Origin of the sequence: Mesorhizobium sp. M1066, assembly GCF_040318635.1 — a bacterium.
GTDB lineage: Bacteria > Pseudomonadota > Alphaproteobacteria > Rhizobiales > Rhizobiaceae > Mesorhizobium.
The window spans coordinates 1-57,671 of the sequence record NZ_JAMYMR010000034.1 but is presented as its reverse complement, the minus strand read 5'-3'; the positions used below and the strand labels follow the sequence as shown (position 1 = coordinate 57,671).

Below are 57,671 nucleotides of genomic sequence, written 5' to 3'. Positions count from 1 at the left end.
AGTGCCTGCGCGACCGTTGAGGAAACGCTCGCCTTGGTCTGGTGCGGCAGGCCGTAGAGCAGGTCTAGATTGACCGATTCGACGCCGCGCGAACGAACACCGTCGACTACCGCTTTGGTCTGCAAAAAGCTCTGCTCGCGGTTGATTGCCTTCTGAACCTTCGGATCGAAGTCCTGGACGCCGAGGCTCGCACGAGTCATGCCGATTTCGGCAAGCGCATCGAGGCGGGCTTCATCCATATCGTTGGGTTCGATTTCAACGCTGATCTTGGCGCCGGGAAGAAAGCCGAAGCTGTTGCGCAGGGCGGTTCCCAGCGCCACCATATCTTCGGGTTTGAGCATGGTCGGCGAACCGCCACCGAAATGGACGGCACGGACGCGACCCTTGCCTGCGACAAGACTGGCGACGGTGGCGATCTCGGCATGCAGTGAGCGCAGATATGTGGTCACCGGTTCGTAATGGCGTGTCTGCTTGGTATGGCAGGCACAGAACCAGCAAAGCTTGTCGCAGTAAGGGATGTGCAGATAGAGCGAGATCTCGTCACCACCGCCGAGCGCTTGCAGCCAGCCACGACAAACGGCAGCATCAACGCCTGGATGGAAATGCGGCGCGGTCGGATAACTGGTATAGCGCGGGACGTTCTCGCCAAATCTGGCAACTAGCTTTTGTCGCATGTCGTGGTCCACCGTGTTTGCGTCGCCCGAACTGTGGATGCTTGGATGAGCCTAAGCCCTGATTTCGATCAACCTTCAGCACGGACAAACTGCCGCAAGGATTTTTCTACCGTGGATGCTATCCTGCCCGCACGGACCGGTAGAGCGATCGAATGACATTACGGCAGGATATTCACAGTTCCGGCATCCCCGTTCCTTGCCTGTCTTGCGAGGCACGGCGCCGCGGTGTCTGTGGCGCGCTCGAGCCAGACGATTTGGCTCAGCTCGCCAAGACGTCGTCGCGGCACAATATCGAGCCGGGGGTCGAACTGATCGGCGACGCCGAGGCGGTCGACTGTTATTCAAACGTGCTTTCAGGCGTGGTGAAGCTCACGAAGAGCCTTTCGGACGGCCGCCAGCAGATCGTCGGTCTCCAGTTCGCGCCGGATTTTCTAGGACGGCCCTTCAAGATGAAAAGTGCGATCAATGCGGAAGCGGCAACAGCTGTCTCGCTATGCTCGTTTCCGAGAGCGGCCATCGAACGGATGATGAAGCAGTCACCCGAATTTGTGCATCGCCTGCTCAAGCAGGCGCTGAACGAACTTGACGAGGCCCGCGAATGGATGGTGACTCTGGGGCGCAAGACCGCACCAGAGAAGGTGGCGAGCTTTCTCCTCATGATTGCCCGGAACATCGACTCCAATGTTGACCCGGCGGCTATGTCGGCGTGCTTCGAGCTGCCGATGACGCGTGCCGACATCTCTGATTTCCTTGGAATCACAAACGAGACCGTGAGCCGTCAGCTGACCAGCCTGAGAATGGACGGCGTGATTCGGATCGAGAACAACCGCCGCGTCACCGTGGACAGCATGAGCCGGCTGGAACGGCGCTGCGGCGGCCGAGGCGCAATAGCCGTTTGAATGACACGAAGCTGCATGGCCCACGCCACTTACTTCATTCGGGGCAGGGCATGCTCGCGTTGGGCTCAGAAGACATCGCGTAGCGACAGTTTCGGCTCGTCGGCGAAGCATCCACACTTGGCCGAAGTCAATATGCCTCATACGCAGGCGAAAATCGCCGTCTCCCCAAACTATAAATGTCGCGAAGGCAGCGCAACGCTGGCGCTGGCTGTTCCAAGGCATTGAAACGATCGACATTCGGTAAGGCATCGGCCTGCTTACCAGCGTCAAGGTGCGCTTCCCCACACGCCCGCGGTCGCCTCCTACCCGGGCCCCGACTGGGGACGCCGGGCCTGTCCATAAACCGTCGGCCGGTGCTGCACTTCCCCATTCGACACAGTCTGATCGCACCGAACTCGATGCTGCTCGAAGCAAAATGGTGCGGCTCTGACATGGATCAGGGCGAGCAGGCGACGGCTGCGCAATAAGGCACCGCGGTTTGGCATCCGCCGGAATTGGAAATCGGGGCTTGCGATGAAATTCGGCAAAGAAATCGTGCTTCTAAGCCTGTTCGCATTCGCGGCTTTGGTGGCCGCTGGCGCTGGGGTGGATGAACCCTTTCGCCAGCATATGTGGGTCTTGTTCTTCGCCTTGGCTGGCTTCACTGCGATCCTGTTGCGCAACACTGAGTTCAAGCCTGCCGCGCCGATCGACCCGTCCGCTTACATGGACGGGCCAATCCGCTTTGGCGCCATCGCCACCATGTTCTGGGGTGTCATCGGCATGCTTGTCGGCGTGGTCATCGCGCTGCAGCTTGCCTATCCCGATCTCAACATCCAGCCCTGGTTCAACTTTGGCCGTTTGCGGCCACTGCATACGTCGGGAGTCGTCTTCGCCTTCGGCGGCAACGCGCTGCTTTGCACGTCTCTCTATGTCGTGCAACGCACCTGCCGCGCCCGGCTGTTCGGCGGCGATCTCGGCTGGTTCGTGTTCTGGGGCTACCAGCTCTTCATCGTCATGGCCGCAACCGGATACCTGCTCGGCATCACCGAGAGCCGCGAATACGCCGAGCCCGAATGGTATGTGGACATCTGGCTGACCATCGTCTGGGTCGCCTATCTCATCCTGTTCCTCGGCACGATCCTGAAGCGCAAGGAACCCCACATCTACGTCGCCAACTGGTTCTACCTGTCCTTCATCGTCACCATCGCGATGCTGCATGTGGTCAACAACCTCTCCATGCCCGCCTCCTTCCTGGGCTCGAAGAGCTATTCGGCTTTCTCCGGGGTCCAGGACGCTCTGACGCAATGGTGGTATGGCCACAACGCCGTGGGCTTCTTTCTGACCGCCGGCTTTCTCGGCATGATGTATTATTTCGTACCCAAGCAGGCGAACCGGCCGGTCTATTCCTACCGGCTGTCGATCGTCCATTTCTGGGCAATCATCTTTCTCTACATCTGGGCTGGACCCCATCATTTGCACTACACCGCCTTGCCCGACTGGGCGCAGACGCTGGGCATGGTGTTCTCGATCATGCTGTGGATGCCGTCATGGGGCGGCATGATCAATGGCCTGATGACGCTGTCGGGCGCCTGGGACAAGCTCCGCACCGATCCGATCATCCGCATGATGGTGATGGCCATCGCCTTCTACGGCATGTCCACCTTCGAGGGCCCGATGATGTCGATCAAGACGGTCAATTCTCTATCGCACTATACCGACTGGACCATCGGGCACGTCCATTCGGGCGCACTCGGCTGGGTTGGCATGATCTCGTTCGGCGCGATCTACTTTATGGTGCCGAAGCTCTGGAACCGTGAACGGCTCTATTCGCTGCGCCTCGTTACCTGGCACTTCTGGCTGGCGACGCTTGGCATCGTTGTCTACGCCGCTGTCATGTGGGTGTCCGGCATCATGCAGGGCCTGATGTGGCGCGAATACGACGAGCAGGGCTTCCTGGTCTACTCCTTCGCCGAAACCGTGGCCGCCATGCACCCCTACTATGTGATGCGCGCCATCGGTGGGGCCATGTACCTCTCCGGCGCCCTGATCATGGCCTGGAACGTCGCCATGACCATCCTTGGCTACCGGCGCGAGGAGGATCCGATGCCAGGCTCCGTTCCCGCCCTCCAGCTTGCGCGATGATGAGACAGAAAATGAGGTTGATGAACAGACACGCGGTCATCGAGAAGAACGCTACACTTCTTCTCGTTGGCTCCCTTCTGGTCGTGACAATCGGCGGCATCGTCGAGATCGCGCCGCTCTTCTATCTCGACAACACGATCGAGAAGGTCGAAGGCATGCGGCCCTACTCGCCGCTCGAACTCGTCGGGCGCAACATCTATGTGCGTGAGGGATGCTATCTCTGCCATAGCCAGATGATCCGCCCGTTCCGTGACGAGGTCGAGCGCTATGGGCATTACAGCCTGGCGGCCGAGTCGATGTATGATCATCCCTTCCAGTGGGGATCGAAGCGCACCGGACCGGACCTCGCTCGGGTTGGCGATCGCTACTCAAATCTTTGGCATGTCGAGCACCTCACGGACCCTCGTTCCGTGGTGCCGGAATCCATCATGCCGAGCTATGGCTTTCTGAAGGATACGCCGATCGCGGTGAAGGATTTCTCGACGCATCTGGTTGCCAACAGGCGCGTCGGCGTCCCCTACTCCGACGACATGGTCGCTAACGCCAATGCCGATTTGATGGCGCAGGCTGATCCCAATGCCGACACGTCCGGCCTCGAGGCCCGCTACCCCAAGGCCAGGATCGGCGATTTCGACGGTGATCCGCAGCAAGTCACCGAAATGGACGCCCTGGTTTCTTATCTCCAGATGCTCGGCACGCTTGTCGATTTCAAGAACTACGATGAGACCGCCGGCTACCGCTGAGGACAATGGCGATGACGTACAATTTCATGCGGGAGTTTGCCGACAGCTGGGGCCTGCTTGCCATGGCTCTTTTCTTCATCGGATCCGTTGCCTTTGCACTTCGCCCCGGCAGCCGCAGACAAGCCGGCGAAGCAGCTCAAATTCCTCTGAAGGAGGACTGATCATGAGCAGCGATCACATTGACGAGGTTTCCGGCATCTCGACGACCGGTCATGAGTGGGACGGCATTCGCGAGCTCAACAACCCGCTCCCGCGCTGGTGGGTCATCACCTTCTACATGACCATAGTCTGGGCGATCGGTTACACAATTGCCTACCCGGCATGGCCGCTGTTGCACTCCGCGACAAAGGGCGTACTTGGCTATTCGAGCCGCAACGAAGTCAAGAACGAGTTGTCCGCGGCCGAAGCGGCAAAGGGCAAATATGTCGCCGCAATAGAGTCGAAAAGTGTTTCGGAGATTGCTGCGGATGACACGCTGCGCGAATTCGCCGTCGCTGCCGGCGCCGCCGCGTTCAAGGTCAATTGCGTGCAGTGCCACGGTTCCGGCGCCCAGGGGTCCAAGGGATTTCCGAACCTAAATGACGACGACTGGCTGTGGGGCGGCGAGGTGGACCAGATCCAGCAGACGATCGCTCATGGCATCCGCTTCGCCTCCGACCCGGCTACGCGCCTTTCGGAAATGCCGGCCTTTGGCGACATCATCACCGCCGATCAGATCAAACAGGTCAGCACCTACGTTGCCAGCCTGTCCGGCACTGTCGGCGATCAATCGTTGGTCGCGCCCGGCGCCAAGGTCTTCGCCGAAAATTGCGTGGCCTGTCACGGCGACAATGCAAAAGGCAACAAGGAACTCGGCGCTCCAGATCTGACCGACGCCATCTGGCTCTACGGGTCAGGCGAAGCGGCCATCGCCGCCCAGGTCACCGCGCCGAAACAGGGCGTGATGCCGGCCTGGGGCGCGCGCCTCGGCGAGACCAAGGTCAAGGAACTGGCGGTCTACATCCATTCGCTTGGCGGCGGAGAATAGGAGCAGAAGCCTATTCTCGTCCTCCCCCTCCCGCCAAGCGACGAGGCCCGGCGCAAGCCGGGCCTCGGCATCATCCAGAACCGATGAGTCGGCTTCCGGCGAAATCGTCGCTGGTGACTGGAGCTTCTCGTGCTTGATAACACGCAAATAGAAAGGATCGAACCCACGCCGGTCAACTCCGCCAAGGTGCGTCAGCCAATGTACGCCGCGCGCAAGAAGATCTTCCCGAAGCGGGCCTCGGGCAGCTTTCGCCAGTTCAAATGGCTGGTGATGGCGGTCACGCTCGGCATCTACTATCTGACGCCGTGGCTGCGCTGGGATCGGGGCTCGTTTAGCGCGGACCAGGCCGTGCTGCTCGACGTCGCCAACCGGCGTTTCTACTTTTTCTTCATCGAGATATGGCCGCAGGAATTCTATTATGTGGCAGGCCTTCTGGTCATGGCCGGCGTCGGTCTTTTCCTGATCACGTCGACTGTTGGCCGTGCCTGGTGCGGCTATACGTGCCCGCAGACCGTATGGGTCGATCTGTTCCTGGTCGTCGAGCGGGCCATCGAGGGTGACCGCAATGCGCGCATCAAGCTCGACGCCGGTCCCTGGACCAGCCGCAAACTCGTGCTGCGGGTGTCGAAACACGCCGTCTGGCTGATCATAGGCGCGCTGACGGGCGGCGCGTGGATCTTTTATTTCGGTGACGCGCCCAGCCTGCTTGGCGAACTCTTCACCGGCACGGCAGCCCCCGTCGCCTACATCACCGTCGCCGTGCTGACGGCAACGACCTACACGTTCGGCGGGCTGATGCGCGAGCAGGTCTGCACCTATATGTGCCCATGGCCGCGCATCCAGGCAGCGATGCTCGACGAAAGTTCGCTCACCGTCACCTACAATGACTGGCGCGGCGAACCGCGTTCGCGTCATGCGAAGAAGGTGCAAGCTGCAGGGCAGTCCGTCGGCGACTGCGTCGACTGCAATGCCTGTGTCGCGGTCTGCCCGATGGGGATCGACATTCGCGACGGCCAGCAGCTCGAATGCATCACCTGCGCGCTTTGCATCGATGCCTGCGACGGCGTCATGGACAAGCTCGGCAGGGAGCGTGGGCTGATTTCCTACGCGACGCTCTCCGACTACAACGCCAACATGATGCTGGCGACTGCAGGCGGGTCCAGCTCAGTCAACCCGTCGCTGGTCAGGACTGCTGGTGGCCTGTTCTCCGACAAGGTGGCGCATTTCCATGTCAGCAAGATCTTCCGGCCACGCACTTATGTCTACATGGGTTTGTGGTCGCTGATCGGTCTCGGCCTGCTCTATTCGCTGCTGACGCGCGACCGGCTCGAAATCAATGTCCTGCACGACCGCAATCCACAATTCGTGACGCTCTCCGACGGCTCGATCCGCAACGGCTACACCGTCAAGCTGCTCAACATGATCCCCGAGCCGAGGACGATCGTCGTAACCATGCAGGGCCTTGAAGGCGCTGACATGGTCGTCGTCGGCGACGACATCCCCGCAGGCCGTTCCTTCGCCATTCCGGTCGAACCCGACCGCCTGAAAATGCTGAGGGTCTTCGTTCGCCAGCCGGCGGACCAGATCCGCGCTCCGGCACAGACCTTCAAGTTCCGCGTCGAGGACAGAGCCAGCTTCGAGTCGAACGAGTACACCGCCACCTTCAACGCGCCGGAGACTGCCAGATGAGCGCCAGAACACAAAAAACCCGCGAATTCACCGGCAGGCACATGTTGGCCATCATCCTGGCCTTTTTCGGTGTGGTCATCGCGGTCAATCTGACCATGGCGACGCTTGCCAACACGAGCTGGACCGGCCTGGTCGTCGAAAACACCTATGTGGCGAGCCAGCAGTTCAACAGGAAGGCCGAGGAAGGGCGGGCGCAGGCAGCCCTCGGCTGGACCGGCAAGCTGACCATCGCATCGGGTGAAGTCCGCTACGGCCTCATCGACGCCGCCGGCAAACCGGTTCCCTTGCATGGCGTGAAGGCGCTGTTTCGCCATCCCGCTTACGAAAAAGAGGATGAATCCATCAAGCTCGTCCTCGCCTCGGGTCAGGAATTCGCCGCCCAGCATTTGCCGAAGGATGGTGTCTGGATCGTCGAAGTCGACGCCGATGCCGGCCTGGATAAACCGTATCGCGACGTCCGCAGGATCATGATTTCCAATGGAGCGCTGCAATGAGTTGTTGTGCACCGGGCGCCGAAATGGCGCTTGATCTGGTCAACGCCGGATCGGTCCTGCCGTCCAGCCAGGAGATCAGGCTGGCGAGCCGATCGCTTGGCGATGATCTCCGCCAGACCGATCTTTCGGTCCCCACGGTTCATTGCGCGGCCTGCATCCAGGCGATCGAGACAGCACTGGGAAAGCTCGATCAAGTGGAGAGCGCTCGTGTCAACCTGTCGACGAAGCGGGTCGCGGTCCGCTGGCGTGGAAACCAGGTACCACCATTCGTCGCCGCGCTGGGACGGCTGGGCTACGAGGCGCATCTGTTCGACCCCGAGGTCGACAACAAGGACAAGACGCTTTCGGAGCTGATCCGCGCCGTTGCTGTCGCCGGCTTTGCGGCGGGCAACATCATGCTGCTTTCGGTCTCTGTCTGGTCCGGTGCTGAAGGCGCTACCCGCGACCTGTTCCACTGGGTCTCGGCGCTTATCGCCATCCCGCCACTGGCCTTCGCCGGCGGCATCTTCTTCCGCTCGGCCTGGAATGCGCTGCGTCACGGCCGCATGAACATGGATGTGCCGATCGCGGTCGGGGTGTCGCTGGCCTACGCCATGAGCCTCTATGAGACGATCAACCATGGCGACCACGCTTATTTCGATGCATCGGTGTCGCTGCTGTTCTTCCTGTTGATCGGCCGCACGTTGGATCACGTCATGCGCGAACGTGCCCGGACCGCCGTGAAAGGCCTGTCCCAGTTGGCCGCACGTGGCGCCATGGTGCTGCGCGGCGATGGTGCACGCGACTATCTGCCGGTTGGCGAGATCGAACTTGGCATGCTGCTGTTGATCGCTGCCGGCGAGAGAATCCCCGTCGACGGCAAAATCTTTCAAGGGGCATCGGATCTGGACTGTTCGCTTGTCTCGGGCGAGAGCACGCCCCGAAACGTGGCGCCAGGCGAAGCCGTGCAGGCTGGTGTCCTCAACCTAACCGGCCCGCTGACGATTGAGGCCACAGCCGCCGCGAAGGATTCGTTCCTGGCGGAAATGGTACGCCTGATGGAAGCCGCCGAAGGTGGTCGCGCACGCTACCGCCGGATCGCCGATCGCGTTTCAGCGCTCTATGCTCCGGTGGTGCATCTCACCGCCTTCGTGACCTTCCTTGGCTGGATGGCGGCGACCGGCGACTGGCACCGGGCAATAACCATCGCCATTGCCGTTCTGATCATCACTTGCCCATGCGCGCTCGGCCTCGCCGTACCGATCGTCCAGGTGGTCGCCGCGCGGCGCCTGTTCGAGAACGGCATCATGGTCAAGGACGGTTCGGCCATGGAGCGCCTGGCGACGATCGATACAGCTGTATTCGACAAGACCGGAACGCTCACGCTCGGAAAACCGCGGCTCGTCAATGCATCGTCGCTCGATCCGGCCATGCTGGCAATCGCAGCCGACATGGCAGCGCATTCGCGCCACCCGTTTTCAAAGGCCATAGCCGGCTTTGCCGCGCCTGGCGGGCAGCACAAATTCGATGCGGTAACCGAGCAGCCGGGATTCGGCATCGAAGCCGCTGCCGCCGGTAGCACCTGGCGGCTGGGTCGACGCGGAGGATGGAAAGCCCGCACCGGCCGCGAAGGCAGACATGGCTATGGCGGGACGGTTCTGACGAAAGACGGGATCATTGTCGCGACCTTCGATTTCGAGGATGCGCTGCGCGTCGACGCCAGGGCAGCCATCGATCAACTGCACAACGCTGGTATGTGCGTGGAGATGCTGTCGGGCGACACCGCGAAAGCCTGCGCCGAGGTTGCGGACGGGCTTGGTGTCGATGATTTCGTTCCCGGCCTGCTGCCGTCCGGCAAGGTTGAACGCATCGAGAGGCTGGCGAGGGACGGGCACAAGGTTCTGATGGTTGGCGACGGGCTCAACGATACGCCGGCGCTGAGCGCTGCGCATGTCTCGATCGCACCCGCCACCGCCGCCGACATTGGCCGCAATGCAGCCGACTTCGTTTTCCTGCGCGAAAGCCTCTTGGCGGTCCCGCTGGCTGTTGACGTATCGCGCAAGGCGGGAAGCCTGATCCGACAGAACATAACAATTGCGATCGTTTATAATGCTGTTGCCGTGCCGATCGCCATTCTGGGCCATGTTACGCCTCTTATCGCCGCGGTCGCGATGTCAGCCTCGTCATTGCTCGTGGTTGGAAATGCCATGCGTCTGCAAGGCTTCGCAACGGGTGCGTCGTCCGCGATTGCGCGGCAAGACAGGCCCGCGCGGGCCGGCGCCTTGGCTCAATCGTCATGACGACGCTCGTCTACCTCATCCCCGTAGCGCTATTCCTTGGCGCACTCGGCCTGTCCGGCTTCCTTTGGGCGTTGAGAAGCGGCCAGTACGAGGATCTCGATGGCGCGGCGGAGCGCATTCTCATCGACAGCGACGACGGCGCGGAGAATGCCACTCGTTCCAAGTGACTCAGATCAACGCGCCGCGGGTCGGGATGTCCTATCGTCGTCCGACGAAAGATCAGGAGGGTGAGGATGCAAGCCGAATCCTTAATGACAAAGCCAGTCATCACGACGCATGCGAACGCGACGATCGCCGAAGCGGTCATGCTTTCAAGCAAAGTCAGCTGCCTGCCAGTAACGACCAGCGACGGCACCTTGGTTGGCATTGTAAGCAAAAGCGACTTCTTGCGCCGAGAGGAACTCGGAACCCAGCGTGTGCGTCCGCGATGGCTGGAGCTTGATCTTGGCCCGGGCACAACCGCCAATGACTATGTGTGCGCTCGAATGGACGGATCATCCATCAGGTGATGACCACACACCTCATCTCGGCGCCTCCTGTCGACCTCATGATGCAACACCGCATCAACAATGTGCCGATTGTCGATCGGGAAAGGGTCGTCGGCATCATCACGCGAACTGATTTGCTGCTTGTCCTGATCCGCCATGCCGAAACAGGGAACCACGCCACCCGATGACGAACTGATCCGCAAGGCTATCCTTGCCGAACTGCAGCCACAAACCTGGAGCGGTGGGACTTGATCGATGTGAGGGTCAGCGACGGCCTTGTCGAACTGAAGGGGGCGATTGTCGACGAGCGTCAGCGGAAGGCAGCGATCGTTGCGGCTGAGAAGGTTGCCGGCGTCGGGCAAGTCAAGGACCGCCTCCTCCTCAGAACGGATCCGTTCTCAGTGATGGTTTCATAGCTGCGAAAAAAGCGGGGACGCCAAGCAGAGTCCCTTTGGTTTGCTCCCTTCCCACATCATTTGGACATGAGGCCGTCGGCGAGTTCCTTCGGCGTCTAGCGCGTTATGGTCGGAGAGCACGCTGTCGGCAGCAAGACGCCCGTCCTGACGGAAATGCGGTGGCCGCTGCCTGTTTTGGTGGGGCTTGGACCGGGGCTTCCTGTGGATATTGAAGAGCGGCCAATACGAAGATCTCGACGGCTCCGCCGAGCGGGTCCTTATCGATCGGGAAGAGCCGCGAGGCTGAACCGGTTGGCGGCGCCAACGACTGTGCGGATGCTGGTCGTCAGTCGACCGAATCTTTGCTGGCGATTGCCCGCGTCATGACGATATCGGCGCGGTGCGAAGAACGGATCAGCCACAATGCGTTGCCGAACCTTTGGCCAGGAGGGGCACGCGATTGGGAAGCCGACCATTCAGAATGCCCAGACATGGAGACGTTTTCACGGCAATCGACCACTCGACCGTGAACCCGCCGCTGACGGGTTTGTCGAGCCTGGTTGATCCAGATCAGCGTTATCTCTTCATCGGCATGGTTTCATTGACCAGGCTTCCAAGGGAGAACGCATGTCTATCGAGTTGGGGAGATGAGCGGCAAACCGTGGGTGATTGCGATGCTTCAAGAGCGCTTCGTGTCGAAGATAGCCGCTATGGCGGCACGCTGATGGCCGGCTATGTCGACAAATTCGACATCATTGTCGTCGGAGCTGGTCCGGTCGGACTTGCCTTCGCAGCATCGCTCGCCTGGAGCCGACTCAAGGTGGCAGTGGTTGAACGGCAGTCGCTCGACAGCCTGGCGAATCCGGCTTTCGACGGTCGCGAGATCGCGCTGACCCACGCATCAGTGAGAATCCTTCGCGAGCTCGGCGCCTGGGATGCCATCCCCGCATCGGACAAATCACCGCTTCATGGCGCGCGCGTGCTCAACGGATCCAGCCCTTTCGCCCTGAGCTTCGATGCTCCCAGCGGATCTGGGGAACCACTCGGATTTCTGGTCCCAAATTGTCGGATCCGCGATGCCCTGTTCAAAATTGTCCACTTCCAGGATCATGCCCGGCTGCTGTGCGGCAACTCGGTCGTCAATGCAACAAATAGCGAAGACGAGGCGGTCATAACGCTTTCTGATGGCAGGCAATTGGCCGCTCGGCTGCTCGTAGCAGCGGATTCGCGTTTGTCCCCGATGCGCGACCTGCTCGGCATTGGCGCCAACATCCATCCGCTTGGCCACTCCATGCTGATTTGCCGAGTGAGGCACGAGCGCGTCCATCACCAGATCGCGGTCGAATGGTTCGACCACCATCAGACCATAGCGATGTTGCCGCTCATGCAAGGCGTGTCGTCGCTGCTTCTGACTTTGCGCTCAAGCGAGGCCGACAGACTGTTTGCTCTCGACGACGAATTGTTCCGCATGGAATTGATGAACCGGTGTCGAGGACGCCTCGGGCAGATGACCCTGGCAAGCACCCGCCATGCCTATCCGCTGGTCACGACCTGGGCGCACAAGTTCTCGGCTCCGAGTGCGGCACTGATCGGCGATGCTGCCATCGGCATGCACCCGGTGACCGCGCATGGCTTCAACATCGGCCTCGGCGGCCAGAAGCAACTCGCTCATAAAATACTGACAGCATGTCGCGCCCGCCGCGACATTGCCGATCCCGACATGCTCGGCAGATACGAAAGCCGGCTGCGGCTGTCGGCGGGGCCGCTCTATCATGCCACCAACATGCTTGTCGGTCTCTACTCAAGCGAGCACCCGGCGGCACGGCTTGCAAGACATGCTGCGCTCCGCTTTGCCCAACATCTTCCCTTTGTCCGCCATGGCATTTCGACCATGCTCAGGCGGTGAATCGCACAGAGCGCTGCCGCTCTGGAACGCTGTCTCGGCGAGGCTTCCTTGTCTTGCTGGCGCGCGTCGTCGCGGGGCAAGGCTGTCTCCTGGTGACGTTGCCGATCATGGCATGATTCGGATCAAGGCACGCGCGCGGGCGAAGCCTTGATGATTCGGCAATGCTAAGCCAAAGGTGTGACCCGCAGCATGGTGAGCGCACTGGTTACCCTCGCTGGGCAGTTAACCCGTCCTTCAGTGGGCTTGCATAGGTTTGGTCCTCGCGAACAACGACGCAAGCAAGCTGGTCCATTCATGGCACCCCTAAAGGAAGAAGAATCGCTGGAGGCCAAAATCCGTCAGGATCAGCTTGCTGACCTGAGGGCCGGGCTCTTCGTGTCGATGCCGATAAGCGCGATCCTGTCAGGCCTGATTTGCGCGGTGCAGGCCCTTTCTGGCGGCGGCTTTGCCGCTGCAAGCTGGTTCCTGGTCGTCAATGCGCTAAATGCCGCCCGGCTTGCACTCGCCCGTTTTCAGCTAAAGGAAACGGGGCGCCATCAGGATTTGCTTGGCGTTTTGCCGCGCCTTCGCATGTTTGGCGTCCTTGCCCTTCTGGCAGGGTTTGCCTGGCCTTCCCGGCCGTGCTGACTGTTGGATACACAACACCACAAGCACCGATGCATCTGGTCATACTGGCGGGCATTTCAGCTGGTGCGGTTACATATGGCAGTTCGTATGCCGCGGCGGCGACCAGCTTCATCACACCTCCACTCCTCATCACGGTGGCGTGCCTTTTGGCGAAAGGCAATTTTGAACGCTACATTCTGGCTTTCACCGTTCTGCTCTTCATGGGCGGCTTGGTCCGAGCTTCGTTTGTTGGGCAGGCGCGCTTCCGCGAAGCAAGCCGCCTGAGACATGAGGCAGAGCGATTTGCGTCGGAAATGGAGCGCAACTCCAGGGAGGACCATCTGACCGCCCTTCTCAACAGGCGGGGCCTTGAACACGCCATCGGTCGGTTCAAGACCGCGGATGGCCCCTTCGTGGCAATGCTGATTGATCTGGACGGCTTCAAATCTGTCAACGACACCTACGGTCACAGGACCGGTGATGAACTGCTTGTCATGATCGCCCGCCGCATAGAGCAGGAAGCACCCGAAGGCTCAACGCTCGCTCGTATCGGCGGCGATGAATTCGTGCTGGTTTTTCCCTCAACGAGAGCTTCGCTTTCTGCCAGTGATCTCGCCTCCAATATCATAGCCAAAATTGCTCGCCCCTATATCGAGGTCGCGTCCGTTCGGGTCGGGGCATCGATAGGGATATACTTGGCGCAGACGCCGAGCCTGACTGAAATGTTGTTGCGGGCGGATATCGCCCTGTATACGGCCAAGCGCCATGGCAGGAACGAATTTTGCCTGTTCGATGCCGAACTCGACAGGGAACTGCAACGTCGCCAGTCGATCGAACGGGATCTTCATTCGGCGATAAAGACGGGAAGATTGCAACCTTGGTTCCAGCCGATCGTGAAACTCGAAACCGAGACCGTGGTCGGTTTTGAAGCCTTGCTGAGATGGTCCCATCCGACGCATGGTGCCATCTCTCCACCCGAAATCATCACGGCCGCACGCGAAACCGGAATGCTTCAGCTGCTGACGCAAACCGTATTCGCCGACTGTTGTGCTTTTATCGACGGCTTGGTGAAAGCTGACTGTCGTGACATTCGTGTGGCGATGAATGTTTCCCCTCGCGAACTGGAAGCCGGCGATATCGACGACATGGTTCTGGAGGGTCTGGCGGCAAGAGGCCTGCCTGCGACGATGTTCGAAATCGAGATTACCGAAGAATCGCCGGTGGACCCGGACAGAGTGGATGAAAAGCTCGGACGGCTTTCACATGCCGGTATTTCCATCGCGCTCGATGACTTCGGCACCGGGTTTTCTACCTTGGCATCTCTCAAGGACCGTCGGATACGCAAGGTGAAAATAGACCAGGGCTTCATTCGCGGCCTGGCCAAGTCCCGAGAGGACCGACTGCTTGTCAAATCGGTCATCGAACTCGGTGACATGCTCGGGATCGAGGTCATGGCCGAGGGCGTCGAAACAGAGGCGGATCGGCAAACCCTGCACAAGCTTGGCTGCCGAACCGCTCAGGGCTTCCTCTTCTCCAAGGCTGTGCCTTCGATGCAAGCACTGGAAATGGCAGTCAAACAGCACGCGAACCAGTTGTGACCGCTCCCGCCGCGCCGGCTGTCGCGGCCGTGCGCTGCCGAATTTGGCTACAGAGACTTGCCTGCTCGAAACACGTGGCAGTGGGCGTTGTGCATCAGCCGGCGAACAGTTCCTTGTAGCCGGTCGTCACCATCCAGTTCGCACGGTCGATATGGCTGCGAAGAGCTTTGCGGGCGCGGACCGGGTCAATGGACGGGTCGATGCCGAGAATGCGCTCGGCCATCTCCTTTTCGCTGGCATTGTCGGCGCAGGCATCCAGGATCCGCAGGTAGATTGTGAAATGCTCCCTGTCGTAGCTCGTGAGGTTCTCCGACCAGGGGACTTCATCGCTCAAAGTTGAGCTTCGAGTCTCATCTGTTCCCATTGGTCCATTCATGCCTGCGAACCTCGCCTGTGAGCGCACGCAGTATATCCCAAAATGGGATAATCCGAAACCGGGATTAGTCGCTGATCCGGTCTTTACCCGACCGGTTCGCCTCCATGCCCAAATCCCTTCGATCGCCCCGCCACCAGCGGTTTCTGGCCCAGCTGGTTTCGCTGCGCAAGGCCAAAGGCCTGACCCAGGAGCAGCTGGCTGACAAGCTTGGTCGTCCCCAATCCTTCGTGGCCAAGTACGAGGGCGCAGAGCGGCGTCTCGACGTCATCGAGTTTCTCGACATAACTGCGGCCATTGACGCTGATCCGTGCGAGATTCTGTCCAGCCTCCGGTCCTAGCGGGCGCGCCGCATCTATCATGATCCGGACAGGAATATTGTCTAGGACAATGCCTCAATTTGTTGAAAGGCGAGCGCTGGTTTTCGGAGGAAGCCGCGCGCACGGCGGCGGTGCCTTTGGGTTCTCGACGTAACTGCGCCGCCTGACCATGTGCGAAAAAACTTGGCGCGCGCCCGCGCGCCTGACGACGCGCACCAGGTGCTCGTGAACCGAGCCCGCTTTTCTTCGGCAAGCTCAGGCGGTCTCGGCCATTCGGCTTCGCCCCTTGGCGTGGGCAGCCCTTCGGGCTGTGACGGCCGCCGCCCTTGCGGGCGGCGCGGGCTGTCTGTTGGCCTTTCCCGGTGGCGCGGGGCGGGCGGCACTCCCTTCTAGACCCGCTGCGGCAGCCCGCAACCCTTCGCGTGCCGCTCAGGGTCCTCCTCTTCGTTCCGGTCCTTCGGATGCGGTCCGCCTACTGGGCGGGCCCTTCCGGTCGCGACTCGCCGCCCACCCCGCTTCCGGGGAAAGGCGCGGCGATTGGTGAGCGGAGGATAACACATGCGTGCAAACAGCAAGCGTACCACCAGCGGAGAGGCTGGCGCAGGCAAGGGCAGGCGCCCGGGCGCCAGCCTCTATCAGGAGATCACCGACCGCATCATTGCCGAGCTGGAGCGCGGTACCGTGCCATGGGTCAAGCCATGGGGCAGCGCAAAAGCAGGCCTCGGCGTGCCGAGGAATGCATACACGGGCCGCAGCTATTCCGGCATCAATATCCTCATCCTGTGGGGCGCCGTCATCGAGCGCAGCTATCCCAGCCAGAATTGGCTGACCTTCCGGCAGGCGCTTGCCCTGGGCGGCAATGTCAGGAAAGGCGAGCGCGGCACGACCATCGTGCATGCCGACCGCTTTGTCCCCAAGGACGAGAAGGAGCGCGCACGCCACGAGGGCGATGCACCACAGGCCGTGCCTTTTCTGAAGCGCTTTACCGTCTTCAATGTCGCGCAGTGCGACAGTCTTCCGGAACCCCTCCATGCCCCCGCCGAGCCGCTGCCTCAGTGCGAGATCGTGCCGCAGGCCGAAACCCTGATTCGCGCCAGCGGTGCGGATTTCAGGGTCGGCGGCGATCGCGCTTTCTACATGCCGGGCAGCGACCACATTCAGGTGCCGCCGCAGCCAGCGTTCCATCAGCAGATCGACTATTACCGGACCTGCTTTCACGAGCTTGGCCACTGGACCGGCCACCCGACGCGGCTTGCTCGCGACCTCTCCGGCTCGTTCGGCTCCAAGGCCTACGCGCGTGAAGAATTGGTCGCCGAAATCGCTGCCGCCTTCGTCTGCGGCAATCTCGGTATCGAGCCGATCGTGCGTCACGCCGATTACATCGGCTCATGGCTGAAGGTGCTGCGCGAGGACAACCGCGCCATCTTCCGTGCCGCCAGCCTCGCCTCGAAGGCCGCCGATTTCCTGCTTGGCCTTCAGGCCGATGCCGAAGGCGAGGCGCAAGAAGGGATTGCGGCATGACGATGCGCATCCTCAACTGGCCGCGACCGAGCCGACGCCGCAAAGGAGCAGATGCTCATTGGCGTCCAGCCCATCACCACGCGGGCAAACCCTCCTGATGGACGCGCCGATGTGTCGGCGCGCGGCGCAAAGCTGCTCGAAGTCGGCCTCTTAATGGTGAGGCGGATCAGAGGAAGGTCCAGGGAGCCTTTCTCCCGCCGGACGCAAGAAATCAACTCGACCCGTTCTGACAAGGAGTCTTTCCATGATCCTGATCACCAATCCACTGCGCGCACGACTGCTTGCCCATGGCGCCGCCGGCACCGACATCGACCATTTTCCCGTTGTGAAACTGTTTAATCCGACAGGTGCCGCGACCTGGCTTCTGAGCGAACTCGACGCCGACGGCGACACGCTCTTCGGTCTTTGCGATCTCGGCTTCGGCTTCCCCGAACTTGGCAGCGTCAGTCTGGCCGAGCTTGCATCCGTAAAAGGTCCGCTTGGCCTCGGCATAGAGCGCGACCTGCATTTCCAGGCGCGCTTTCCGCTCTCCGTCTATGCCGAAGCCGCCCGCATTTGCGGCCACGTCAGCGAGGCCGAGCGACTGCTGCGGCAGGCAGCAGACGCCCTATCAAAGCCCCATTCCGAGCTTCCGCCCGAGCGGCGGAACAGCAGCGCCGATAGGCGCAAAAACCGTCCCGCCGTGCCGGCCTTCGGCCTCTACGGCGGGGACAACCTTAACCAAAGCAAAGGAGAGTAACCATGCAGCTTGCCCACATTGCCTTGGATCAGCTCAAAATTTCCGCGCTCAACATGCGCCATGGAAAACGCGCGCCCGACATATCCGACATCCTGCCCTCCGTGCGTGCGCGCGGCGTGCTGGTGCCACTCCTTGTGCGGCCGAACGGCCAGCCGGAAACCTTCGAGATCGTCGCCGGCAGGCGGCGCTATTTCGCCGCGAAATCGCTTGCCGACGAGCGCGGCGAAGGCGATCCCTTGCCCTGCGCCATCATGGAGGACGGTGACGACGCCGATGCGCTGGAAGTTTCGCTGATCGAAAACCTCGCCCGCCTCGATCCTGACGAAGTATCGCAATGGGAGACGTTTTCGCGGCTTGTCAGGCAAGGCCGCACCGTTCTCGACATCGCTGTGACCTTCGGCATCACTGATCTCAAGGTCAAACGCATTCTGGCGCTTGGCGACCTCTTGCCCAAAATCCGCGAAGCCTATCGGCGCGAGGAGATCGATACCGAGACGGTGCGCCATCTCACCATGGCTTCCAAGGCGCAGCAGAAGGACTGGCTGGCACTCTGTGCCGATCCCGATCAATACGCGCCGCGTGGCTATCAATTGAAGCAATGGCTGTTCGGCGGCAGTCGATTTCAACCAAGGTGGCGCTGTTTGCCATCGAGGAGTATCCCGGCCTGATCACCTCGGACCTGTTCGGCGAGGACAGCTATTTCGCCGATGCCGACCTGTTCTGGCAAAAGCAGAACGAAGCGATTGCCACCAAACGCGACACCTATCTCAACGAGGGCTGGAGCGAGGTTGTGCTGCTGGAACCGGGCCAGTATTTCCACGCATGGGACCATGAGAAGACCCCGAAGAAGAAGGGCGGCAAGATCGTCATCACTGTCTCGCATCGCGGCGAGGTCGAGTGTCACGAGGGCTGGCTGTCACGCAAGGAAGCCCGCCGCGCCCGCGAGGGCGGCGAGCAAGAAGAAACAGCCGCCAAGCTGCCGCGCCCCGAAGTCACCGGCCCGATGCAGAACTATATCGATCTGCATCGCCATGCCGCCGTGCGCGCGGCCATGCTCGACCATCCCGCCGTGGCGCTGCGCCTCGTGGTGGCGCACGCCATCACCGGTTCGGGCCTGTGGCAGGTGCGGCCCGAGCCGCAGCGCAGCCAACGAGACGGTGACTGCCAGCCTTGCCGGCTGCAAGGCTGAAGCCGCATTTGGCAAAAAGCGGCGCGAGGTATTGGCCCTGCTCGGATCACCGGATGAGGATAGCTTGGTCGCCGGCGGCAATGGCGACGCCGTTGCTATCGCCGGCGTGTTCGCGCGCCTCTTGGCGCTCTGCGACGACGATGTCATGCGCGTTCTCACCCTTGTCATGGCCGAGACGCTTGCAGCTGGCAGCGCCGTCATCGAGGCGCTCGGCAACCACCTGAACGTCGACATGGGCATATGGTGGCAACCGGACGATGCCTTCTTCGACCTCTTGCGCGACAAGGAAATCGCCAATTCGATGCTGGCCGACGTCGGCGGCAAGCTGGTCGCGGACGGCAATGTCGCCGAGAAGGTCAAGACGCAAAAGAACATCATCCGCGACTTCCTGGCGGGCGAGAATGGCCGCCCCAGGGTCGAGACCTGGCTGCCGCGCTGGATGAAATTCCCGGCCGAGAGCTACACCAGCCGCCGCGGCTTCCGCACCGCCGATCAGTGGACACAGGTGCAGCCGCTGTTCGTGCGCGAATAGTCGATCAGGGCCCGAGCGGCGGTTCTCTCGATTACCGCCGCTCAGGTCGCGCGCGCCGCTACGGGCCACGCCGGCTGCCGATTGGGCGTCTTGTCGAGCCAGTGCCGCGCGCGAAAAATTCCCGCGCCAGTTCGCCCCATTTCGGCAGCCCCGCACCGCGCCGGGTTGCTTGCTGAGGCGCCAAAGGCGCATGGGGCCAATTGTCCGATCCGGTTGCCGACAGAGCCCGCGCAGCCGGCGCTCTGCATTGCCGCCGGCTTCTTGTGTCACCGATCGCGCCACCTGTCTCCATTGTGTCTCAGGGACCATTCCCCTGCGGCTGGCTTGTCGACCTATGGGCGGATCCGGCCCGCCCGAAACCCTCGCCGGCAGCTTTTTTCCCCGCCGCCTGCGGCGGCTTCCTCGCGCCGCTTCGCTTCAAAAAAGCTGCCCGCGCGGGTCCTCCGCTATCGCTGCGGCCGTCCCGGTTCCGGCGGTCCGGACGCGCCCATCACGGTCCGCCATCGCAGGGGAATGGTCCCCTGCGAGCACCAAGAGGAGACTGGAAATGACCGCGATCGGATACGTCACCAAACAGGAAAACGGCGGCTACAAGGGCCAGCTCAAGACGCTCAGCGTCCGCGCCGACATCGATATCGTGCCCAATCAGGCAAAGAGCGCCGACACCCATCCCGACTTCCGGGTGCTGACGCAAGGGGTCGAAGTGGGTGCGGGCTGGATCCGCACCGGCGAGACCTCCGGCAAGGACTATGTGAGCCTGTCGATTGCCGCCCCCGAGTTTGGCCCCCGCAAGCTCTACGCCAATCTCGGCCGCGCCGCCGGCCAGGATGACGACGACACTTACGCCATCATCTGGAACCCGGTCGACTGACCGGCCGATCCGGAAAGCCCCGCGCCGCCACCGGCGCGGGGCCTCTCTCAGGACCCGTGAGGCCGCCGAAGGGGGCGGCGAAAACTCGCCCCCCACTCTTCGCCCGTCCCCAAAACGATCTCGCTCGCCGATCCTCGCCTTCGCTTGTCCGTAGCGAAACGAGGATCATCATGGACGACGAAAACGAACGCGCAGCCCGCGCCAAGAAGGGCAGTCCGTTTCTCAATACCGCGCAGGCGGCCTTCTATATAGGGCTGTCCCAGCGCACGCTGGAGAAGATGCGCCTCAAAGGCGGCGGCCCGCAATTCCGCAAGCACGGCCGCTATGTCCGCTATCACATCGACGAACTCGACGATTGGTCGAAGGGGCACGCGCAGGAGACCGGGCCCGAGCACGGCGGGCACGATTCCGGCTCGGCCGGCGAGGGAGGCCGCTCATGAGCCGGCGTCCCACCATCCATCTGATCGGCAGCCATCTGCGGCGCATTCGGGCGCGCAAGATGATCGCCGTGGCCACGATGGGCCTTGCCCTGATCGGCTTCGCCGCCTTCGGCAAACCATCGCCCTGGCTGGTCTGGAACGCCTCGGCGAGTGCGCCGGTCGGCCTCTATCGCGTCGCGTCCGGATCGCCGGCTCTTGGTGATCTCGTACTCGTCCGCCCGCCAAAACCGGTCGTCGATCTCGCCGCCGAACGCTTCTATCTGCCCAGCAACGTGCCGATGGTCAAGCACCTTGCCGCGCTGCCTGGCGAGCATGTCTGCGCCTTCGGCGACGCCATCATCATCGGCGGCGAGATTGTCGCGCGCCGGCTTGCAACCGACACGCAGCACCGTCCGCTGCCTTGGTGGAATGCCTGCCGAAAGCTCGCCGATGCCCAGGTTTTCCTACTCGGCAGCGATAAAAATCGCTCCTTCGACAGCCGCTATTTCGGGCCGGTGCCGACCGAAAATATCATCGGGAGGCTCGTGCCGCTATGGACCGAGTGACCCTCCTGATGCTGGGCATGGTGTCTCTCGCACCATGCGCCTGTTCCGCCGCGACCAACACGAAGCCGGTCGTCATCTCCCATAGTCCGCAGCTTGCAAGATGGCAGCCCTTCGTAGCCGAAGCAAGCCGGCGTTTCAGCATTCCACAAACCTGGATTTATGCCGTCATGGATGCCGAAAGCCGGGGGCAGACGACGCTCAATGGGCGGCCGGTCACGTCGAGCGCCGGCGCCATTGGCCTCATGCAGGTGATGCCAGGCACCTACGAGGAGTTGCGCGTAGAGCTTGGCCTGGGAGCCGCCCCGCACGACCCTCGCGACAACATTCTGGCAGGCACTGCCTATCTGCGCGCCATGTATGACCGCTTCGGATTTCCAGGCCTGTTTGCAGCCTATAACGCCGGGCCGGAGCGCTACGAACAGCATTTGCAGCGTGGGCGGCCACTGCCCAGCGAGACGGTTTCGTATCTGGAAGAGGTCAAGGGGGCGGGCATTTCGGCCGCCGACATGGACGCGTTCACCGGTAAATCCCGTGCCGAAAAAGCGCCGGGAATCCCGTCCGGGCAGTCGCTGTTTTTCCTCCGAAACGGTGTTTCCGTGACCGGCCCGAATGGCCAACTCCTGGTGCCGCTCGGATCGGAGCGAGCAAGGTCAGGCCGGCCGGATCGCAGGTGAGGGCAGCGGCTACCGTGGTTCGGGCGGGGGGCAGGGAGGCAGGTCTGCGGAGGCAAGATAAAGGCATCGCCTCCTGGAGGCGGCGAAGTGTTTGTCTGCACATCGTTTTCCCAGGAGGTTGCCTGCGGGTGCAGGAGGGTCTGGCGCGCAAGCCTCTGATTTTGCTGCTGGTTAATCGGAGGCCGCATGCAGGACGACGAATTCACGCCGAGGCTCGGCAAAATTGGGTCGCGCGGCTCGAAGGCGGGCAAACGCTACGCTGGCCAGGTCCAGGCCGCGGTCAACCGAGCAGGCGGCAGAAGCGGACGCAGCAGCCGCTTCATCGGAAGCCGGGTGGGGCGCGGCGGGGCTGCTGCCGCCGTTCTTAGAGCACGCGACCGCCACGCGGCGTTTCGGCAGCGGCGCGCAGTCGTCAAGGCACGCATCGTCAAGCTGGCCGGCAAGGGAGTCGACGGAGCTCGTGCGCACCTCCGCTACCTCCAGCGCGACGGCGTCACCCGGGAAGGCGAGCGTGGCGAGCTCTACGCTGCCGACAATGACAGCGCCGACGGCAGGGCCTTTCTCGATCGCGCGAACGGTGACCGTCATCAGTTCCGCTTCATCGTCGCCCCCGAAGACGGTATCGAGTATGATGACCTGAAGCCGCTCACCCGGCGCCTCATGGCGCAAATGGAAGAAGACCTCGGCACCAGGCTAGACTGGGTGGCCGTCGACCATTTCAACACCGGCCATCCTCACACCCACATCATCGTGCGCGGCAGGGACGATTACGGCGAAAATCTCGTCATCGCGCGGGACTACATTTCCTCTGGCCTGCGCGAGCGCGCAGCCGAACTGGTTAGCCTCGACCTTGGCCCGCGCACCGACCGCGAGATCGAGCAGCGCTTGCGCCAGGAGATGGAGCAGGAACGCTTCACCAGCATCGACCGGCAGCTGATGCGCATGCGCGACGATGAGGGGCATGTCTCACAAGCCAGCCGAGACACCTTTCGCCAGACGCTGCACCAGGGCCGCCTGCGCAAGCTCGAGCGGATGGGCCTCGCCGAGGAGATGCCTTCGGGTCGCTGGCGCCTGGAGGATGAGCTCGAAGCCACGCTACGCCGCATCGGCGAGCGCGGTGACATTATCAAGACCATCCATCGCGAGCTGACCGGCAAGGGGCTCGTCCGCAGTGCCGCCGACTATCTTATCCACGATCGATCCGACGGGTCGGCCCAAACCGTGGTCGGACGTGTCGTCGGGCGCGGGCTGGCCGACGAAATCACTGACCGCCATTACCTCGTCGTCGACGGCGTGGACGGCAAAAGCCACTATGTTGATATCGGCAAAGGCGAGGCTACCCAACCCACGCTAGAGGGCTGCATAGTGCGGGTCAGGCCGAGGGACGCCGGGCCCAGGCAAGTCGACTGCACAATTGCCGGCATCGCCACGGTCAACGACGGGCGCTACAGCATCGATATCCATCTCAAGCATGACCCCTCGGCCACCGAACGCTTTGCCGAAACGCACGTGCGGCGACTGGAGGCGATCCGCCGTGCGACCGGTGGCGTCGAGCGCGAGCCGGACGGCACATGGACAGTCGCGCCCGACCATCTCAACCGCGTCGCGGATTACGAGCGTCAACGAGCGAGGGCCCAGCCTGTTGTCGTCGACAAGCTCTCATCAATGCCGCTGGAGAGCCAAGTAGGCTTCGACGGCGCCACCTGGATCGACCAGGAGCTGGTATCAGCCCACCCTGAGCCCTTGTGCGACTCTGGCTTCGGTCGCGAAGTACGTCAGGTCCAGGCCCGCCGACAGCAGTGGCTGATCGCGCAAGGTCTTGCCCATGATGCGCAGGATCGGGTCATCTATCGCGCCAACATGCTTTCAATGCTGCGCCAACGAGAGCTGAACCGTGTTGCCAGTCAGCTCTCGGACGAACTCGGGCTCTCGTATTCTGAAGCACAGCATGGCAATCGAATAAACGGTACGCTCCGCCGCTGCGTCGAGCTCGCCGGCGGAAAATACGCTGTCATCGAGAAATCGCGCGAGTTCACGCTGGTGCCCTGGCGGCCGGTGCTTGAGCATCATATCGGCAAGGAGGTGTCTGGCGTGGTGCGAGCCGAGGGGATTTCCTGGACGATCGGACGGCAAAGGAGCGGGCCTGGCGTTTCGTGATCTGGCTAAGAACCTTCTTGTTCGCGCTGAAACTGGTACTCAGTCCAGACGGAGTTCCTCCGCCTGCTAGTTGTCCGGACCATTCATTTGGCGGAGAATTCAGTGTCTGCCAAAAAAGCGACTATGCATCAGGATCCATGATCCTGTGTCCCAAAAGCGTGCCGCCCTGGTTGCGCATCGGCGCCGCTCCCAAATCGGCCACCAGCTAGACTAGAAAGGTGGGCTGGCGCCTCGTGTCAGGGCCAGGGGCTTTTGGCAGCCGCGGTACGGCGAAGCCGGCTATTGTTATTCTGCTCCCGAGATCAGCAGAAGCGGCGGTCGCCCCTGCGGGCAAGCATGCTGTTAGCTCGCGTGAACTGGCAGCCCGTCCCGCTGAGGATCTTGTAACGGGAAAAAGCTCGCTGCGATGCTGAAGATTTCGGTCGTCGGGCGACGACGCGTTCAGCGACCATGCCAGACGAGCTCGGCAGCCTTCTGCCGCGGCATGGTGCCGGCGCGATCAGGCCCCCGAAGGACATCGGGTCGCGCGCTGGGCACCAAGGCAGCTTTGGGCATGAGACCCGATCAATCGCGCCGTGCCGCACGGTCATTGCAGCATGAGGGGTCGAGGTCGGATCAGACCGGGGGAAAACCTGCTTGTCGCGGCAGGAGCCCCGCGCCCCAGCAAGCCGCCTTGCGGATTCCTCCTCTGCCCGCTGCGCAGACGGGGGAGATCCCTCCGCCCCGTTGCACTTCGTTGCTCGCCGCTATGCAGAGGACAGGCGACCTGAATCCGTGCTCAAGCCGATCTGGCGGCAGAGGCGGTCGGGCTGAACATGGGACCCGTGATGGACATAATTGCCACGCGAATCCTCATGCTCGCCTAACCGGCCGGAACGATTTGCAATCCGGGCAGGCTCAACAAATTAAGGAGTAGCTCGTTCCGTGTCCAAGCCCAGACAAGTCTTCGTTTTCTCACGGGCGCGATACAAAAGGCACAGGCTGGACTTGGCTGCCGGGGGCGGGGCTTGTCGACCGCTCGATTGAAAGTGAGATACGAGGCGGAGAATCACCGATCTGCAGAGCGGAAAGGCGCTCGCCTAACTCCCTGTCAGTCACCGTTAGCCGATGGTTTAGACGAAGATAGTCCGTCCATGTCGGCGTGCGGAATGTCTCGGTCCAAAGAGTCGACTTCTGAAGGTCGCGCTGGAGGGTCCAGTTCCGCGCACCGGCGCGGCTCTGAACGCGCCGCCTTTCGCGCATGCAGCTCAGAAATTCCTCGATACTCTCCTCGGGTATCGAGTACTCCACCTTGATCACGATCGGGCCGCTCCTGGGCTTCAAAGGGAGGGCCAGTTCTGGTGGCCTGAAATCGAAGGCCGCTTGATCCGATTCCTCCCATAGCCGCACCGGCAATAGCTTTCCCGCAGCTGCAACCAGCAACAGTGCCGCTGCAGCACCTTCCAAAGCCCACGTTAGGGAATAGTACTGTGCGACAGCACCCCAGATATAGCTGCCCGCTGCCATGCCGCCGTAGGTCAGGGCGTAATAGATGGACAGGGTGCGACCAACGACCCACCTTGGGCTTGCCAACTGCACACACACGTCAGTTCCGGTCCAGGTGACAACCCAGCCTGCGCCACCGATTGCAAGCGCGATCGCCGCCACAGCCACCGACGATGTGAGAGCCATCAAAAGGCAGCACGTTGCGCAAGCAACCGATGCGAGCGTGATCAAACGGTTCTGGGACGTGATGCGTCTCAAGTGGCTGTTGCCAATGCCGGCGATGAAGGCCCCTGTGCCGAAGCCGGCCAACAGGACGCCGTAAACAATGGGCCCTCCCGCCAGCTGGTCGCGAACCAGGAGGGGGAGCAGAGCAAGGATCGAGATGCTTGACAGCCCGAACAGGGTTGCACGCACAATCGCCACTCTGATCTCCGAGGATATTGCCGTGAATCGCATGCCATCATGAATGGCCGTCGTCATCCGCTCGCGCGGAAGAGGCGAAGAGCGAACTTGCCACTTCGAGCGCAGGACAGCGCCCAACGGGACCAGGTCGCTCAGCGCAGCGAAAGCGAAAGCCGTAAGGGGGCCCAGCAAAGCCAAGATTACACCGCCCAGCGCCGGTCCTATGCTCCGAACCACGTTGTACCCCACCGACATCAGCGTCACTGCAGCGGGTATGTGGCGCCTTTCCAGGATATCGCCGACCGACGCGTGCCAGGCTGGATCGTTCAAGGCAAAGCCGCATCCGGCCAAGAAACTCAGTCCCAAGATCAGCCATGGACTGACAAAGCCCAGTCCAACAGAGAGTGCCAGCGCCGTGGATGCCAGTGCAATCAGGCAATGTCCGGCAAGCATCACGCCGCGGCGGCTGAAGCTGTCTGCAATGGCTCCAGCAAGGATCGACAAGAAGAAAGCGGGCAGGGTCGATGCAGCCTGTACGAGCGCGACCATCAGATCGGAGGCTGAAATCGTGGCCATGAGCCAGCTTATAGCCACGCTCTGCACCAGCCAGCCAAGGCTGGATATCTGCGTGGCTGTCCAGATAGAACGAAAGACCGGGTTTTGAAGAGGGATCAGTGTGTTTGCCGCAAAGCGCGGAGGATCTTGACGCCGCATCACTTCTCACCTCCACTGGGTGTCGTTCTTCCGCTCATTTGCTTACAGCGGTGCGCTCTGTGCACAGACTGCGTCACAACGAAGTTCCGAGATCGCGCTCGCAACAAGGACAATGTGACATCCATGGTGCTGATGCGTTGAGGTACCAACCTGGCCGTTAGCTGATGGGTCCCGCAGCCCGCTGGGTGCGGTCAGTTCTGCCCTGCGACTCTTGGCTTTGGACGGTGCTAGCGCCCCGATGGCCGGCTTGTCAAACTGCCGTAGTGCCAGCACATCCATCCCATCTGTTGACCGCGATCTCCGACGAGGTCGAGCAGCAGTAGGTCAACGGCAAATCTGGGTATTTCCGCTATCCGGTCGAGCGCGTGGCCATCGTCCGGAAACCCGAAGACGTTCATCACCCAGGCGACCACACGCCCGAGACGATGCGACACGGCGGTAGCGGTTCACCAGAGGACGTGCGTTCTACTCAGCAGGAACATTGTTCTGCCGATCGTCGGCTGCGCCAGCCGTCACGTAAAGCGGCGCCAGAGTTCTTGCACCCGTCATTGGACTCCCGCTTTGTAGGTTTCGCCTAGGGCCTGCATCAGGTCATCGATAATGTCCTGAGGATGTTCAAGCCCTACAGAAATTCGCAGCAATCCGCCTGGCGCTTTGGACTTCGCACCTTCAACGGATGCGCGATGCTCTATCAGAGAATGCGTCCCGCCAAGGCTTGTCGCCCGGACAACAATCTTCAGGCGGCCGGCCACGGCCATTGCAGCATCGGCTCCGCCCTCGACGATAAAGGATAGCATCGCTCCGTAATGGCTCATTTGCCGCGTAGCAAGATCGTGTCCCGGATCAGTTTGCAAACCAGGAAAGAGGACTTTTTCGACGCGCGGATGAGACGCCAGGGCCTCGGCCACTTTCTGGGCGCCTTCGCAATGGGCGCGCATGCGGACCGGCAATGTCTGCAGGCCCCGCAACGCCAGCCAACAGTCGAAGGGCGCTGCGACGCTGCCCTTGTGTTTCTGGACCATCCGCAATGGGCGACCGAGGGGTGACGCGTTTGGGACAATGACGACACCGGCCATCAGATCCGAGTGGCCGCCAATGTACTTTGTCGCCGAGTGCATCACCGCGTCTGCTCCGATTTCGAGTGGCAGTTGAAGCACTGGGGTGGCCCACGTATTGTCCACCACCGCCAAGGCGTCTGCCTCGTGCGCGATTGCGCAGATGGCCGCAATGTCGACAACGCGGATCATCGGGTTTGACGGCGTCTCGACCCAGACGAGGCCAGTCCGCTTCGATGTCACCGCGGCGCGCAAAGCGTCCAAATCGCGCATGTCGACGGGGGCAAAGTCGAAGCGAGACCCAATGTCGGTCTCTTCGATCAGCGAACGAATGCCGAAATACATGTCATCCGGCAGAACGATCCGACCCGCCGACGGATGGCTCTCGAAAACTGCAGCGATTGCGGCCATGCCCGAAGCGAAGGCGATGCCGTCTTCCCCTCCCTCAAGCGTCGCCATGGCCGCCTCGAACGCATTGCGTGTCGGATTTCCATCCCTTGTGTATTCGAAGCCGGACGGAAATGACCCGTCGGCGCCTCGTTCGAACGTCGTGCTGGTGTGCAGCGGCATGGATACGGCCCCCGTGGACGCGTCGACACCTCGGCCGCAGTGGATCGCCTTCGTCTCAAAACGCATCGGTTATTTCCTTCCTAACGGGCAGTTGCAATTTCGCGCCGGTCATTATACTGACCGCAATACGTGAGCCGAGGACCCAAGTCAATATAATGACCGATGTTACAACAGCGTTTGATGCCGAGCAGGCGCTTGGGCAAGCGATAGCGGCCCGGATCCGAGACCTGAGGCGTGACCAAAACCTGACCCTGGATCGCCTGGCTAAACTAAGTGGCCTATCGAAGGGAACTGTGGTCGCGCTGGAGCAGGGTAGGGCGAACCCCACTATCGGCATACTGTGTCGGCTGGCGGCGGCGTTTTCGCTCTCGGTGGCCGATTTGTTGAACGAGCACCCTTCCACGGTGCGCCTTCCCATCGAGCGGACAGAGACCAGGAGGCTTTGGACGAGCGCCAAGGGAAGCTCTGCGCAACTGCATTCGTCGACCTCGGGACGCACGATGTTCGAACTGTGGAGCTGGGTCATGATGCCGGGCGACGCGTTTTCCGCGGATGCTCATAGTCCGGATACGCGCGAGCTGATCTCGGTCAGTCAGGGTGCCCTGAGCGTTGTGGTAGGTGCCCATGTGGTAATTTTAAGCGAAGGCGAGAGTGCGCGGCTTGTCACTGACCAACCGCACTCATATGCGGCGGCATCTGATGTGCCCGCCCACTTCACGATGGCGGTGCTTGAGCGTGGTGGACACCGAGATCCGGGGCACTCGTCGACGGCAGCGAAGATTCAGGGGCCCGTTCCGTAAGATTTCGCCGATCACTAACAGCCGCCATTCACGACAGGAGATTTAGCGTTGTACGTTCCGCCCCATTTTGCCGTCCCCGATCAGAACGCCCTGTTCGAGCTTATCGAGAGACACCCGCTCGGTATCCTGGTCACCCACAGCAAAGGCATCCTCGACGCGAACCACGTCCCCTTTGAGCTCGACCGCTCGAAGGGAGACAAGGGCGTCCTCAATTGCCATGTTGCCCGCAAGAATCCAGTCTGGGAGGAAGTCGCCAATGGCGATGAGGTTCTCGTAATCTTCCGTGCGGCCGACGCTTACATCTCGCCGAACTGGTATCCAAGCAAGCATGAATTCCACAAGCAGGTGCCGACGTGGAACTATCTCGTCGTCCATGCCCACGGACGCATCACTGTCCGGGATGATGAGCGGTATGTGCGCCGCAACGTGGCGAAGCTCACTCATATGCAAGAAACCTCGCAGCCGGTCCCATGGAAGATGGGCGACGCGCCGAGGGACTTCATCGACACGATGGTCAAGGCAATCGTCGCCCTGGAGATCGAGATCACCGGCCTGGTTGGAAAATCAAAACTCAGCCAGAACAAAGAGGTGCGCGACATTCAGAACCCTGGTGAAATGCTGCGTGCCCAAGGGGCCATTGCGATGGGAGAAGCGATGCTCGCGGCTGCGGCGGCCAAATCCCAATAGCATGTGTCTTGTCCCGACAAAGCCGCTGGTGCCGGCTTCCGACGGGTCACCTAGCCCGCCTTGAAGCACGGCAATAGCTTTTGACGGCCTGAAGCGACGCTGTGGTCACCATTGTGATACTTTTCCACGCGCCTGGTCAGCGGCAGGATTGCTCCGTCGTGACCGACGGGTTCGTTTCAGGCGCCTGCGCCCCCTCGTATGTCGGCGACCAGCCGCGCAGCGGTTTTGAATGAGGCGCAATCGCACGCGTTTCGAAGCCACGTACCTGGGGCGGCAAGCTCGACCATGCGCTCGACGCAGCTCCAAGTGCGGCGCCGTCAACGATCTCCTTGAACCTGCGGAACTTGCCCGAAAGCACTTCTCTTACGGGAGATGATTGGCTTTGTCGCCGAACCGACTGATGGAGATGGTGGCGGCGCCGCCGTAGCGATCAGACCCGCCTTGCAGCGCAATGGCTACCCGGGCGCGACTGGGAGATCCGGGCGGGACTGTGGAGCTGCGGAGACGGAGCGGATCGGCATGGAGCCGTGACCGCTTGCGATCTGGCTCTGGAACGAGTTAAGGAAGCGCGGACTTCCGATCGTGTCAAGCGCCGCCCTCTCGATGATGCCGGACAAATCGGGCCGCCACGAGCGGCGGGCCTTGCTCAGATCGGACGGACCGGATGGTTTAAGCAGGTTCGCATCAAGAGCCACGGCACCTGTGTCGTGCGGGTGCTGCTGTCGGCACGTGACCTTCTCGTCAGCCTAGTAGGCAAAATCGAGTAGAGAACGCTAGCACACGACCCATTCAATAGCATTCCTAAGCATACTGACCAGGGCGACCTCGACCCCCCTAATCACAGCGGTGAGCTCGCAGGCGGGGTCGATGAACACTATTGATGGCCGAGCTTGAGCGGCATCTCTATCACATTGATAGCCTATTAGGCTGGTCCGGCGTTTGATCGGACCCATGATCCATCCGAGCAGCTTGGGAGGGATGCAGCCGAACCAGGCGCTGCTCCCACAGTCTTCGCAGGTCCTCCATCAGAGCTTCATGCTCAGCCTGATCCGGCGCAATTATATTGAGGTGTTCGCTTAACACGGCTTCGCCCTCAATCCGCATCAGCAGATTAAACAGGTCGTTTGAAATTCGCACACTGTCAATGCCGAAGTGGTTCGGAATAATCTCGCAGACAGTCTCCTGATGATCTCGCGCTGTGTAAGCACGGGTTTGATGGAGGGAGACTGAGGGAGGCAATGAAATCGCAAGCGCAGTCCAATCCTGCAGCGTTGCAGCCCGTTTTTTTACCAGGAAGGGCCCGACCACAAGTCCATCCAGCTCTGTCGTCAAAAATGTGGCAATCGCGTCTGCAACCGTATCCACGATCGGTTCAGCATTGTTGTTAAAGGACGTATTGAGCAGAATTGGAGTGCCTGTCCGCTTCTTGAACGCATCGATGACCTCCCAGTAAGCGGGGTTGGCATCGCGCGATACTGTTTGCAGCCGAGCCGTACCGTCGACGTGCGTAATGGCACCTAACAAGGCGCGCTTTGAGTCACGCACGCGAACGACGAAATTCATGAATGGAAATTCGTGCTTACCGTCCGGGAGGTCGAAAAATTCGCTCGCATCCTCTTCCAGCACAGATGGTGCGAAAGGCCTATAGCCTTCGCGCTTCTTGACCATGGCATTGATCCGGTCCTTGTTTGCAGCGGGCCGAGGGTCGGCAAGAATGCTGCGGTTGCCCAGCGCACGTGGCCCAAACTCCGAACGACCCTGCACCCAGCCGATCACGGCGCCGTTGGCGATCCAGTCGGCTGCACTGCTCGCTACGTCGTCAGAGCGTTCAACCTCGAGATGTCCGGCCCATGCATTCAGTTCCTGTTCCACGGCGCGGTCGCTCCCGAGATCAGGACCCCAATAGACCTCCTGCAGTCGCTCACGCGGCGCGGGGCGGCCCATCTCGTTAGAGACTATCAGCGCAGCTCCCAATGCGCAGCCAGCGTCGTGAGACGCGGGTTGCACGAAGATGTCTTCGAAAAGCCCTGAATACAGCAGCTTGCCGTTCATCGTGCAGTTGTGGGCTACCCCTCCCGCCAGACACAACCGCTTCATGCCGGTGGCCTCACGGTGGTGCCGGAGAATGTGGAACACGATCCGCTCAAGCGCTTCCTGCAGTGACGCACTCACATCTCGATGCTGCTGGGTGAAAGGCATTCCCTTTCGCCTGATCTCGATGTTGCGGAGCAACGCCGGACCGATGCGGTCGAGGTGAACACGGTAGCCACCGTTGGCGGAGAGCTCGTAGAACTGCTCGAAGAGCTCGCGATAGGGAGCGGGGTCGCCATAGGGCGCGAGTCCCATTACCTTATACTCGTCGAACAGGCCGTAGCCGAGACAGCGGATCGTCTCGAGATAAAACAGCCCAAGAGAATTGTCCTCCGGGAAAGCCTCGATTTGCGTAATTTCTGTGCCAGACCCTACCGCCACAAGGCCCGACAGGAAATCACCACAGCCATCAATCGCTAGAATGAGACTTTGTTCGAAGCCCGACATTGCAAAGGCGCTCACGGCGTGCGCCTGATGATGACCTACGAATGAAATACGTGAACTGTCCAACTTAGTGTCGAACTCACGCGCTAACAGGTTCTGCACCAACATTTTAGCATCCAACGGAATGGAGAGAATGTCCGGTTGGGAAGCGGACATACCTTCAAGCATGGCGTTGGCGTAGGTCTCGCTGGCGTAGACCGCGACACGATCAATGTCGCTGAGCTGAACCCCGGCCGTCGAAAGACAGTATTGAATCGAACCACTTGGCAGCTTGTTCGAGTGCTTGATTCGATTGAGGCGTTCCTCTTCTACGGCGGCTATCACCTTTCCGTCTCGGACGAGCACCGCGGCGCCATCGTGCATAAAGGCGTTCGGACGCTCGAATCGGTTTTCATGGACTTGGTCAAGTCCGCCGCTGATTCCTAGACACAGCATTTCTTTCTCCAAATAGTAACGGGGAAGCCAAATTGGCCTACCTCGACTGTTTCCAACTAAATAGGCCATGTTGTCGCCTGCAGCTGCGACCGCCCGTCAGGCATCAGCGGCATCGAAGAAAGCCTCATAAACGATCAATGAGATGTTTCGACTGTGACACCTACGGTGCCATCACGCCGAGAGCTTGGCTGGATCATCCAATCCTGAGCGGCTGCTGACATGTATCCGGCGCTGTCGTTTTCATCGGCAGAACCAACTTGCGATGCCGCCTGTTCTTGGGAAGGGCGGCCGTCGACGAATAACAGTACCGCCCCCTTGAACTGGCCCGATTTCATTCTCCGAAGCGACCATGGTCGCACCGCCCGACATTGTCGGCCAGTTGCAACTCACTTTCTCGGCACGACCTCCACTGCACGTCAGGGCGCATCGAAGATTTTCTCCTTTGGCTTATTCCTAAGGCAGCTTTCGTCACGCGATAGAGCAGCGTGTGATTGGTGCGTGAGGCTCTTTTTTTTGTCCATGCACGATTCCGGAAGAGTGATGAAATCGATTGTTTTGATCAAAGTCATCCACGCTATGAATAACAGCCGCAGCACATGCGTTTCAAAGCGCTTCAGGCTTCCCGGATGGCTACTCCGATGTGAAGCGCATGGCATTCCAAGCGCTCTGTCAACTAAACGATGAGTATCGGCGTCGACCCTCATTGCCTTCGTCTTCGCGACTCCGTGACAGCGGCTGGCATTGTGTTTGTAGGGCATCGGGCGAAGATCATGTCGATCGGCCATCTCGCCTGCCTATCGGCAAACCCTTGAACAATGATCCACGCCCAGCGCGATTGTGATCACGAGCGCCTCTGAGCTCGGGAGGTTCGGTTTTCTGAGGGTTCCTGGGTCTCCGAAGCGATGGAGGTAGCTAGCCTTCCTGGTGCTATACGGTTGTGCTCTTCATGGAGTGGACGCATTTGCGTCTCGAAAGCGGTTCTTCAGTGGAACCGGCGCCAAGGCCCGTCTGTGGTCGTTCAGAACACGGGGTGCCGTCTCCAAACCGGATATTGGAGCGGGCAGCCGCCGGAATTTGACCCATGGAGATGAGCGCCTGTCAGGAGGCGTTCGAAAACGGCGCGATCTTCATCGCGGCTGTTTCATGGTGTCATTCCTGACATGTTCTTTATAATCGGCAGCTTGCGGATAGTCTTGCCCGTCGCCGCCCGTAGCGCGTTGGCGACGGCCGGGCCGATCGGCGGCACACCTGGCTCACCAACTCCCGTGGGCGGCTCCTCGGACGGCACAATGTGCACCTCGACTCGCGGCATCTGCTCGATCCTGAGCGGTGTATAGGTATCGTAGTTCTCTTGGCCTACGACACCGCCCTTCAGGGTCAGCTCCTCCTGGAGGATCGCGCCTAGCCCGAAGCCGATACCGCCCTCCATCTGAGCGCGAATCTGGTCAGGATTTATCGCGGTGCCGCAATCTACCGCGCAGACGACGCGGTCGACCTTGAAACCATTTTCATCGTTGAGGGTGATCTCCACCACATCGGCGACATAGGTCGAGAGGCTTTCATGCAGGGCCACGCCGCGGAAACGGCCTTCCGGCAGAGGCTTGTCCCAGCCTGCCTTCTCAGCAGCCACTTTAAGCACGGCGGCATGCCGTGGATGGTGACCGAGCATTGACAAGCGGAAGTCGACCGGATCACGGTTCGCAGCGGCGGCGAGCTCATCGATCAGGGTTTCCACCGCGTAAGCGGTGTGGGTGGAGCCTACCGAACGCCACCACAGCACCGGGATGTTCACGTCCGTGGTGGTCAGCTCGACCTTCAGGTTCGGGATCGCATAGGGCAGGTTGGTGGCGCCCTCTACGGAGGTTGGATCGATGCCGTTCTTGATCATCGCCGCAGAGGTCGAACCGCCCAAGACCGATTGGCCCACGATGTGGTCATGGAGAGCGACGACATTGCCCTTCTTGTCGAGCCCCGCCTTGACTGCGTGCACATAGGCCGGCCGGTACCGCCCACCCCGCATGTCATTCTCGCGGGTCCACTGCACCTTCACTGGCTTGCCGCGTCCCAGTGCACGCGCTGTGGAAACAGCTTCGATAATGACATCTGCATCCAAGACCGCGCGGCGGCCGAAACTGCCGCCGGTCTTCATCACGTGCAGCCTCACCTTGTCCGGCGTGGTGCCGCCTACCTGAGCGGCAGCCGCCTGATAAAGGTCGGGCATCTGGTGTCCGCCCCAGACGTCGATGGTGCCGTCTTCGTTGATTCGGCCGGCCGCGTTGAGTGGCTCGATGGAAGCATGGACAAGATAGGGGAATTCGTAGTGCCCCTCGATGATTTTCTCAGCACTGGCGAACGCTGCGGGAGTGTTACCGTCGTCGCGCGCGGTGGCCGCGCCCAGATCGTCTGCTGCCTTGTTGTATTCGGCCATGATCTCGGCCGTGCCGCGCCCTTCGGCCTTCTCCTCGTTCCAGGTCACCTCCACGAGGTCGCGGCCCTTGAGCGCCGTCCAGGTGTCCCTGCCAACCACGGCAATGCCTCGCGGCGTCTGGACGACATCGACAATGCCGTCGAGTGCCTTGGCCTTGGTTGCGTCGAAGCTCTCGATCTCGGCGCCGAACTTCGGCGGATGGATCATAACGGCCGTCTGGAGTCCCTCCATCATGAGGTCGATCGTGTAGGTCTGCGCGCCGTTGGTCTTGCCGGCGGAATCGTAGCGCTTGAGGCTGTCCGATCCGATCTGGGCCCACTTGTCGCGCGGCTTTAGCGGCACGTCGTCGGGAACCGGCATTCCCGCTGCGGCTTCAGCCAGGTCACCGTAGCGCGCCTGCATCCCTGAGGCGTGCGACACGACCCCGGAAGCGACTTTGATCTCGCCGGCTGGCACATCCCACCGCTGCGCCGCGGCCGCCACCAGCAAGGCCCGTGCGGCAGCACCCGCCTTGCGGTAGCGTTCCCACGACGAACTCATCGACGTGGAGCCACCAGTTGCCTGTGCGGCCCCGCCCCAGGCGAGATTGCCGTAGAGCGCGGTATTGCCATATCCGCCGACCACGTCCACCTGCGCCCAGTCGCCGTCGAGCTCTTCCATAACCAGGGTGGCGATGCCGAAATAGGAGCCTTGTCCCATCTCGAACTGCGAGGAGTAGATGATGATTCGGTTCTCCTTTGTGATCTCGACATAGGTCTGGAAGGGGTTCGCCTGAACCTTTGCAGTAGTCGTTTGTGCGATGTCGGACGCCGCCAGCACTAGCCGGTAGCCCACGGCGAGGCCAGCGGTGGTGACGCCCGCGCCGACGAGGAACCGGCGGCGCGTGGGCCGCACGGAGTTATGCTTCGAGAGAAACTGCGACATGCCTCAAGTCTCCAGCCGGTTGGCGGTCTCGTGGATGGCCGCGCGGATGCGATGATAGGTGGCGCAGCGGCAGAGATTGCCGCTCATCGCCGAATCAATATCATCGTCCGACGGCTTAGGCGTCTCTGTAAGGAGGGCCACGGCCGACATGATCTGGCCAGACTGGCAATAGCCGCATTGAGGTACGTCGAACTCGGCCCACACGGCCTGGACCGTTTCGCTTATCTTGCCCGACACACCCTCAATGGTGGTGATCGAGGCTCCTTCGATGTCGCCGACTGCGGTCTGGCACGAGCGCGTCGGCATGCCATTAACGTGAACCGTGCAAGCGCCGCACTGGGCAAGCCCGCAACCGAATTTCGTTCCCGTGAGTCCGATGACGTCACGGACCGCCCAGAGCAGCGGCATCTCTGGATCGACGTCGAGTGTTCGCACCTCGCCATTGAGGGTAAAAGCGACCATTGCTTGCTCTCCTTGTCCTGAGCTGGCTATCTCGTTGAGCCTCCGCCCGCCTGGCAACCGAGCTCTTGTTGCTGAGGCCTAGCCGACCACACCCTAGGAACGCGCAGCTCAAGCAACAAGCCGCTAGGTTGGCGAGTTACGAGATCGTGAAGTGGGTCGTGTCGAAAGGCTGGAGGCAACTGAATGTCATTTTTTGGGCGGACAGGCCGCTTTAGACTGGGTTACACGAGACTGGACATTCGGGTCGTCGCGAACATCGACCGCTGGTCGGCCGCGTCCGGCAGGGCCCTGATTGGCTACACGAAATGAAATGGGACGACTATCGATGGGGGCCTACCTCGACCCGCAACCTCCACGACTGGACCCTCAGGTTTCCGGCTATCGTCCCGGGCGGTGGCCGAGCTCGGCGCCTCGGACGCGATAATAGACGGTGATGCGTTCGTCGTTGACCAGAAGGCTTGTCGCGCATTCCCAGTCTTCAGCGGGCTCTTGGGCGCGGCGGGAGACGTCAGGACCATGCTTGCCGGCTTCGACCTGCTCAAGATCGATGGCGAGGGTCTTCGCGATCGGCCACTCGTCGATCGGCGCAAACCGCTAGTTAACCTGCTGAGACGCCGCCAAACGGCATCGTTCTGAGCGACGAGATCAGCGGCGGCAGCGACATTCTCGCGCAAGTCTCCCAGTTCGGCCTCGACGGCATCGTCTCCAAGCTGCGTGTCAGTCCATATCGATCCGGCCGGCGCCAAGAATGGGTGAGACAAAATGCGTGCTGAGTGATGAGTTCATCGTCATCGGCTGCGAACCCGGCAACAGTTACGGCGGTCGGGAAGCGTGCTCTGGCGAATGTCGAGGACGGAAATCTGGTGTTCGCCGGCGGCATTGGCACCGGCTTCAATGCGCGCACCGGGCCGGAAGTAAAGCGCCGGCTCGATGCCATTCAAATGGATAAACCACCGATTCCTAGTTTGAAGGCGAACGGTGCGGCATGGGCGGAGTGCCCTGCGCAGTCTGTACCTCCGCAGTCGATTGTCGAGTTCGAAGGGGTGTGATTGGCGTCGAGACCGCTCCAGCCATGGCTATCAGCACGCCGAGTGCGTTGTTTTCGATCAGTTCTCGAAATGAGCGGGTAAATACATGCACTTCCTTTCACTTGCCGAACGGGGTTTGCTGTTCACCGGCTGGCATCCGATGGCAAACCTTTCAACGCGGCGGCGATCTGGCGCTTCGCTGCTGGGGGCAGAGGCAGGATGGGACGTGGGGGTTCGGCACTGCAAATGTCAAGTAATTCAGCGAGTGCATAGACGACGCGAAGGCTCGAGAACTCCTTGAAGAGGCTCCAGATCGGGACCAGCGCGGCATTGATCCGTCGCGCTTCGGCCGCATCGCCCTGTTGCGCCGCTGTGACGATCGTCATGCAGACCTCGGGCAGGATGCCCGCGAGGACGCTGTACCATGTGTCGGCGCCGGCGATCATGGCCTCGGCGGCGTTCCAGTCGCCGCTGTAGCCAATCGAGAACCCTTCCGGCAGTGTGCGCCTCTGGGCGGTCAGATGGTTCTTGATCGCATCGCTTTTGTCTGTCGGATTCTTGATGGCGACAATCCCAGCCACCTTTGCCAGGCGGCTGACAAGGGGTGGACTGAAATGGAAATGCGTCGTTCCTGGATTGTCGTAAACGACGATCGGCAGGCCACTTTCGCGCGCCACAGTGGAGAAATGTTCGAACACCTCGTCATCAGTAAGCGGGGTGTAGGAGGCGGCGGCAAGCAAACCCGCAGCTGCTCCAAGGGCCTTGGCGTCTTGCGCGAGCCCCACGGCTTCATCGGTGCGCAGCGCGCCCACACCCACCACGACCGGCATTTGCCCCGCCGTTTGGTCCAAGGTCTCGGAGAGCGCCCGCCGCCGTTGCTCGCGCGACAGATAGATGTATGTGCCGGTGCTGCCGAGAAGACCGATGGAATCGACCTGAGCAATGCCAAGCCGAGCAATCAGCCTGCGCAGGGCAACGCTATCGACGCGGCCGTCACGATTGGTCGGGGTGATGGGGAACGCGGAAAGACCGCTCAGGAATGCCATGGCAAGGCTCCAGATCTATGTGTGAGCGCAGAGGTGGCCGCACGCCAGGTCATTACAAGACGTCCAAAGCCCGCCGCAGATCGGCGATCAGGTCATCAGCGTCTTCAAGCCCCACCGAGAGACGCATGAGATCCTCGCCGACTCCATCGGCCAAATGGGCATCCTTGCGGATCGGCTGCCGAGCACGGGTGAGGCTTGCTGGATGATAGATGAGGCTGTCGGCATCGCCGAGGCTGACGGCGCGAATGATCAGGTTGAGCCGGTCCATCATCCGGCGCGCTCCTTCGTATCCAGCGTGGAGGCCAAAGGCCAACATGCCCGATCCGTTGGACATCTGTTTTCGCGCCGTCACCTGATCAGGGTGCGAGTCGAGGAACGGATAACTCACAAATGCCACCGCCGGGTGCGCTTCCAGCGCCCGAGCCACCGCAAGGGCCGTGGCGCTGTGCCGTTCCATACGCAGCGTCAGCGTCTTGAGACCGCGCAGGATTAGGAAAGCTGACATGGGCGAGAGCGCTGCGCCGGTGATGTAGCGCAGGCCCGTTTCATGCAGCGTACGGAGCGTTTGGGCGTCGCCGAGAAGCGCCCCGCCAAGGGCATCGCCATGACCATTGATGTACTTGGTCAGCGAATGGAGCACGATGTCCGCCCCGTGCTCAAGCGGTCGCTGGAGCGCGGGCGAGGCGAAGGTGCTGTCGACTGCAACCCTTACACCGCGCGCGTGAGCGCGCTCGGCAATTGCCGCTATGTCGAGGATGCGGCTCAGCGGATTCACCGGCGTCTCGAAGAAAACCAGCCGCGTCCGCTCGGTGATCGCAGCATCGAGATTGTGGGGATTTGACAGATCGACCGCGACGACCTTGATGCCGAAGCGGGGGACCGCCTGTTCGACCATGGCAAGCGTGTTCGCATAAAGCGTCTTGTGGACGATGAGTTCATCGCCCTGGGACAGGAGCGACAGGATCAGAGTGCCGAAGGCCGCCATCCCCGAGGCAACAACCAGCCCCGCCTCGGCTCCTTCCAGATTCGCGAGCCGCTGCTCGAGGATCTCGGTCGTGGGATTGTATTCGCGCGCATAGAGCCGTCCACCAAGGGCGGCGGCGGCATCGTTTGCTGCCACGCTTTCGAACCCATAGGTTGACGTCAGGAACACTGGCGGCTGGACGGCATTGGAAAAGCCGGCCGGATCGTAGCCATGATGGATCGCCCGGGTGGCAAATCCGGGGCTGGTGCGGTTGAGCGACCCCGTGGGAGCATCGGTTTCGGATTGATGGGAGCTGGTCATTCGGCCTCTGCGATCTCTCTTGGGGTTCCGAAAGATTGACGGCAACCTGGCCAATGTGAAATATCCAGTTGGCGATGAAAGAGATGGTCCAGTCTTCAAGTGCCGGGTCTGCAGCGCGCTCGCACGCGATGGGTGCACGCCAGATATACGAAGCCCTTCGCGAGCAAATCCTCGGCGGCGTCTACGAAACCGGCAGTCAGTTGCCATCCTCCCGGGCCCTGGCAAATGACCTCGGCGTTTCACGAACCACGGTGACGGTCGCCTATGAGCAACTGGCTGCGGAGGGTTTCATCGAAGTCCGTCAAGGCGCACGACCTCGCGTTGCGTCTTCGTTGATGGGTCATGGGACGGGGCGCACTCACGCGCAACGGGTCGGCCCGATCCACCTGTCCGCATATGGCGAGCGGCTGCGCGCGACGTCACCCTGGCCAGATTATCTGCCGACTGGGCTGAAGGTCGAGTTCCGCTATGGCGACCTCGCGCCGTCGGATTTCCCTTCATTGGTCTGGAAACGCGCGATGAACGAGGCGATGGGGCAGCGCCCGCTGCGTCTTGCCTATGACGATCCTCGCGGCTCGCGCCGGCTCCGCCAGGCGCTTCAGGGATATCTCTGGCGCGCCCGGACCCTGAGCTGCGACCTCGACCAGATCATCATCGTCAGCGGTTCGCAGCAGGGCCTTGATCTGTGCGCGCGCCTGCTTCTCGATCCCGCCGACCGCTTCGTCATCGAGGATCCGTGCTACAGGATGGCGCGTCAGGTCTTTGCCAGTACGGATGCCTCACCCATCCCGGTCATCGTCGACGAAGACGGGATGAGGACCGAGTTGCTGGCGGGGATCGAAGCACGACTGGCTTATGTGACGCCATCGCATCAGTTTCCGCTGGGCGGCGTCATGCCGATCGCGCGCCGCCATCAGCTTCTGGAATGGGCGCGGCACAACAACGCCTATGTGATCGAGGACGACTACGACAGCGAATATCGCTACGACATCAATCCGGTCCCTCCGCTGCACAGTCTCGAGGACCACGGGGCTGTCATCTATCTCGGCACGATATCCAAGACGCTCTCGCCAATGCTGCGCATCGGCTACCTCGTCGTCCCACCCGAATTGCAGGAGGTCTTCGCAACCGCCAAACAATTCGCAGACCGGCATTCGCCGGTCGCTGAACAGGAAGCGCTGGCATCGTTGATCGAGAGCGGCGGCTACGAAAGCCATGTGCGCCGTGTGCGCAGGCTGAACGGCGAGCGTCGGGAAACGTTGTTGGGCGCCTTGCAGCACAGCTTCGGGGATCGCATCACTGTCCAGGGAGCTGATGCGGGACTGCACGTCGCGGTTTGGTTCAATGACCTGCCACGATCGCGGGAAACGGCCTTGGTCGAATCCGCCCGCGACGCTGGCCTGGGGCTACACTTGATCTCGCCGCTCTACGAACGGCCATCGGACGAAGGCCGCACCGATCGCGTCGGACTTGTCATGGGCTATGCCGCCTTGAGCATTCGGCAGATCGGGAAGGGCGTTGAGGTCCTGCGAGAGGTTGTCAAGCAGGTGCAAGACGCGATGCCGGCGCGGAACAACTGAGACGGGGCGACGCCGAAAGCTGGCGCTGAAAACGGTCCGAGGGCCCCCGGTATTTCTTTCCAAACAGCCAACTGGACCGGGAAAATGCCATGCAACTGGCGCTGTTGATCAGGCCAGTTTTGCAGCAGGTTTGCACGAGACGAATTTCCGAGAGCGATGATGACCTGGCGAGGAAAGCTGCTTCACGTCCATATCGCGCCTGCCGCCTCCTATGAAATGGAGGAGCTGGCGCAGGCGCAGTTTATTGCCGGCCAAGGCATTGTCGGAGACCGCTACTACCTGGGGACGGGGACCTATTCCGCGCGTCCTGACGTTCGCGAAGTGACGCTGATCGAAGCTGAAGTCTTGGACGCCATCGCGCAGGGCGAACCCAGAATTCCGGGCTTCAAGGCCAAGCTCGCACCCGAAGATCACCGGCGCAATCTGACGACACGAGGCGTTCCGCTTAGCCATCTTGTCGGCAAACGCTTCCGGGTCGGGGAAACGATCCTCAGGGCCGCCCGGATGAATGTGCCGTGCAAGTATATCGAGGAGTTGCTCGGGCTTCCGGGTCTCTACGAGGGGCTTCTGAACCGCTCCGGCCTGAACTGCACAATCGAGGTCGGGGGCGTGATCCGGCCCGGTGATCTGATCTTGCCCATCGACGAGTGAAACGCCATGGCCTCGCCGCGCATCATCATGAAGCTGACCGTGACCGCCGCCCGCAAGGAGCCGGGCGACGTGCTGGTCATCGACCTGAAACACCCACGCAAAGCTGTGCTGCCGGCGTTCGAAGCGGGTTCTCACGTCGACGTCCATCTGCCTGAAGGGAAGGTGCGTCAGTATTCACTTTGCGGCGACCCGACCGAGCTTGGCCGCTACACCATCGCGGTGAAGCGCGAGAATGACGGCCGTGGCGGCTCGGCGTGGATCCACGAAACCATTGCCGTCGGCTCCACATTGCCTGTCTCCGCGCCACGCAACCATTTTGCGCTCAAGCCAGGCGAGGGGCCGACTTTGCTGCTGGCAGGGGGAATCGGGATCACCCCGATTCTGGCCATGGCGCGCGCGCTCACCCGGCAGGCCAAGCCCTTCGAGTTGCACTATTTCACCCGCAGCCGGGCGCTCACGCCACTCTTGGCGGCGATCGGGAGCGATCTTCCTGGCGGCAATGTGCGGATCCATTTCGACGACGAGCCTCAGACCCGGCAGAACATCGCCGCGCTGCTGGCGAACCGTTCGGACGACGCGCAGACATACTACTGCGGACCGCCTGGCTTCATGGCGGTTGTGGGGCGCGCGGCTCAACACTGGCCCAAGGGTACTGTTCATTTCGAAACTTTCCAGCCTCCCGAGTTTGATGGCGCGCCACCGGAACCATTCGTCATAGAACTGGCTGAGGGCAGGGTGGTTGAGGTTTCGGCTGAGACCACGGCACTGGCCGCCTTGCGTGCGGCCGGTGTGCCGTTGATGGCCTCGTGTGAGAACGGGGTGTGCGGGACCTGCGAATGCGCAATGCTGGCGGGACAGCCGATCCATCGGGATGCCGTCCTGTCCAAGGAGGCACGCGGCCACCGCTTCATCCCCTGCGTGTCGCGCGCGACAGGTGTGTTGAAACTCGATCTTTGACCATTTGGGCGGGGGTCCTGTGAGACCGGCAGCTGATTTGCGGGAAACTGAATGACGAGGAAACTGGAATATCTGAACGAGATCGAGCGCTGCGTCTCCTGGCTCGCAGCCTGGACGATCCACCACGCCAACCACGTCCGCGAGGGCGATGAGATCAAGGTCGGGGGGCATCAGGCCTCGTCCGCGTCGCTGAGCACCATCATGACCGCTCTACGGTTCGGTCCTGCGCCCGCAGGATCGGGTGGCGGTCAAACCCCATGCGGCGCCGATCTTCCATGCACTTCAGTATCTGGCGGGCAACCAGACCCACGAAAAGCTCATGAACTTCCGCGGCTACAAGGGCGCGCAGAGCTACCCTTCGCGGACGAAGGATGTCGACGATGTCGACTTCTCGACCGGGTCGGTGGGTCTCGGCGTTGCTCAGACGCTGTTCTCGTCGCTGGTGCAGGACTACGTCTCGGGTCACGGCTGGATGAAGGAGCGTGCCGAGGGCCGAATGGTCAGCCTGATCGGCGACGCCGAGATGGATGAAGGCAACATCTACGAGGCCCTGATCGAAGGCTGGAAGCACGGGCTCAGGAACTGCTGGTGGGTGGTCGACTACAATCGCCAGTCGCTCGACGCCGTGATCCGGGAGGGCCTCTGGCAGCGGTTCGAGCAGATTTTTCGCAACTTCGGCTGGGACGTGATGGTCCTGCGCCACGGCGCTCTGCAAGAGGCTGCCTTTGCCGAGCCGGGGGGCGAGAAGCTGCTCGAGTGGATAGAGCGCTGTCCGAACCAGCTCTATTCGGCGCTGACCTTCCAAGGGGGTGCTGCCTGGCGCAAGCGGCTGCTCGACGAGATCGGAGACCAAGGGCCGGTCACCACTCTGATCGAACGCCGCTCCGACGACGAGTTGCAGGCGTTGATGACGAACCTTGGCGGGCATGACATGCCGAGCCTCCTCGAAGCCTTCGAGGCGGCGTTCAGGCATGACCGTCCCGTCTGCTTCATCTGTTACACCATCAAGGGCTACGGTCTGCCGCTTGCAGGACACAAGGACAACCACGCGGGGCAGATGACGCCCACGCAGATGGAAGACTACCGCCTGCAAATGGGCGTAAAGCGGGGTGAGGAGTGGGACAAATGGGCGGCCGCCACCTTCCCGGAAGCGGAACTTGACGCCTTCTTCGCAAAGGCGCCGTTCTTCAGTGAGGGGCGTAGGAGGCTGTCTGCGCCGTCGGTGCCGGTGCCTGAAACCCTTCCGTCACCGGGGCAGCCCGGCAAGCCGCTCTCGACCCAGATGGGGTTCGGCCAGATCCTGAACGACATCGCACGCGAGCGCAGTCTGCTTGCCGACCGCATTGTCACCACCTCGCCCGATGTGACGGTCTCGACCAATCTCGGTGGCTGGGTCAACCGGCGCGGCCTTTTCGCCCGGGAGACCATGGCGGACACCTTCAAGGCCGAACGCATTCCGTCGACCTTTACCTGGGAATTTGGGCCGAAGGGGCAGCACCTCGAGCTCGGGATCGCCGAGTCGAACCTGATGATCATGCTCGGGGCGCTCGGTCTCTCGCACTCGATCAATGGCGTGCGCCTGCTGCCGATCGGGACAGTCTATGATCCCTTCATCTACCGATCGGCCGACCAGCTAAACTACGCCTGCTATCAGGATGCGCGCTTCATGCTGGTCGCAACGCCCTCGGGCGTGACGCTAGCGCCCGAGGGCGGAGCACACCAGTCGATCGGCACCCCATTGATCGGCATGGCGCAGGATGGGCTTTGCGCCTTCGAACCGGCCTTCGTCGACGAACTGTCCGTGATCATGCGCTTTGCCTTCGATTACATGCAACGTAATGGCGAGGGGGATCCGGATGAGACGACGTGGCTGCGTGATCAGACCGGAGGATCGGTCTATCTTCGCCTGTCAACCCGGCCGCTCGAGCAGCCGCTGCGCGACATGAACCCGGCGCTCGCGTGGGACATCGTCAATGGCGCCTATTGGCTGCGTCCGCCTGGGCCCAATGCGAGTGTCGTCATTGCTTATCAAGGCGTCGTCGCGCCGGAGGCGATTGCCGCGACGGGTCTTCTGGCGGAGGACCGGCGCGATGTCGGGCTGCTCGCGATCACCTCCGCGGACCGGCTTAGTGCGGGCTGGCAGGCGGCGGAACGTGCCCGGCAGCGTGGCGCGATTGGCGCGCTGAGTCATATCGAGCGGCTGCTCGCGCCGCTATCGCGTGACTGCGGCATCGTCACCGTGATCGACGGCCACCCGGCGACGCTCGCGTGGCTCGGTGGGGTTAACGGGCATCGCGTGAAGGCGCTCGGGGTCGAGCAGTTCGGCCAGACGGGGACTATTGCGGACCTATACCGTCACCACGGCCTGGACACCAACGCCATCGTACATGCGGCGCAGGCGGTCAGTGCGGGACCGGCTGTTCGCTACCGGAAGGCGCTGCCTTGACCATGAGCTACCGGATGCTCCGTGGCTGGTACGGATCGGCTGTTTCCACGGGCGTTCCGGTTCGCTTCAAAGCGGACAGGGCCGGGACACTGTGGACGTTCTGATCGCGCTTGAGTAGCTTGTGCGACCCCGAGGGTCACCTGGAATACGCAGGGAGGCGGCTTTTATTTAGCTTTGCGTCCAATTACGAATTCGATCCAATCCAGTCCGGAGCAAAAGCTCCGCGTCCTCCCGATTTTCGGCTTCGACGTAGCACCGCATTTCCGGGGCATTTCCGGATGGACGCAAATGCAAGACACGCTTATCCGCGAGAGTGATACGAAGTCCGTCAACATCGCTAACCTTGCTTACCACTCCAATCGACCCGACGAAGGCGGCGATGTTAGTTTCCGCTGTACGAAGGTATGTCATGAGGCGAGTGCTGCTTTCGACGGAAAAATTTTCCAAGCGATCCGCCGCCGCTGCCGGCAATTGAAAGGAACTGCCAATCTCCGACAGTGGCTGCCCACTTGTACTAACAAGGGAAAGTGCCGCAAGGATGGGGAGAAAACTGTCGCGTGTAGGTAGCGCTGGCAGTTTAGTTCCGTTCGGGTCAAAGTCCGTGCCGGTCAACAAACCACCGTTTGCTTCGAAACCAACCACGCGCTCGTGACCCGACGCAACCAAATCGAGCATGGCAGCAATAACAAATGGCGATCCAACCTTGGTACGCACGACTTTAAAAGAACCTGCGGTCTCGATACCAGAGTTTGATGTGACCGGCGTGACGACTGCCTTCGCTTGCAGGAAGTTCGCCGTAATCAGGCCTAACAAATCACCGCGAAGGGGGTCTCCGTGGTCGTCAGCTACCAGTGGGCGGTCACCATCGCCATCTGCCGAGACGACCGCATCAAGCCGATGCTCTTTGGCCCAGAGCTTGAACTGTTGAGCAGTCTCGTCAGAGACCGCTTCAGTGTCGACAGGAATGAAACCTTCCGAACGTCCCAGGGTTACGACCGTCGCACAGTGATATGAGAGAATGTCAACCAAGAGATCGCGCGCGACTGTGCTGTGCTGATATACGCCCACCCTTAAGCCCTTTAGAGCATTAATCTCCATAAGCTTTCGATTGCGCGCCATGAAAAAGGCCTTGCATTCGGCCTCCCGGTGCTGCCGACTTGCAACAGCACCTTCAAGGGCGTATCCGCGCTTCTCCAACTGCAAGGCGATGCGCGTTATCTCCCGCTCATCACCCTTGTCGATCTCACCGTCGGGTCGATAGAATTTTATTCCATTACGGTCGGCCGGAATGTGCGAGCCTGTGATCATCAAACAACCACTCTTACGCGCCTGAGCATACAGTGCCAGGGCAGGGGTGGGGACTGCGCCGCAATCGACTACGATGAAGCCGAGCGCGGACAGTGCCGCCGCACAGACGGCGGCGATGGCCGGACTCGAGGCGCGAAAGTCGCGCCCTATGAGTATCTCGTCGCCAATTCTGGCCAGGCCGGATTCCAGTAGGAATGTCGCGAATGCCGTTGCATATAGGGCAGAGGCGGCTCCTGCCAATTCTGTCGCCAGGCCCCGTAATCCACTTGTTCCGAATTTCATACCAAATCCGACGTTGCTAACCGGGTTTTGAAGGTAACATGCTCAAACTTTGGCTCGTCCGGAATGCCCATCGACAGATCCCTCGGACGAGAACAAGAAGTACATTCGGTTACCGTAGACGCGTTCGGTTATCGACGGTTACCCTTGTGAGGATTGACGCAGTCGGCGTCGGCGTGGGCAGCGCACCGTGACCTTCACGGCGACGAGGTTGGAGCGGATGGGCTCCGGGTCCGGCAGGGCTCCTCGCGGCTGGCTCACATGAGCGCAATCGCCATCGAGTGATTGTCTCAGTCTACATTAGCTCTGGGTCCCGAAAGCGCGTACAGGCCTGAGACGCAGCAAATCCTCTTATCTATCGCCGTTCGGTGTAGCTCCCGTTCAGAAATGCATGATAGACACTCTCGATGCCTTCCATGAGAGTGATCTTTGCTGCCCACCCCAAAGTGCGCAGCTTGTCGACGCTCATCAGCTTTCGCGGTGTACCGTCAGGTCTAGAGTGATCATGCGCGATCTCCCCAGTAAATCCGACTACACGGCAGATCATTCTAGTCAGCTCTAGGATCGTGATGTCCTGTCCGCAGCCGAGATTGACGTGATCATGATCAGAGTAGTTCTTCAGAAGGAAGACTAATGCGTCGGCGCAGTCGTCGACGTGCATGAATTCCCGACGTGGTGTGCCCGTGCCCCAGATGGTGATTTGCTTATCACTTATGAGCTTAGCTTCATGCGCTTTCCGGATCAGCGCTGGGATGACGTGGCTTGACTGCAAGTCATAATTGTCGCCTGGCCCGTAGAGATTCGTCGGCATAGCGGAGATGTAGTCGCGGCCATATTGCTGACGATAGGCTTGAGCCATTTTGATGCCGGTGATCTTGGCGACGGCGTAGCATTCGTTGGTGCGCTCTAGTGGCCCGGTCAAAAGCGCGCTTTCAGGAATGGGCTGTGGTGCCATCTTCGGATAGATGCAAGACGAGCCGAGGAAGAGGACGCGGTCGACATTGTTTTCGTGGGCTGCCGCGAAGATATTGGCCTCGATCATCAGATTGTCGTAAAGAAAGTCGACCGGATAGGTGGCGTTCGCGAGAATACCACCTACCTTTGCCGCCGCCATAATGATAGCGTCCGGTTTCATCACTGCCACGAAGTTTTCAACCTCGGTCTGTCGCTTGAGGTCTAGCTCTCCCCGAGGGGCGGCCACAACTTTGCAGTCTTCAGACGCGAGTCGGCGTACAACAGCGCTGCCCACCATACCTTTGTGGCCAGCGACCCACACGGTTTTTCCGTTCAGATCATACATTACGCTTCCTTCATGACTACAGATGTCTGCATGACCTTCAGGTCTTCGCGTACCATTTCCGCAGCAAGCTCGCGCACGGATGTCTCATGCACCCAGCCGAGCTTCTCCTTCGCCTTGGTAGCGTCACCCAGGAGAAGATCGACTTCCGTGGGGCGGAAGTAGCGTGGGTCCACTTGGACTAGGCATCTGCCGCTCGCTACATCATAGCCCTTTTCGCCGACACCCTTGCCACGCCATTCGATCTCGACGCCGATATCTTCGAAAGCCCACTCGACGAATTGGCGGACAGGAGTCGTTTTGCCCGTAGCCAGCACGTAATCATCCGGTTGATCCTGCTGTATCATCATCCACATACCTCGCACGTACTCACGCGCATGGCCCCAATCGCGTTGAGCATCGAGATTGCCGAGATAAAGCTTGTCCTGCTTGCCCAGGTAGATAGCAGCGGCAGCGCGGCTGATCTTGCGCGTCACAAAAGTTTCGCCACGAAGGGGGCTTTCGTGATTAAAAAGAATGCCGTTGGAAGCGTGCATACCATAGCCCTCGCGATAATTGACGACCATCCAGTAGGCGTAGAGCTTGGCGGCGGCGTAAGGGCTGCGCGGATAAAAGGGCGTCGTTTCGTTCTGCGGTACGGACTGCACGAGGCCGTATAGCTCCGAAGTCGAGGCTTGATAGAAGCGGGTCTTGTCCGTCAGACCGAGGAGGCGAATCGCCTCAAGAAGTCGCAATGTACCGATACCGTCCGCGTTTGCTGTGTACTCAGGTGTTTCGAACGACACCTGCACATGGCTCTGAGCAGCCAAGTTGTAAATTTCGTCTGGCTGAGATTCCTGAACCACGCGGATGAGGTTAGTCGAATCAGTGAGGTCACCGTAATGCAAGATCAGGCGCGGATCAGATTCGTGCGGGTCTTGGTAGAGGTCTTCGATACGACCCGTGTTGAAGGAAGAGGAACGTCGCTTAATCCCATGAACGATGTAGCCTTTTTTGAGAAGAAGACGGGCAAGATAGGCACCATCCTGTCCAGTTATGCCCGTAATAAGAGCAACTTTTCTGCTATCGCCCATTCTATTCCTGCTCTATTAAAGTTTAAAGTTTCGGCTCCGGCTCGCCACGCCGACACAATGTGCGGCCAGCCCCGTGCGCTATGGAGCACTTCGACAGATGCGGCGCGAAGCTCGTCATTGACAGTCCGCCAGCCGAGCACACCTCTTGCTTGGAGGCACAGCAAAATAGAGTTGCGCCGCTAACCTGTCGGCTTCGTACATGCGGTCTGAGTGCCGCTCAGCTCACGCCGTGAGCGACATGTACTCTCAGCACCTTGCAGCTGATTTGCTCATCCATCAGTGAGTGAGGACGCCTTTCTTTCTTGCTTCAGCGTCTTCTAATGGGAATTGTTTGGATCAGTGAAATCGATTGTTTGGATAAAGTGCATCCACAGAATGGATGGTCTGACCGAGCAGCGGGGGCGCATCGCCGGCCCGGAGTCGTAGGCGCGAGCTTCCGTTCGGGGCGAGGAACGTTCGTGGCCGCGAGCCCTCACCACAGCATCCGGCACAGGTCGTGCAGAACTTTGGGAGCAGACTGCAGATTCTGTCGATCAGCTGGTTCCAGGCGCGTCGAGCTGTCGACTTCATCTCGCCCGGTACCGGTTGCTGTATGCAGCCTTGCACCCTTGGCGTATGGCGTCGACGGAACGATTTGCTCCGGCAGGCAGTGTCGCAGCGTTTCCCGGCTGTTTCGGCTCTATTGGCCGGGCCCGCGTCAGCCGAGCCCCTTCATCATGGCATCCAACACATGGATGGCCGGCATCCACTCAATAGATTTTACATATGCCGCGGAGGCCCAGTAGAGAAGGCTGAACCGGAAGCGAGGGCATCGGCTTCAAGCTGTGCGAGCGTCACGGGATTAGTGGGCAGTGCTGAGTGAGCTCTTCTGCCCTATGGCCCGGCCTCTGCCAAGCGCCCGGCGTCAGGGTCTACGTGTCGACTAAGGATACCAAACCGGGCAACCTCCTCTCTGAACGAGATTTCCGAAAATGCATGTTAGTGGATTGGAAAAGCGCCGGTTCGTCGTCTCTCGGAGGCGTACGGGGTTCGGTGATTGTCTGTGGTCATTGGCGGCCGCTTGGCGCTACGCGCAGCGGTCGGGACGAACTCTAGTCATCGACTGGCGGGGGGCCTGCTACCTCGACCAACCCTTCACAAATGCGTTTCCGGTGTTCTTCCAGCCGATCAATGACATCGCTGGCGTGCCGGCTATTTCCGACGACCGGATCAACGACGTTTCCTTCCCTGGTCCATTCTTCCCGGAGTGGTGGAACAGGCCGGCGATCGAGTGCCTTTACCGGCCAGATGAGCAGATTTTCCAAGAGCGCGATGAGTTGGGCGAGCTCTTTCAGGCCGAACACGATGTCGAAGCGAACACAGTAGTGTGTGACGCTTGTCTGATGTGGCGGTGCGATGAGGATGCAGAGCGGCAGGTGTTCCAGAGTGTCCAACCTCGGCCAGAAATTCAAGCCCGCATAGATGCCATTTATCAGAAATGTTTTGAGGGGCACAGCATCATCGGGATTCATGTTCGGCACGGTAACGGTGAAGACATCATGGAGCATGCGCCCTACTGGGCCGATCCGGAGCTCGCCGTTCGGCAAGTGTGCGCTGCAATTGACAAGGCTAAGGCGTTACCGCACCCCAGGCCTGTGCGGCTGTTCTTATGCACGGACAGCGCGCGGATACTGGATCTTCTGTCGGCCAGGTTTCCCGATCTGCTCACTGTCCCGAAGCACTTCGGATCCAATCAAGGTGGCCCCTTACACACTGCAGCACTCGGGATTGACGGCGGAATTTCCGCCCTCGTTGAGATGTATCTTCTCGGGCGCTGCGATACCGTAATTCGGTTTCCCCCGACGAGCGCCTTTACACGATATGCACGCCTTTTCGCACCACGGGTAATTGAATTCGATCTGAAAGAGCCAAGTCGTTTGACTTTGATAGAAGGCAGCCAAGTCTCTGATCTCAGTTAAGACCCGCCACCTGCGCAATTCGGCAGACGCAACCAACAGGCATAGTTGAATGCGCATTTCTCACCGACGCCAGTGGAGGCGTCGTACATTATCGATAGCGTCGTCATCTGACGCCGCCTGCAACGCGCCGGAACTTCGCTGTTACGCGGGGGCCGCAGACAAGCCAGAGCGACGGCGATCGTGACGCTGACGCTCGAAAGAACGCGGGCGATCACTCCAGAGACGAAATTGAGGTTGGTTATGAAAGTCATTCCCGTGATCATCAGCGGCGGAGCCGGATCGCGGCTATGGCCCGCCTCAAGGCAATCGCACCCCAAACCTTTCCTCAAAGTGGCGGATGGATATTCTCTCATTCAGCAGACTGTGCTGCGCGCCGCTTCGATAGAAGGTGTCGTGGAACTCGTCGCTGTGACATCCGGGGACCACCTCTTCCTGACCAAGGACGAATTTGACGAACTGGATTCCGTGGTCCTGCCACGCACCTTTCTGCTCGAGCCCGAAGCTCGGGATACGGCCGCCGCCGTGGCTGCAGCCGCGATCCATGCGAGGGCAACGCAAGGCCCTGACGCGATCCTGTGCGTCTTCCCGGCCGATCACCTGATTAGCAACCTGCCTGCGTTTTTAGACGTCATGGGCCTGGCCATGGAACATGCGAAGCTCGGGCGGATCGCCACATTGGGCATCACCCCAACCAGACCGGACACCGCATTCGGCTACATCGAAGCAGATGGTGAGAACGTCGTCCGTTTCGTTGAAAAACCGGATCTGGATACAGCCAAAGCCTATGTCGCGTCTCAACGCTTCTTCTGGAACGCCGGCATCTTCTGCTTCAGTGCGCAAACCATGCTCGACGAGATGGTTTTGCATTGTCCCGAGGTGCTCCAGGCCGTCGCCGACAGCTATGAGAACGGCCGCGCCAGTCAATGCCAAGGCTTTGCCAAAATCGAACTCGCGCCTGAGCATTTCGGTTCCGCGCCGCGAATCTCGCTCGACCACGCTGTCATGGAGAAGACTAACAGACTTGCCGTGATTCCCTGCGACATGGATTGGAACGACATCGGATCTTGGAACGCAATGGCCGATTTGATCGCCCCCGACGAAAGCGGGAACAGGATACGCGGCGATGTGCACATGGTCGACACGACCGGCACCTATGTGAGCTCCGACAAGCGCGTCATCGGCACGGTGGGCGTAAGCGATCTGGTGATCGTGGATTCCCCGGACGCTTTGCTTGTCACATCCCGCGACCGCGTTCAGGACGTTAAGAAGCTCTTCGAGGGCCTCAAGGCTTCGGGACATGAAGCTCATCTGGTCCATAGCACGGTACACCGGCCCTGGGGTACCTATACGGTTCTGGAGGAAGGCGAGCGCTTCAAGATCAAACGCATCGAGGTGAAGCCCGGTCGCCAGTTGAGCCTGCAGATGCACTATCATCGTTCGGAGCACTGGGTCGTGGTCAGCGGCTCCGCCAAAATCGTCAATGGCGAGCAGGAGTTGTTCCTGGGGACAAACGAATCTACTTACATCCCCTGCGGCCATAAGCATCGGCTCGAGAACCCAGGCAGAATTGACCTGGTTATCATTGAAGTGCAGAGCGGCGATTATCTCGCCGAGGATGATATCGTTCGCTTCGACGACGAATATGGTCGAACGTAGATAACAGTACAAAAAACGTTAAACGGCGAGCCGTCGCTCAAGGATCTCTGTCGTGGGTTCTGGGCCTGACATTGGCAAGCAGCGGGCCGAGCGTGTCATAGTATCCGCCCCGCACTCTCATCAGGCACTCGATCGTGGTCGAAAACATCGGTGAGCGCTTGACAGCGCGCCGTCCGCGGTAACGAAGACTTCAGATCTTTTTAGGCGGACCCGTTGCTCAGCTGTTCAACGGCACAGCCGTATTTCAGCCTGTAGGCGGCAATGAAATCCTCATCGCTGCAGATGCAGCGGCCACTGGAATCTTTGGCTTTCGGATCATGGAGGTGAGAACCAAGGCGGCGCAGTAGATTCACGCGAGTGCTGGTCGTCGGACTCATCGGAAAACCCGCACTGTGCTTGACCAGGTCTGCGGCAAGCATGATCCCGGCAAGCGCTGACTGAAAGGCCATCGGAACCACGGTTCGAACGAGACGACTTCCATCGCTAAGCTGGAACACCAGGCCGCCGCAGATAACCTGCTGATAAAAGGAACGGAGGGGCTGGCCAACAAACGCGGCGAGCGGCTCAAACGGCACAGCCATCGCCGTAGCCACCCGAGCTACGAACTCATTGGGGACTCCGGTATTGGTCTGCAGGAGCGTTTTTACCTCCTCGTGTGCTTCCGGCATTCCGAGTTCCTCCGCGACCAGTTGGTGTTCGTCCTTGGATTTCCCGGTCGGCATGTACATGCAGCAAAGGCAAGCCTGGCCGTCATCGAAACCGTGCCGCGAGATGCCTAGATCTTGCTCCTGAGTCCAGGCGTTCGCGATCCATCGGGGCAGAGCACCTTGGACAGCTAGACGGTCGGCGGCGGTGTCAAGCGCCACACCCACTCGGTCGAATACCCAGTCGCCCCGGCGCGCAACATATTCTGCCCACTTCATAGGGTGCGCCTCGACCTCAAGGGGGGTGGACCGAAGGGCGTGGGTTGCTAGGGCCGCCTTAGAGAGGCCGACCTCCGCCTGACCTGCCAACACGTAGCGCTGCAGGTTTGAGAGTTCGATAGCTTCGTGATCAACTACATGCAGGCGCCCGGACAGACCGGATTGCCTCGCCAGCGCCCAGAGCGAGCTATGGCCTATCGCGCCGAGCCCAATGAGGTGCGTTTCACCTAGAGCAGACTGCCTGTCACGTTCCATAACGCCTCCAACCGCAGATCAAGCGAAATGGACGTCTAGGCGCACTAGCAGGAGATCTACAATAAAACGGGCGAGCGTCTGCGCCTTCCCCACTTTTACCCACTCTCTATTCGCCTGGGATGTATCTCGGGACCACGCGGAAATTACAGAGATCCCGACTCCAACGAAGGTGATAAAAATTGTGCCTCTATTGCACTTGGATATCTTTCAGGACATTATGGAGTTTCCAGAGCCGTTAACACCGTATGCTCAAGCGCAAATGATAAATAGGGAGATCGCTTATGTGGTCTGCTTGCCGCTTTTGGATCGTGTTCATCACTCTCCTGCCGGTGTTATTCGCAACGCCAGCGGCTGCTAGTTGTCCGGACTGTAACGACGAACGTTGCGTCTTTGGCGCCTGCGGATGCGTGCCGCGAATTGGCTGCGTTATCCCGGTCCCCATTCCTGGCACCACGAAGCCTGGCTCGCTGGTTCCGGATTCGCCAGTTCCGTTGCCTCCGTCGATCCAAGAGAAAGTCGACGAGCTCGGCGAGGACGCAACGCGCACAGTCCAGCAGCTCGGAGGCGACACGCTGACGACCATCCAAAAAGCTGCCGGCGACACGGTCCGGACATTGCAGCAAGCCAATGGAGACGTCTTTGCGACGGTTCAACAGGCCGGCGAGGATGCTATCACCACGACCCACAAAGCAGCAGGCGACGTGGCCGAGACTTATGTCAAGGCGTGGCGCGACGTCGGTGAGCAGGGAAAGCGCAGCTTTGATGATGCTGTTGATGCCGGCGAGGCGACGAAGCACTTTGTAGAAAATCAAGCCAAGGCTGATTTCGAAGCCCTAAATAAAGCTGCTAAGCGATTTGAAGACGGAAAAGTTGTCGACGCCATGTGGGGGCTCGGCATGGACCCCCTCAAGTCCGGCGAAGAGAACTTCGCTAAAGCAACCCAAGAGAGCAAGGTGATCAGTGCCGCTGCCGCCACAGCGGCAGCCGCTTACGGCGGGCCCGCCGGTGCCGCCGCATATGCCGCCTGGTCGACCTATCGCCAAACGGGCAACGCTGACATGGCACTACGCGCCGGACTGTTGGCTGCAGTAACCTCCCAGACTGGCTCATCAATCGGTCAGATGCCGACCGGTACCGCCGGCGAGATCATTAAGAAGGCTGCCATGGCCGGCGCCGCAGGTGGTGTCGCAATTGCCGCTGCCGGTGGTGACGAGCAAGCGATCAAAGACGGATTCCTGAAGTCAGCGGGCGCAGTGCTTGTCCAAGGAGGAACTGAAAAGCTGAAGGCGTATTCTCCGGAAGCCAATGACGCATATGAAATCGCGCAATGTATCTCGGCTCGCGACGTCGACTGCTTGTCAAATACGACATGGGCACGGGATGCTAAGGGGAAGATCCTATACGATGAAACGGGCAAGCCGAGGATCGATACCAGCGAGATTGACCCCGACAACTACATAGGAAAGTGGAGTCAAGTTGACCCGCAGTCGGTGGAAGGCCAGGTGAATGCCATCATCGCGCAAACCTCAAAACTCCCTAAAACGGAGGCAATACCCATTTTGGACAACAAGTGGGTTCTGACCTGGACGTTAGGCAAGGAACGTCACATCAAGAAGGAAAGGCCTACTGTAGTGCTCACCTATGTCGGAGACGACCCTCCGTTTGTTTCTACGGTTACCTACGGCGACGCGGCTACCGAAGCCTCCCAGCCGCCGCCAGAAGATGCAAGGCCGGACACTGGTGATAAGCTAGTCGCCTACTACGAAAAGCCTGCCGATCGAAAGAGAGTAATAGACGCCTTTGAGAAGAATTCGATCGAGTACACTAAACTTGACTATGTCGGTCTAGAACATACGAAAACTTTGTCAAATGCCTTAATCTGCGGACCAAATACGCGCGTTGCAGATCTAAAAAAGGTAGCGTTTTCACTGATGAGAGCGGGCGTAGATATAAAGTACATTGGAACGAAATCGACCAATAAACCTGGCCAGATATCCGTATTAAATCTTCAGAGGAAAAAGTTAACTATTAACACACCGAACATTACACGAAAGCAGGTAAATGAACTTACTACGTGTCCTGCGGCATTAAAGAATTATTAAAGACCAAGCTTCCTCTCCCCGAACGTCGCGAGTTCTTGTGTCCGCTGTGGGTAGAAACCAGACTCTCCGAAATATCCGTAATGAGGCGCGGCCGTTTGCGCCGTGGACGAGCGTCGGGTTCGGGCCAGACCCAGACATCACACCGGCCGACCTAAACGTCTGCTTTCGCAGGGCGGTTCTTGAAAACTGCCTGTCCGCTTTCGGCCGCCCTCCTGAATCTTTGTGCTCTGGCCAATAGTGGCCTGAGGAGAAACGATATGGGACATTCGCAGTATGACCTTGTCGGACAAGGCCATTCCGCTTGGAATGCAGGCAAGAGAGTAGGCGTCAAACGACCTCTGAAGGTTCGTCAGATTTGGGAAATCCGGTTCTTTCTCGACCGCGAAGGTCGATCACGGGACCGAGCGCTGTTCGACCTTGCGATTGATAGCAAGCTACGTGGTTGCGACTTGGTGAAGCTCAAGATTGGCACGTTAGTGAGTGGTGCTGAGATTCGGACCCGGGCCATGGTTGTGCAGCAGAAGACTGGGAGGCCAGTTCAATTCGAACTGATGGCAGACGCCCGAGCAAGCCTACTTGCATGGCTCGAACGTAGAGGTGGAACGGTCGACGATTTTGCCTTTCCCAGTCGGGTCGATCATGCTGGCCATTTGAGTACCAGGCAGTATGCGCGCCTGGTCGATGAATGGGTTTCGGCGGTTGGCCTTCGCCGTGAGGATTATGGCACCCACTCGCTTCGTCGTACCAAGGCCTCCATTATCTATAAGGCCACCGGGAATCTCCGAGCAATTCAAATTCTGCTCGGCCACACCAAGATTGAGAACACCGTCCGGTATCTCGGCGTCGACGTCGAGGATGCACCGACGCTGGCCGAGGGAACTGAAATCTGAAAGTGGACGACCACGCGTGGGTCGCGCGGGGTCGTCATCGCTTCGTGTTAGGTCCAGCGGCTTTGCGGCTCATGCACGAACCCGCTCCGCGGGAGGGGCGCCTCGTTCTGCGATGGCGCGATATTCATAGACCTTGAGCGGGTAGAGGCGTCGATCT

At 60.5% G+C, this 57,671-nt stretch carries 49 protein-coding genes and 2 pseudogenes (1 of these 51 running past the window's edge); 38 read left to right on the top strand and 13 right to left on the bottom strand.

The genetic code is table 11. The annotated features are described in order from the left end of the window. Positions 1-674: the 5' portion of an oxygen-independent coproporphyrinogen III oxidase gene (gene hemN, locus NKH52_RS28415; RefSeq protein WP_352656959.1), read on the bottom strand. It extends 676 nt beyond the left edge of the window; 674 of the gene's 1,350 nt are visible here — the first part of the coding sequence; the start codon lies at positions 672-674; its stop codon lies beyond the left edge, outside the window. 152 nt (positions 675-826) lie between these two features. On the opposite strand from hemN, the gene NKH52_RS28410 reads away from it, so the two are divergent. From NKH52_RS28410 to NKH52_RS28335, 16 genes are all read left to right on the top strand, one after another. After that, positions 827-1,573 carry a Crp/Fnr family transcriptional regulator gene (locus NKH52_RS28410; RefSeq protein WP_352656849.1) on the top strand — a complete coding sequence of 249 codons (747 nt, stop codon included), beginning with the start codon at positions 827-829 and terminating at the stop codon, positions 1,571-1,573. 513 nt (positions 1,574-2,086) lie between these two features. Continuing rightward, positions 2,087-3,697, top strand: a complete 1,611-nt coding sequence (gene ccoN / locus NKH52_RS28405; RefSeq protein WP_352656852.1) for a cytochrome-c oxidase, cbb3-type subunit I — start codon at positions 2,087-2,089, stop codon at positions 3,695-3,697. An 11-nt stretch (positions 3,698-3,708) separates the two neighbouring features. Continuing rightward, positions 3,709-4,440, top strand: coding sequence for a cytochrome-c oxidase, cbb3-type subunit II (gene ccoO / locus NKH52_RS28400; protein ID WP_352656855.1), 732 nt, complete (start codon positions 3,709-3,711; stop codon positions 4,438-4,440). A gap of 11 nt (positions 4,441-4,451) precedes the next feature. Further along, the gene (locus tag NKH52_RS28395; protein ID WP_023766610.1) at positions 4,452-4,601 is read left to right on the top strand and encodes a CcoQ/FixQ family Cbb3-type cytochrome c oxidase assembly chaperone; all 150 of its coding nucleotides are present in this window, start codon (positions 4,452-4,454) and stop codon (positions 4,599-4,601) included. A 2-nt stretch (positions 4,602-4,603) separates the two neighbouring features. Then, positions 4,604-5,467 (top strand): cytochrome-c oxidase, cbb3-type subunit III, encoded by an 864-nt coding sequence (gene ccoP / locus NKH52_RS28390; protein WP_023809313.1) that lies wholly within the window; start codon positions 4,604-4,606, stop codon positions 5,465-5,467. Positions 5,468-5,596: 129 nt separating this feature from the next. After that, complete coding sequence (ccoG, locus tag NKH52_RS28385; RefSeq protein WP_352656860.1) at positions 5,597-7,156, top strand: cytochrome c oxidase accessory protein CcoG; 1,560 nt, start codon at positions 5,597-5,599, stop codon at positions 7,154-7,156. Beyond that, a complete protein-coding gene (locus NKH52_RS28380; RefSeq protein WP_031261324.1) occupies positions 7,153-7,650 on the top strand; it encodes a FixH family protein in 498 nt (165 codons plus the stop codon). The genes ccoG and NKH52_RS28380 overlap by 4 nt, the downstream gene beginning before the upstream one ends. Beyond that, positions 7,647-9,929, top strand: coding sequence for a cation-translocating P-type ATPase (locus tag NKH52_RS28375; protein ID WP_352656864.1), 2,283 nt, complete (start codon positions 7,647-7,649; stop codon positions 9,927-9,929). The genes NKH52_RS28380 and NKH52_RS28375 overlap by 4 nt, the downstream gene beginning before the upstream one ends. Continuing rightward, positions 9,926-10,096 (top strand): cbb3-type cytochrome oxidase assembly protein CcoS, encoded by a 171-nt coding sequence (gene ccoS, locus NKH52_RS28370; RefSeq protein ID WP_023762793.1) that lies wholly within the window; start codon positions 9,926-9,928, stop codon positions 10,094-10,096. The genes NKH52_RS28375 and ccoS (NKH52_RS28370) overlap by 4 nt, the downstream gene beginning before the upstream one ends. 66 nt (positions 10,097-10,162) lie before the next feature. Next, entirely contained in the window at positions 10,163-10,438 is a 276-nt protein-coding gene (locus tag NKH52_RS28365; protein WP_245272648.1) for a CBS domain-containing protein, read from the top strand. Next, complete coding sequence (locus NKH52_RS28360; RefSeq protein ID WP_348625571.1) at positions 10,438-10,605, top strand: CBS domain-containing protein; 168 nt, start codon at positions 10,438-10,440, stop codon at positions 10,603-10,605. The genes NKH52_RS28365 and NKH52_RS28360 overlap by 1 nt, the downstream gene beginning before the upstream one ends. Before the next feature lie 69 nt (positions 10,606-10,674). Further along, complete coding sequence (locus NKH52_RS28355; RefSeq protein ID WP_352656962.1) at positions 10,675-10,833, top strand: BON domain-containing protein; 159 nt, start codon at positions 10,675-10,677, stop codon at positions 10,831-10,833. 169 nt (positions 10,834-11,002) lie between these two features. Further along, positions 11,003-11,119, top strand: coding sequence for a cbb3-type cytochrome oxidase assembly protein CcoS (gene ccoS / locus NKH52_RS28350; RefSeq protein WP_084025756.1), 117 nt, complete (start codon positions 11,003-11,005; stop codon positions 11,117-11,119). Positions 11,120-11,536: 417 nt separating this feature from the next. Further along, the gene (ubiM, locus tag NKH52_RS28345) at positions 11,537-12,718 is read left to right on the top strand and encodes a 5-demethoxyubiquinol-8 5-hydroxylase UbiM (protein ID WP_352656964.1); all 1,182 of its coding nucleotides are present in this window, start codon (positions 11,537-11,539) and stop codon (positions 12,716-12,718) included. A gap of 189 nt (positions 12,719-12,907) precedes the next feature. Next, positions 12,908-13,345, top strand: coding sequence for a hypothetical protein (locus tag NKH52_RS28340; RefSeq protein ID WP_352656869.1), 438 nt, complete (start codon positions 12,908-12,910; stop codon positions 13,343-13,345). A 29-nt stretch (positions 13,346-13,374) separates the two neighbouring features. Continuing rightward, positions 13,375-14,922: a putative bifunctional diguanylate cyclase/phosphodiesterase gene (locus tag NKH52_RS28335; protein ID WP_352656872.1), complete on the top strand. Its 1,548-nt coding sequence runs from the start codon at positions 13,375-13,377 to the stop codon at positions 14,920-14,922. 94 nt (positions 14,923-15,016) lie between these two features. Here NKH52_RS28335 and NKH52_RS28330 read toward each other — a convergent pair whose 3' ends face one another. After that, positions 15,017-15,298, bottom strand: coding sequence for a DNA -binding domain-containing protein (locus NKH52_RS28330; protein WP_081731037.1), 282 nt, complete (start codon positions 15,296-15,298; stop codon positions 15,017-15,019). Positions 15,299-15,402: 104 nt separating this feature from the next. Between NKH52_RS28330 and NKH52_RS28325 the strand changes: the two genes are divergently transcribed. The 11 genes and pseudogenes from NKH52_RS28325 to rlxS all read left to right on the top strand — a co-directional run bounded on the left by NKH52_RS28325 (position 15,403) and on the right by rlxS (position 24,283). Continuing rightward, positions 15,403-15,636 carry a helix-turn-helix domain-containing protein gene (locus NKH52_RS28325; RefSeq protein ID WP_023735803.1) on the top strand — a complete coding sequence of 78 codons (234 nt, stop codon included), beginning with the start codon at positions 15,403-15,405 and terminating at the stop codon, positions 15,634-15,636. 537 nt (positions 15,637-16,173) lie between these two features. Further along, entirely contained in the window at positions 16,174-17,136 is a 963-nt protein-coding gene (locus NKH52_RS28320) for an ArdC family protein (RefSeq protein WP_352654538.1), read from the top strand. 244 nt (positions 17,137-17,380) lie between these two features. After that, a pseudogene (locus NKH52_RS28315) lies at positions 17,381-17,799 on the top strand (DUF2958 domain-containing protein). A gap of 78 nt (positions 17,800-17,877) precedes the next feature. Next, positions 17,878-18,543 (top strand): ParB/RepB/Spo0J family partition protein, encoded by a 666-nt coding sequence (locus NKH52_RS28310; protein WP_352656876.1) that lies wholly within the window; start codon positions 17,878-17,880, stop codon positions 18,541-18,543. Continuing rightward, entirely contained in the window at positions 18,507-19,064 is a 558-nt protein-coding gene (locus NKH52_RS28305; RefSeq protein ID WP_352656879.1) for a hypothetical protein, read from the top strand. The genes NKH52_RS28310 and NKH52_RS28305 overlap by 37 nt, the downstream gene beginning before the upstream one ends. Then, positions 19,033-19,596 (top strand): hypothetical protein, encoded by a 564-nt coding sequence (locus tag NKH52_RS28300; RefSeq protein ID WP_352656881.1) that lies wholly within the window; start codon positions 19,033-19,035, stop codon positions 19,594-19,596. Before NKH52_RS28305 ends, NKH52_RS28300 begins: the two co-directional genes overlap by 32 nt. Before the next feature lie 547 nt (positions 19,597-20,143). Beyond that, on the top strand, positions 20,144-20,467 hold the full coding sequence (locus NKH52_RS28295; protein ID WP_023672372.1) for a DUF736 domain-containing protein: 324 nt from the start codon (positions 20,144-20,146) through the stop codon (positions 20,465-20,467). 170 nt (positions 20,468-20,637) lie between these two features. Then, positions 20,638-20,907, top strand: coding sequence for a helix-turn-helix transcriptional regulator (locus NKH52_RS28290; protein WP_352654532.1), 270 nt, complete (start codon positions 20,638-20,640; stop codon positions 20,905-20,907). Further along, entirely contained in the window at positions 20,904-21,452 is a 549-nt protein-coding gene (locus NKH52_RS28285; RefSeq protein ID WP_352654530.1) for a S26 family signal peptidase, read from the top strand. Before NKH52_RS28290 ends, NKH52_RS28285 begins: the two co-directional genes overlap by 4 nt. Continuing rightward, a complete protein-coding gene (locus NKH52_RS28280) occupies positions 21,440-22,126 on the top strand; it encodes a lytic transglycosylase domain-containing protein (protein WP_352654528.1) in 687 nt (228 codons plus the stop codon). Before NKH52_RS28285 ends, NKH52_RS28280 begins: the two co-directional genes overlap by 13 nt. 186 nt (positions 22,127-22,312) lie before the next feature. Then, positions 22,313-24,283, top strand: a complete 1,971-nt coding sequence (gene rlxS / locus NKH52_RS28275) for a relaxase/mobilization nuclease RlxS (RefSeq protein ID WP_352656886.1) — start codon at positions 22,313-22,315, stop codon at positions 24,281-24,283. Positions 24,284-25,237: 954 nt separating this feature from the next. On the opposite strand, the gene NKH52_RS28270 is transcribed toward rlxS, so the two are convergent. Then, positions 25,238-26,884, bottom strand: a complete 1,647-nt coding sequence (locus tag NKH52_RS28270) for an MFS transporter (RefSeq protein WP_352656889.1) — start codon at positions 26,882-26,884, stop codon at positions 25,238-25,240. Between the two features lie 545 nt (positions 26,885-27,429). Further along, on the bottom strand, positions 27,430-28,575 hold the full coding sequence (locus NKH52_RS28265; protein WP_352656892.1) for a trans-sulfuration enzyme family protein: 1,146 nt from the start codon (positions 28,573-28,575) through the stop codon (positions 27,430-27,432). A gap of 89 nt (positions 28,576-28,664) precedes the next feature. Between NKH52_RS28265 and NKH52_RS28260 the strand changes: the two genes are divergently transcribed. Together NKH52_RS28260 and NKH52_RS28255 are read left to right on the top strand one after the other, a co-directional pair. Next, positions 28,665-29,309, top strand: a complete 645-nt coding sequence (locus NKH52_RS28260; RefSeq protein ID WP_352654525.1) for a helix-turn-helix domain-containing protein — start codon at positions 28,665-28,667, stop codon at positions 29,307-29,309. Between the two features lie 48 nt (positions 29,310-29,357). After that, a complete protein-coding gene (locus NKH52_RS28255; protein ID WP_023729033.1) occupies positions 29,358-29,996 on the top strand; it encodes an FMN-binding negative transcriptional regulator in 639 nt (212 codons plus the stop codon). 906 nt (positions 29,997-30,902) lie between these two features. Here NKH52_RS28255 and NKH52_RS28250 read toward each other — a convergent pair. The 3 genes from NKH52_RS28250 to NKH52_RS28240 form a co-directional block, all read right to left on the bottom strand. After that, positions 30,903-32,966, bottom strand: a complete 2,064-nt coding sequence (locus NKH52_RS28250; protein WP_352656967.1) for a carbamoyltransferase family protein — start codon at positions 32,964-32,966, stop codon at positions 30,903-30,905. A 1,141-nt stretch (positions 32,967-34,107) separates the two neighbouring features. Further along, positions 34,108-36,318, bottom strand: coding sequence for a xanthine dehydrogenase family protein molybdopterin-binding subunit (locus tag NKH52_RS28245; protein ID WP_352968178.1), 2,211 nt, complete (start codon positions 36,316-36,318; stop codon positions 34,108-34,110). Between the two features lie 3 nt (positions 36,319-36,321). Next, complete coding sequence (locus tag NKH52_RS28240) at positions 36,322-36,780, bottom strand: (2Fe-2S)-binding protein (RefSeq protein ID WP_352654520.1); 459 nt, start codon at positions 36,778-36,780, stop codon at positions 36,322-36,324. A 776-nt stretch (positions 36,781-37,556) separates the two neighbouring features. Here NKH52_RS28240 and NKH52_RS28235 point away from each other — a divergent pair. After that, complete coding sequence (locus NKH52_RS28235) at positions 37,557-37,829, top strand: ATP dependent DNA ligase (RefSeq protein WP_352654518.1); 273 nt, start codon at positions 37,557-37,559, stop codon at positions 37,827-37,829. A gap of 122 nt (positions 37,830-37,951) precedes the next feature. Here the strand turns inward: NKH52_RS28235 and NKH52_RS28230 are convergent, their stop codons facing one another. After that, the gene (locus tag NKH52_RS28230) at positions 37,952-38,854 is read right to left on the bottom strand and encodes a dihydrodipicolinate synthase family protein (RefSeq protein WP_352546074.1); all 903 of its coding nucleotides are present in this window, start codon (positions 38,852-38,854) and stop codon (positions 37,952-37,954) included. 52 nt (positions 38,855-38,906) lie between these two features. After that, positions 38,907-40,139: a trans-sulfuration enzyme family protein gene (locus tag NKH52_RS28225; protein ID WP_352546075.1), complete on the bottom strand. Its 1,233-nt coding sequence runs from the start codon at positions 40,137-40,139 to the stop codon at positions 38,907-38,909. Positions 40,140-40,213: 74 nt separating this feature from the next. On the opposite strand from NKH52_RS28225, the gene pdxR reads away from it, so the two are divergent. The 4 genes and pseudogenes from pdxR (at position 40,214) to NKH52_RS28205 (ending at position 45,773) form a co-directional block, all read left to right on the top strand. After that, a complete protein-coding gene (gene pdxR, locus NKH52_RS28220; RefSeq protein WP_352654567.1) occupies positions 40,214-41,719 on the top strand; it encodes a MocR-like pyridoxine biosynthesis transcription factor PdxR in 1,506 nt (501 codons plus the stop codon). A 159-nt stretch (positions 41,720-41,878) separates the two neighbouring features. Next, on the top strand, positions 41,879-42,370 hold the full coding sequence (locus NKH52_RS28215; RefSeq protein ID WP_352546090.1) for an MOSC domain-containing protein: 492 nt from the start codon (positions 41,879-41,881) through the stop codon (positions 42,368-42,370). Between the two features lie 6 nt (positions 42,371-42,376). Continuing rightward, positions 42,377-43,327, top strand: a complete 951-nt coding sequence (locus tag NKH52_RS28210; protein WP_352656902.1) for a PDR/VanB family oxidoreductase — start codon at positions 42,377-42,379, stop codon at positions 43,325-43,327. A gap of 51 nt (positions 43,328-43,378) precedes the next feature. After that, positions 43,379-45,773, top strand: a pseudogene (locus NKH52_RS28205) (transketolase). 168 nt (positions 45,774-45,941) lie between these two features. On the opposite strand, the gene NKH52_RS28200 reads toward NKH52_RS28205, so the two are convergent. The 3 genes from NKH52_RS28200 to gmd all read right to left on the bottom strand — a co-directional run bounded on the left by NKH52_RS28200 (position 45,942) and on the right by gmd (position 49,730). Then, on the bottom strand, positions 45,942-47,363 hold the full coding sequence (locus tag NKH52_RS28200; RefSeq protein WP_352656905.1) for a phosphomannomutase: 1,422 nt from the start codon (positions 47,361-47,363) through the stop codon (positions 45,942-45,944). Positions 47,364-47,715: 352 nt separating this feature from the next. Continuing rightward, the gene (fcl, locus tag NKH52_RS28195; RefSeq protein WP_023689384.1) at positions 47,716-48,660 is read right to left on the bottom strand and encodes a GDP-L-fucose synthase; all 945 of its coding nucleotides are present in this window, start codon (positions 48,658-48,660) and stop codon (positions 47,716-47,718) included. Next, entirely contained in the window at positions 48,660-49,730 is a 1,071-nt protein-coding gene (gene gmd, locus NKH52_RS28190) for a GDP-mannose 4,6-dehydratase (RefSeq protein ID WP_023692482.1), read from the bottom strand. The genes fcl and gmd overlap by 1 nt, the downstream gene beginning before the upstream one ends. Positions 49,731-50,701: 971 nt before the next feature. Here gmd and NKH52_RS28185 point away from each other — a divergent pair. Both NKH52_RS28185 and NKH52_RS28180 read left to right on the top strand, forming a co-directional pair. Then, on the top strand, positions 50,702-51,688 hold the full coding sequence (locus tag NKH52_RS28185) for a nodulation protein NodZ (protein WP_352656908.1): 987 nt from the start codon (positions 50,702-50,704) through the stop codon (positions 51,686-51,688). Positions 51,689-51,928: 240 nt separating this feature from the next. Beyond that, complete coding sequence (locus tag NKH52_RS28180; protein ID WP_023809290.1) at positions 51,929-53,344, top strand: mannose-1-phosphate guanylyltransferase/mannose-6-phosphate isomerase; 1,416 nt, start codon at positions 51,929-51,931, stop codon at positions 53,342-53,344. 200 nt (positions 53,345-53,544) lie between these two features. On the opposite strand, the gene NKH52_RS28175 is transcribed toward NKH52_RS28180, so the two are convergent. Continuing rightward, entirely contained in the window at positions 53,545-54,522 is a 978-nt protein-coding gene (locus tag NKH52_RS28175; protein WP_352656910.1) for a ThiF family adenylyltransferase, read from the bottom strand. A gap of 491 nt (positions 54,523-55,013) precedes the next feature. Here NKH52_RS28175 and NKH52_RS28170 point away from each other — a divergent pair, with 491 nt between their 5' ends. Both NKH52_RS28170 and NKH52_RS28165 read left to right on the top strand, forming a co-directional pair. Then, positions 55,014-56,624 (top strand): hypothetical protein, encoded by a 1,611-nt coding sequence (locus tag NKH52_RS28170; RefSeq protein WP_352656913.1) that lies wholly within the window; start codon positions 55,014-55,016, stop codon positions 56,622-56,624. A gap of 257 nt (positions 56,625-56,881) precedes the next feature. After that, entirely contained in the window at positions 56,882-57,514 is a 633-nt protein-coding gene (locus NKH52_RS28165) for a tyrosine-type recombinase/integrase (RefSeq protein WP_352656916.1), read from the top strand. The last annotated feature ends 157 nt before the right edge of the window (positions 57,515-57,671 follow it).

What these genes read in the sequence shown, in the direction of transcription:
- NKH52_RS28330 (WP_081731037.1), bottom strand. Translation starts at nt 15,298, where the DNA reads ATGAATGGACCAATGGGAACAGATGAGACTCGAAGCTCAACTTTGAGC.
- ubiM (WP_352656964.1), top strand. Translation starts at nt 11,537, where the DNA reads ATGGCCGGCTATGTCGACAAATTCGACATCATTGTCGTCGGAGCTGGT.
- NKH52_RS28180 (WP_023809290.1), top strand. Translation starts at nt 51,929, where the DNA reads ATGAAAGTCATTCCCGTGATCATCAGCGGCGGAGCCGGATCGCGGCTA.
- ccoP (WP_023809313.1), top strand. Translation starts at nt 4,604, where the DNA reads ATGAGCAGCGATCACATTGACGAGGTTTCCGGCATCTCGACGACCGGT.
- NKH52_RS28320 (WP_352654538.1), top strand. Translation starts at nt 16,174, where the DNA reads ATGCGTGCAAACAGCAAGCGTACCACCAGCGGAGAGGCTGGCGCAGGC.
- ccoO (WP_352656855.1), top strand. Translation starts at nt 3,709, where the DNA reads ATGAGGTTGATGAACAGACACGCGGTCATCGAGAAGAACGCTACACTT.
- NKH52_RS28280 (WP_352654528.1), top strand. Translation starts at nt 21,440, where the DNA reads ATGGACCGAGTGACCCTCCTGATGCTGGGCATGGTGTCTCTCGCACCA.
- pdxR (WP_352654567.1), top strand. Translation starts at nt 40,214, where the DNA reads ATGAAAGAGATGGTCCAGTCTTCAAGTGCCGGGTCTGCAGCGCGCTCG.
- NKH52_RS28410 (WP_352656849.1), top strand. Translation starts at nt 827, where the DNA reads ATGACATTACGGCAGGATATTCACAGTTCCGGCATCCCCGTTCCTTGC.
- NKH52_RS28245 (WP_352968178.1), bottom strand. Translation starts at nt 36,318, where the DNA reads ATGTCGCAGTTTCTCTCGAAGCATAACTCCGTGCGGCCCACGCGCCGC.
- NKH52_RS28380 (WP_031261324.1), top strand. Translation starts at nt 7,153, where the DNA reads ATGAGCGCCAGAACACAAAAAACCCGCGAATTCACCGGCAGGCACATG.
- NKH52_RS28200 (WP_352656905.1), bottom strand. Translation starts at nt 47,363, where the DNA reads ATGAAATTCGGAACAAGTGGATTACGGGGCCTGGCGACAGAATTGGCA.
- NKH52_RS28165 (WP_352656916.1), top strand. Translation starts at nt 56,882, where the DNA reads ATGGGACATTCGCAGTATGACCTTGTCGGACAAGGCCATTCCGCTTGG.
- NKH52_RS28175 (WP_352656910.1), bottom strand. Translation starts at nt 54,522, where the DNA reads ATGGAACGTGACAGGCAGTCTGCTCTAGGTGAAACGCACCTCATTGGG.
- NKH52_RS28265 (WP_352656892.1), bottom strand. Translation starts at nt 28,575, where the DNA reads ATGCGTTTTGAGACGAAGGCGATCCACTGCGGCCGAGGTGTCGACGCG.
- rlxS (WP_352656886.1), top strand. Translation starts at nt 22,313, where the DNA reads ATGCAGGACGACGAATTCACGCCGAGGCTCGGCAAAATTGGGTCGCGC.
- NKH52_RS28310 (WP_352656876.1), top strand. Translation starts at nt 17,878, where the DNA reads ATGCAGCTTGCCCACATTGCCTTGGATCAGCTCAAAATTTCCGCGCTC.
- NKH52_RS28185 (WP_352656908.1), top strand. Translation starts at nt 50,702, where the DNA reads ATGCATGTTAGTGGATTGGAAAAGCGCCGGTTCGTCGTCTCTCGGAGG.
- fcl (WP_023689384.1), bottom strand. Translation starts at nt 48,660, where the DNA reads ATGTATGATCTGAACGGAAAAACCGTGTGGGTCGCTGGCCACAAAGGT.
- NKH52_RS28395 (WP_023766610.1), top strand. Translation starts at nt 4,452, where the DNA reads ATGACGTACAATTTCATGCGGGAGTTTGCCGACAGCTGGGGCCTGCTT.
- ccoS (WP_023762793.1), top strand. Translation starts at nt 9,926, where the DNA reads ATGACGACGCTCGTCTACCTCATCCCCGTAGCGCTATTCCTTGGCGCA.
- NKH52_RS28335 (WP_352656872.1), top strand. Translation starts at nt 13,375, where the DNA reads ATGCATCTGGTCATACTGGCGGGCATTTCAGCTGGTGCGGTTACATAT.
- NKH52_RS28325 (WP_023735803.1), top strand. Translation starts at nt 15,403, where the DNA reads ATGCCCAAATCCCTTCGATCGCCCCGCCACCAGCGGTTTCTGGCCCAG.
- NKH52_RS28360 (WP_348625571.1), top strand. Translation starts at nt 10,438, where the DNA reads ATGACCACACACCTCATCTCGGCGCCTCCTGTCGACCTCATGATGCAA.
- NKH52_RS28215 (WP_352546090.1), top strand. Translation starts at nt 41,879, where the DNA reads ATGACCTGGCGAGGAAAGCTGCTTCACGTCCATATCGCGCCTGCCGCC.
- NKH52_RS28365 (WP_245272648.1), top strand. Translation starts at nt 10,163, where the DNA reads ATGCAAGCCGAATCCTTAATGACAAAGCCAGTCATCACGACGCATGCG.
- NKH52_RS28260 (WP_352654525.1), top strand. Translation starts at nt 28,665, where the DNA reads ATGACCGATGTTACAACAGCGTTTGATGCCGAGCAGGCGCTTGGGCAA.
- NKH52_RS28290 (WP_352654532.1), top strand. Translation starts at nt 20,638, where the DNA reads ATGGACGACGAAAACGAACGCGCAGCCCGCGCCAAGAAGGGCAGTCCG.
- gmd (WP_023692482.1), bottom strand. Translation starts at nt 49,730, where the DNA reads ATGGGCGATAGCAGAAAAGTTGCTCTTATTACGGGCATAACTGGACAG.
- NKH52_RS28340 (WP_352656869.1), top strand. Translation starts at nt 12,908, where the DNA reads ATGGTGAGCGCACTGGTTACCCTCGCTGGGCAGTTAACCCGTCCTTCA.
- NKH52_RS28210 (WP_352656902.1), top strand. Translation starts at nt 42,377, where the DNA reads ATGGCCTCGCCGCGCATCATCATGAAGCTGACCGTGACCGCCGCCCGC.
- NKH52_RS28295 (WP_023672372.1), top strand. Translation starts at nt 20,144, where the DNA reads ATGACCGCGATCGGATACGTCACCAAACAGGAAAACGGCGGCTACAAG.
- NKH52_RS28270 (WP_352656889.1), bottom strand. Translation starts at nt 26,884, where the DNA reads ATGCGGCGTCAAGATCCTCCGCGCTTTGCGGCAAACACACTGATCCCT.
- NKH52_RS28375 (WP_352656864.1), top strand. Translation starts at nt 7,647, where the DNA reads ATGAGTTGTTGTGCACCGGGCGCCGAAATGGCGCTTGATCTGGTCAAC.
- NKH52_RS28250 (WP_352656967.1), bottom strand. Translation starts at nt 32,966, where the DNA reads ATGCTGTGTCTAGGAATCAGCGGCGGACTTGACCAAGTCCATGAAAAC.
- NKH52_RS28230 (WP_352546074.1), bottom strand. Translation starts at nt 38,854, where the DNA reads ATGGCATTCCTGAGCGGTCTTTCCGCGTTCCCCATCACCCCGACCAAT.
- ccoN (WP_352656852.1), top strand. Translation starts at nt 2,087, where the DNA reads ATGAAATTCGGCAAAGAAATCGTGCTTCTAAGCCTGTTCGCATTCGCG.
- NKH52_RS28285 (WP_352654530.1), top strand. Translation starts at nt 20,904, where the DNA reads ATGAGCCGGCGTCCCACCATCCATCTGATCGGCAGCCATCTGCGGCGC.
- NKH52_RS28240 (WP_352654520.1), bottom strand. Translation starts at nt 36,780, where the DNA reads ATGGTCGCTTTTACCCTCAATGGCGAGGTGCGAACACTCGACGTCGAT.
- NKH52_RS28235 (WP_352654518.1), top strand. Translation starts at nt 37,557, where the DNA reads ATGAGTTCATCGTCATCGGCTGCGAACCCGGCAACAGTTACGGCGGTC.
- NKH52_RS28225 (WP_352546075.1), bottom strand. Translation starts at nt 40,139, where the DNA reads ATGACCAGCTCCCATCAATCCGAAACCGATGCTCCCACGGGGTCGCTC.